The 57,671-nt window shown below is 45.4% G+C and carries 58 protein-coding genes and 1 riboswitch; of the genes, 7 read left to right on the plus strand and 51 right to left on the minus strand.

Annotated elements, in window-relative coordinates; translation table 11 throughout:
- The 28 genes from QVP35_RS14180 to QVP35_RS14315 form a co-directional block, all read right to left on the minus strand.
- Positions 1–518, minus strand: a 518-nt coding sequence (locus QVP35_RS14180; RefSeq protein WP_288187946.1) for a Clp protease N-terminal domain-containing protein, incomplete at its 3' end; no start/stop codon positions are given.
- A 9-nt stretch (positions 519–527) separates the two neighbouring features.
- A complete protein-coding gene (locus QVP35_RS14185; RefSeq protein WP_009290300.1) occupies positions 528–905 on the minus strand; it encodes a GntR family transcriptional regulator in 378 nt (125 codons plus the stop codon).
- A 131-nt stretch (positions 906–1,036) separates the two neighbouring features.
- On the minus strand, positions 1,037–2,308 hold the full coding sequence (gene purD / locus QVP35_RS14190) for a phosphoribosylamine--glycine ligase (protein ID WP_022261293.1): 1,272 nt from the start codon (positions 2,306–2,308) through the stop codon (positions 1,037–1,039).
- 16 nt (positions 2,309–2,324) lie between these two features.
- Positions 2,325–2,951 carry a phosphoribosylglycinamide formyltransferase gene (gene purN / locus QVP35_RS14195; protein ID WP_009290297.1) on the minus strand — a complete coding sequence of 209 codons (627 nt, stop codon included), beginning with the start codon at positions 2,949–2,951 and terminating at the stop codon, positions 2,325–2,327.
- Entirely contained in the window at positions 2,945–3,970 is a 1,026-nt protein-coding gene (purM, locus tag QVP35_RS14200) for a phosphoribosylformylglycinamidine cyclo-ligase (RefSeq protein ID WP_009290296.1), read from the minus strand. Before purM ends, purN begins: the two co-directional genes overlap by 7 nt.
- A gap of 62 nt (positions 3,971–4,032) precedes the next feature.
- A complete protein-coding gene (locus QVP35_RS14205; protein ID WP_009290295.1) occupies positions 4,033–4,758 on the minus strand; it encodes an N-acetylmuramoyl-L-alanine amidase family protein in 726 nt (241 codons plus the stop codon).
- Positions 4,751–5,254 (minus strand): 5-(carboxyamino)imidazole ribonucleotide mutase, encoded by a 504-nt coding sequence (purE, locus tag QVP35_RS14210; protein ID WP_022261295.1) that lies wholly within the window; start codon positions 5,252–5,254, stop codon positions 4,751–4,753. The genes QVP35_RS14205 and purE overlap by 8 nt, the downstream gene beginning before the upstream one ends.
- A gap of 60 nt (positions 5,255–5,314) precedes the next feature.
- Positions 5,315–7,303 (minus strand): aminopeptidase, encoded by a 1,989-nt coding sequence (locus QVP35_RS14215; protein ID WP_039930541.1) that lies wholly within the window; start codon positions 7,301–7,303, stop codon positions 5,315–5,317.
- A gap of 16 nt (positions 7,304–7,319) precedes the next feature.
- Positions 7,320–7,910: an HD domain-containing protein gene (locus QVP35_RS14220; RefSeq protein ID WP_006568103.1), complete on the minus strand. Its 591-nt coding sequence runs from the start codon at positions 7,908–7,910 to the stop codon at positions 7,320–7,322.
- 9 nt (positions 7,911–7,919) lie between these two features.
- The gene (locus QVP35_RS14225; protein ID WP_006568104.1) at positions 7,920–8,249 is read right to left on the minus strand and encodes a hypothetical protein; all 330 of its coding nucleotides are present in this window, start codon (positions 8,247–8,249) and stop codon (positions 7,920–7,922) included.
- Between the two features lies 1 nt (position 8,250).
- Entirely contained in the window at positions 8,251–8,706 is a 456-nt protein-coding gene (locus tag QVP35_RS14230) for a VanZ family protein (protein WP_022261296.1), read from the minus strand.
- A 14-nt stretch (positions 8,707–8,720) separates the two neighbouring features.
- Complete coding sequence (pyrE, locus tag QVP35_RS14235; RefSeq protein ID WP_009290291.1) at positions 8,721–9,395, minus strand: orotate phosphoribosyltransferase; 675 nt, start codon at positions 9,393–9,395, stop codon at positions 8,721–8,723.
- The gene (locus QVP35_RS14240) at positions 9,382–9,819 is read right to left on the minus strand and encodes a CBS domain-containing protein (protein WP_009290290.1); all 438 of its coding nucleotides are present in this window, start codon (positions 9,817–9,819) and stop codon (positions 9,382–9,384) included. The genes pyrE and QVP35_RS14240 overlap by 14 nt, the downstream gene beginning before the upstream one ends.
- Positions 9,820–9,849: 30 nt before the next feature.
- Positions 9,850–10,752, minus strand: a complete 903-nt coding sequence (locus tag QVP35_RS14245) for a dihydroorotate dehydrogenase (protein ID WP_009290289.1) — start codon at positions 10,750–10,752, stop codon at positions 9,850–9,852.
- Entirely contained in the window at positions 10,752–11,519 is a 768-nt protein-coding gene (locus tag QVP35_RS14250; protein WP_009290288.1) for a dihydroorotate dehydrogenase electron transfer subunit, read from the minus strand. Before QVP35_RS14250 ends, QVP35_RS14245 begins: the two co-directional genes overlap by 1 nt.
- Positions 11,520–11,529: 10 nt before the next feature.
- Positions 11,530–12,453 (minus strand): orotidine-5'-phosphate decarboxylase, encoded by a 924-nt coding sequence (gene pyrF, locus QVP35_RS14255; RefSeq protein ID WP_022261297.1) that lies wholly within the window; start codon positions 12,451–12,453, stop codon positions 11,530–11,532.
- 271 nt (positions 12,454–12,724) lie between these two features.
- Positions 12,725–14,380, minus strand: coding sequence for a sensor histidine kinase (locus QVP35_RS14260; protein WP_022261298.1), 1,656 nt, complete (start codon positions 14,378–14,380; stop codon positions 12,725–12,727).
- Complete coding sequence (locus tag QVP35_RS14265; RefSeq protein WP_006568085.1) at positions 14,377–15,054, minus strand: winged helix-turn-helix domain-containing protein; 678 nt, start codon at positions 15,052–15,054, stop codon at positions 14,377–14,379. The genes QVP35_RS14260 and QVP35_RS14265 overlap by 4 nt, the downstream gene beginning before the upstream one ends.
- Positions 15,051–15,704, minus strand: coding sequence for a phosphate signaling complex protein PhoU (phoU, locus tag QVP35_RS14270; protein ID WP_006568084.1), 654 nt, complete (start codon positions 15,702–15,704; stop codon positions 15,051–15,053). Before phoU ends, QVP35_RS14265 begins: the two co-directional genes overlap by 4 nt.
- Position 15,705: 1 nt before the next feature.
- Positions 15,706–16,458, minus strand: a complete 753-nt coding sequence (gene pstB, locus QVP35_RS14275; protein ID WP_006568083.1) for a phosphate ABC transporter ATP-binding protein PstB — start codon at positions 16,456–16,458, stop codon at positions 15,706–15,708.
- A gap of 3 nt (positions 16,459–16,461) precedes the next feature.
- Positions 16,462–17,361, minus strand: coding sequence for a phosphate ABC transporter permease PstA (gene pstA, locus QVP35_RS14280; RefSeq protein WP_009290285.1), 900 nt, complete (start codon positions 17,359–17,361; stop codon positions 16,462–16,464).
- The gene (gene pstC / locus QVP35_RS14285; RefSeq protein ID WP_009290284.1) at positions 17,361–18,212 is read right to left on the minus strand and encodes a phosphate ABC transporter permease subunit PstC; all 852 of its coding nucleotides are present in this window, start codon (positions 18,210–18,212) and stop codon (positions 17,361–17,363) included. Before pstC ends, pstA begins: the two co-directional genes overlap by 1 nt.
- A 40-nt stretch (positions 18,213–18,252) precedes the next feature.
- Positions 18,253–19,143: a substrate-binding domain-containing protein gene (locus QVP35_RS14290; protein ID WP_009290283.1), complete on the minus strand. Its 891-nt coding sequence runs from the start codon at positions 19,141–19,143 to the stop codon at positions 18,253–18,255.
- 191 nt (positions 19,144–19,334) lie between these two features.
- Positions 19,335–20,498 (minus strand): hypothetical protein, encoded by a 1,164-nt coding sequence (locus QVP35_RS14295; RefSeq protein ID WP_009290282.1) that lies wholly within the window; start codon positions 20,496–20,498, stop codon positions 19,335–19,337.
- A gap of 120 nt (positions 20,499–20,618) precedes the next feature.
- A complete protein-coding gene (locus tag QVP35_RS14300) occupies positions 20,619–21,887 on the minus strand; it encodes a dihydroorotase (RefSeq protein WP_009290281.1) in 1,269 nt (422 codons plus the stop codon).
- A gap of 142 nt (positions 21,888–22,029) precedes the next feature.
- Positions 22,030–22,473 (minus strand): hypothetical protein, encoded by a 444-nt coding sequence (locus QVP35_RS14305; protein WP_006568076.1) that lies wholly within the window; start codon positions 22,471–22,473, stop codon positions 22,030–22,032.
- Positions 22,474–22,634: 161 nt separating this feature from the next.
- The gene (locus QVP35_RS14310) at positions 22,635–24,083 is read right to left on the minus strand and encodes a sigma-54 interaction domain-containing protein (protein ID WP_009290280.1); all 1,449 of its coding nucleotides are present in this window, start codon (positions 24,081–24,083) and stop codon (positions 22,635–22,637) included.
- 116 nt (positions 24,084–24,199) lie between these two features.
- Complete coding sequence (locus tag QVP35_RS14315) at positions 24,200–24,499, minus strand: NifU family protein (protein WP_009290279.1); 300 nt, start codon at positions 24,497–24,499, stop codon at positions 24,200–24,202.
- A gap of 304 nt (positions 24,500–24,803) precedes the next feature.
- On the opposite strand from QVP35_RS14315, the gene QVP35_RS14320 reads away from it, so the two are divergent.
- A complete protein-coding gene (locus QVP35_RS14320) occupies positions 24,804–26,258 on the plus strand; it encodes a 4-hydroxyphenylacetate 3-hydroxylase family protein (protein ID WP_009290278.1) in 1,455 nt (484 codons plus the stop codon).
- 121 nt (positions 26,259–26,379) lie between these two features.
- Here QVP35_RS14320 and QVP35_RS14325 read toward each other — a convergent pair whose 3' ends face one another.
- Positions 26,380–26,700: a TIGR04076 family protein gene (locus QVP35_RS14325; protein WP_009290277.1), complete on the minus strand. Its 321-nt coding sequence runs from the start codon at positions 26,698–26,700 to the stop codon at positions 26,380–26,382.
- Between the two features lie 99 nt (positions 26,701–26,799).
- On the opposite strand from QVP35_RS14325, the gene QVP35_RS14330 reads away from it, so the two are divergent.
- Together QVP35_RS14330 and QVP35_RS14335 are read left to right on the plus strand one after the other, a co-directional pair.
- The gene (locus tag QVP35_RS14330) at positions 26,800–27,471 is read left to right on the plus strand and encodes a Crp/Fnr family transcriptional regulator (protein ID WP_006568071.1); all 672 of its coding nucleotides are present in this window, start codon (positions 26,800–26,802) and stop codon (positions 27,469–27,471) included.
- Between the two features lie 270 nt (positions 27,472–27,741).
- Complete coding sequence (locus tag QVP35_RS14335; RefSeq protein WP_306799450.1) at positions 27,742–28,062, plus strand: hypothetical protein; 321 nt, start codon at positions 27,742–27,744, stop codon at positions 28,060–28,062.
- A gap of 93 nt (positions 28,063–28,155) precedes the next feature.
- On the opposite strand, the gene QVP35_RS14340 is transcribed toward QVP35_RS14335, so the two are convergent.
- The 5 genes from QVP35_RS14340 to QVP35_RS14360 all read right to left on the minus strand — a co-directional run bounded on the left by QVP35_RS14340 (position 28,156) and on the right by QVP35_RS14360 (position 35,208).
- Positions 28,156–29,547 carry a glycine--tRNA ligase gene (locus QVP35_RS14340; RefSeq protein WP_009290274.1) on the minus strand — a complete coding sequence of 464 codons (1,392 nt, stop codon included), beginning with the start codon at positions 29,545–29,547 and terminating at the stop codon, positions 28,156–28,158.
- A gap of 90 nt (positions 29,548–29,637) precedes the next feature.
- Positions 29,638–30,378, minus strand: coding sequence for a DNA repair protein RecO (gene recO / locus QVP35_RS14345; RefSeq protein WP_009290273.1), 741 nt, complete (start codon positions 30,376–30,378; stop codon positions 29,638–29,640).
- 3 nt (positions 30,379–30,381) lie between these two features.
- Positions 30,382–31,287, minus strand: a complete 906-nt coding sequence (gene era, locus QVP35_RS14350) for a GTPase Era (RefSeq protein ID WP_009290272.1) — start codon at positions 31,285–31,287, stop codon at positions 30,382–30,384.
- Positions 31,288–31,298: 11 nt separating this feature from the next.
- The gene (locus QVP35_RS14355) at positions 31,299–34,199 is read right to left on the minus strand and encodes an insulinase family protein (protein WP_009290271.1); all 2,901 of its coding nucleotides are present in this window, start codon (positions 34,197–34,199) and stop codon (positions 31,299–31,301) included.
- Positions 34,200–34,278: 79 nt separating this feature from the next.
- On the minus strand, positions 34,279–35,208 hold the full coding sequence (locus QVP35_RS14360) for a DMT family transporter (RefSeq protein WP_022261302.1): 930 nt from the start codon (positions 35,206–35,208) through the stop codon (positions 34,279–34,281).
- Between the two features lie 168 nt (positions 35,209–35,376).
- Here QVP35_RS14360 and QVP35_RS14365 point away from each other — a divergent pair, with 168 nt between their 5' ends.
- From QVP35_RS14365 to QVP35_RS14375, 3 genes are all read left to right on the plus strand, one after another.
- The gene (locus QVP35_RS14365) at positions 35,377–36,849 is read left to right on the plus strand and encodes a putative DNA modification/repair radical SAM protein (RefSeq protein ID WP_009290269.1); all 1,473 of its coding nucleotides are present in this window, start codon (positions 35,377–35,379) and stop codon (positions 36,847–36,849) included.
- A 63-nt stretch (positions 36,850–36,912) separates the two neighbouring features.
- A complete protein-coding gene (locus QVP35_RS14370; RefSeq protein ID WP_022261303.1) occupies positions 36,913–37,662 on the plus strand; it encodes a TIGR03915 family putative DNA repair protein in 750 nt (249 codons plus the stop codon).
- 70 nt (positions 37,663–37,732) lie between these two features.
- The gene (locus tag QVP35_RS14375; protein WP_006568061.1) at positions 37,733–38,464 is read left to right on the plus strand and encodes a MerR family transcriptional regulator; all 732 of its coding nucleotides are present in this window, start codon (positions 37,733–37,735) and stop codon (positions 38,462–38,464) included.
- Between the two features lie 46 nt (positions 38,465–38,510).
- Here QVP35_RS14375 and QVP35_RS14380 read toward each other — a convergent pair whose 3' ends face one another.
- The 4 genes from QVP35_RS14380 to QVP35_RS14395 all read right to left on the minus strand — a co-directional run bounded on the left by QVP35_RS14380 (position 38,511) and on the right by QVP35_RS14395 (position 42,485).
- On the minus strand, positions 38,511–39,689 hold the full coding sequence (locus tag QVP35_RS14380) for a phosphoribosylaminoimidazolecarboxamide formyltransferase (protein ID WP_009290267.1): 1,179 nt from the start codon (positions 39,687–39,689) through the stop codon (positions 38,511–38,513).
- Between the two features lie 9 nt (positions 39,690–39,698).
- Positions 39,699–40,412 (minus strand): IMP cyclohydrolase, encoded by a 714-nt coding sequence (locus tag QVP35_RS14385; RefSeq protein ID WP_009290266.1) that lies wholly within the window; start codon positions 40,410–40,412, stop codon positions 39,699–39,701.
- A gap of 114 nt (positions 40,413–40,526) precedes the next feature.
- A riboswitch (ZMP/ZTP riboswitch) is annotated at positions 40,527–40,606 on the minus strand.
- A gap of 58 nt (positions 40,607–40,664) precedes the next feature.
- Positions 40,665–41,024 (minus strand): methylglyoxal synthase, encoded by a 360-nt coding sequence (gene mgsA / locus QVP35_RS14390; protein WP_006568058.1) that lies wholly within the window; start codon positions 41,022–41,024, stop codon positions 40,665–40,667.
- Between the two features lie 81 nt (positions 41,025–41,105).
- The gene (locus tag QVP35_RS14395; protein ID WP_009290265.1) at positions 41,106–42,485 is read right to left on the minus strand and encodes a GH25 family lysozyme; all 1,380 of its coding nucleotides are present in this window, start codon (positions 42,483–42,485) and stop codon (positions 41,106–41,108) included.
- Positions 42,486–42,661: 176 nt separating this feature from the next.
- On the opposite strand from QVP35_RS14395, the gene QVP35_RS14400 reads away from it, so the two are divergent.
- Positions 42,662–43,051 carry a type II secretion system protein gene (locus tag QVP35_RS14400; protein ID WP_083809551.1) on the plus strand — a complete coding sequence of 130 codons (390 nt, stop codon included), beginning with the start codon at positions 42,662–42,664 and terminating at the stop codon, positions 43,049–43,051.
- 74 nt (positions 43,052–43,125) lie between these two features.
- On the opposite strand, the gene QVP35_RS14405 is transcribed toward QVP35_RS14400, so the two are convergent.
- From QVP35_RS14405 to mraZ, 13 genes are all read right to left on the minus strand, one after another.
- On the minus strand, positions 43,126–44,544 hold the full coding sequence (locus tag QVP35_RS14405) for a GH25 family lysozyme (protein WP_009290263.1): 1,419 nt from the start codon (positions 44,542–44,544) through the stop codon (positions 43,126–43,128).
- 230 nt (positions 44,545–44,774) lie between these two features.
- The gene (gene sigE / locus QVP35_RS14410) at positions 44,775–45,506 is read right to left on the minus strand and encodes an RNA polymerase sporulation sigma factor SigE (RefSeq protein WP_006565514.1); all 732 of its coding nucleotides are present in this window, start codon (positions 45,504–45,506) and stop codon (positions 44,775–44,777) included.
- Positions 45,507–45,510: 4 nt separating this feature from the next.
- Positions 45,511–46,290 (minus strand): sigma-E processing peptidase SpoIIGA, encoded by a 780-nt coding sequence (locus QVP35_RS14415; RefSeq protein ID WP_225103781.1) that lies wholly within the window; start codon positions 46,288–46,290, stop codon positions 45,511–45,513.
- Between the two features lie 139 nt (positions 46,291–46,429).
- Positions 46,430–47,581: a cell division protein FtsZ gene (gene ftsZ, locus QVP35_RS14420; RefSeq protein ID WP_009290260.1), complete on the minus strand. Its 1,152-nt coding sequence runs from the start codon at positions 47,579–47,581 to the stop codon at positions 46,430–46,432.
- 103 nt (positions 47,582–47,684) lie between these two features.
- Entirely contained in the window at positions 47,685–48,452 is a 768-nt protein-coding gene (locus tag QVP35_RS14425; RefSeq protein ID WP_022261305.1) for a cell division protein FtsQ/DivIB, read from the minus strand.
- Between the two features lie 11 nt (positions 48,453–48,463).
- A complete protein-coding gene (locus QVP35_RS14430; RefSeq protein ID WP_009290258.1) occupies positions 48,464–49,582 on the minus strand; it encodes an FtsW/RodA/SpoVE family cell cycle protein in 1,119 nt (372 codons plus the stop codon).
- A 3-nt stretch (positions 49,583–49,585) separates the two neighbouring features.
- Entirely contained in the window at positions 49,586–50,950 is a 1,365-nt protein-coding gene (gene murD, locus QVP35_RS14435; RefSeq protein WP_009290257.1) for a UDP-N-acetylmuramoyl-L-alanine--D-glutamate ligase, read from the minus strand.
- A 14-nt stretch (positions 50,951–50,964) separates the two neighbouring features.
- Entirely contained in the window at positions 50,965–51,933 is a 969-nt protein-coding gene (gene mraY / locus QVP35_RS14440) for a phospho-N-acetylmuramoyl-pentapeptide-transferase (protein WP_006565520.1), read from the minus strand.
- A 41-nt stretch (positions 51,934–51,974) separates the two neighbouring features.
- A complete protein-coding gene (locus QVP35_RS14445) occupies positions 51,975–53,687 on the minus strand; it encodes a peptidoglycan D,D-transpeptidase FtsI family protein (protein WP_390610113.1) in 1,713 nt (570 codons plus the stop codon).
- Between the two features lie 87 nt (positions 53,688–53,774).
- Positions 53,775–55,589, minus strand: a complete 1,815-nt coding sequence (locus tag QVP35_RS14450) for a peptidoglycan D,D-transpeptidase FtsI family protein (RefSeq protein WP_009290255.1) — start codon at positions 55,587–55,589, stop codon at positions 53,775–53,777.
- A 12-nt stretch (positions 55,590–55,601) separates the two neighbouring features.
- The gene (locus QVP35_RS14455; protein WP_022261306.1) at positions 55,602–56,102 is read right to left on the minus strand and encodes a hypothetical protein; all 501 of its coding nucleotides are present in this window, start codon (positions 56,100–56,102) and stop codon (positions 55,602–55,604) included.
- Positions 56,103–56,121: 19 nt separating this feature from the next.
- Positions 56,122–57,057, minus strand: a complete 936-nt coding sequence (gene rsmH / locus QVP35_RS14460) for a 16S rRNA (cytosine(1402)-N(4))-methyltransferase RsmH (RefSeq protein ID WP_022261307.1) — start codon at positions 57,055–57,057, stop codon at positions 56,122–56,124.
- A 16-nt stretch (positions 57,058–57,073) separates the two neighbouring features.
- The gene (mraZ, locus tag QVP35_RS14465; RefSeq protein ID WP_006565525.1) at positions 57,074–57,505 is read right to left on the minus strand and encodes a division/cell wall cluster transcriptional repressor MraZ; all 432 of its coding nucleotides are present in this window, start codon (positions 57,503–57,505) and stop codon (positions 57,074–57,076) included.
- Between the last annotated feature and the right edge of the window lie 166 nt (positions 57,506–57,671).

A 57,671-nucleotide genomic window follows, 5' to 3' on the forward strand; every position in this document is an offset into this window, starting at 1 on the left:
TCCAAAATATTTTCTCCGGCTCCGTCTTCCGTGAAATAATCATCCGGTGAACTGTTAGAAAATTCGTTCTTGGCAGATTTATAATCGATTCCCATTGTCACCAATGTATCAATGAATATGGCATCCACCGGAATCTTTTGCTGTGCCAGCAGCTGAACCGCTTCATTTTCGCCGTCCTTCAAAACCGCCAGCAGAACATGCTCTGTGCCGAGCACATCACTTCCGTACTTAACTGCCATCTGGGCGGCAAGGCTTAAAATCTCCTCTGTCCTGGGAGTAAAGGTTTTTACCTTTGTACGCCTCTTTTTTTCTGCAGTACGCGCCTTGAAAGCTTCTGAAAAAATCTCCTCAGACACCCCGTGCATCTTCAGTATCTCACAGGCCAGAGACCCCTTCATTTTAAGCAGTCCAAGCAAAAGAGACAAAGTTTCTATATGTTCTGCTCCAAGCCTCGCGGATATCTTTCCCGCCTCCTCCAATGCATGGCTTAAATATCTGGTAAGTGGTAATTTTCTCATTCTGTCCTCCTAATTTCTGTCAAGCTGTCCATATACGTGGCCGATCAGCTGATATAATTCTTCTCTCGTCACACCCTTGCAGATGGCCTGCGCCACCAAAATCTGAAGGCTCTCTTCCAATTCCTCCAGCTGCTTTGCCTTTTCATTGGCATCCACGCTTACGACTGCGCCTTTCCTCCGGTCCAGCTTCAAATAGCCTTCTTCTCTTAATATAGCATATGCTTTATTTACCGTATGCATGTTTACTCCTAAGATTTGTGCCAGCTGGCGCACCGACGGCAGGGACTCGCCATCCTGGATGTCGGAACACGCAATACCAACGATGATCTGGTTTCTCAGTTGAATATAAATGGCCTGATCGCTGTTAAAATCTACTTCAAGCAGCATATTCATCACTTCCTTCTTTCATATTTTTTGTTATACTTAGACTATAATAAATAGCACGGAATGTCAATGTAAAAAAATAGAGAAGCAGGGCAGAGAATTTCTTCTCCATCCTGCTTCCCGAATACAAGTTTTTACGCCTCGTCGATAGCTTTTCCTATGTCATTTCTTTTATATTTGTTTGCAAAATCGATCCATTCTGTGGCCTCGTATGCATTTTTACGGGCAGCTTTCAGGTCACCGCCCTTTGCCACGACGCCGAGTACCCGTCCGCCGTTGGTCACGATCTTGTCTCCGTCAAACTTTGTCCCCGCATGGAACACATAGTAGTCATCCTGGTCTTTAAACTTATCGAGTCCCTTGATCTCAAAACCCTTCTCATACTTTTCCGGATATCCGTCAGATGCGAGCACCACACAGACTGCCGCATTTTCCTCAAATTCCAGAGTAACATCGGAAAGTTTCCCGTCAATACAGGCTTCCATCACTTCGATCATATCATTTTTCATCCGGGGCAGGACTACCTGCGCCTCCGGATCTCCGAATCTGGCGTTATATTCCAGTACCTTCGGTCCGTCTTCTGTAAGCATCAGCCCTGTGAACAAAATGCCTGTGAACGGACGCCCTTCGGAAGCCATGGCATCCATCGTCGGCTGGTATACATATTTTTCACAGAATTCTTCCACTTCTTTCGTGTAGAATGGACTCGGAGAAAAGGTTCCCATACCTCCAGTGTTGAGTCCTTTGTCTCCGTCTTTGGCACGCTTGTGATCCTGTGCGGAAGTCATGCACCGGATGGTCTTTCCGTCGCAGAAAGCCAATACAGAAACTTCTCTGCCGGTCATAAACTCTTCGATAACGATCTCATTGCCGGCATCCCCAAACTGTTTGTCCAGCATTAAAGTCTTAACGCCCGCCTTTGCTTCCTCCAGAGTCTCACAGATCAAAACTCCCTTGCCCAGTGCCAGTCCGTCAGCCTTGAGTACGATCGGCATCTTAACGTTCTCGAGGTAAGCGAGTGCCTGCTCTGGATCGGTGAAATTCTCATAGGATGCTGTTGGAATATTGTATTTTTTCATCAGATCTTTGGAAAACGCCTTGGAACCCTCGATGATCGCCGCATTTTTGCGGGGACCGAACACTCTGAGTCCTTCGGCTTCAAAAGCGTCTACGACACCTCCAACAAGCGGATCATCCATTCCGATGATCGTCAGACCGATTTGTTTTTCCTTTGCGAACGCCACCAGTTTGTCAAACTCCATGGCTTTGATGTCCACGCACTCTGCAAACTCCGCAATACCCGCGTTCCCAGGGGCACAGTAAATTTTGTCTGCTTTCGGGCTCTTTGCCGCTGCCCAGGCAATGGCATGTTCTCGTCCTCCGCTGCCAACAATCAGTATATCCATCCTTTTATCCTTTCTTTTATTTCTTAATCTTTACATGTCCTTCTGAAACTGAAACTCTTCCCTCTGCGATCAGATTGATCACCTCAGGAAGGATCACCCACTCCGCCTGTTCCATGATCCGTCTCTGCAGAACTTCCGGTGTGTCATCGTCTCTTACCTCTACAGCCTTCTGCATAATGATCGGACCCGTATCCGTACCTTCATCTACAAAATGAACGGTGGCGCCTGAAATTTTGACACCTCTCTGAAGCGCCTGTTCATGGACTTTCAGTCCATAGCACCCTTTCCCGCAGAAAGACGGAATCAGAGACGGATGAATGTTGATGATCCTGTTTTCAAACTCACGGATGATTTTATCAGGTATTACTACGAGACATCCGGCCAGCACTACAAGATCAATCTCTCTGCCAGCCAGCTCCTGATAAAGTGCTTCGTTAAACAAATCTCTGTTCTCAAAATCTTTCGGTGACAGTCCCACTGCCTGGATTCCATGCTTCCTGGCACGCTCCAATGCATAGGCCTTTTTATTATTGCTGATCACCACGTCGATCCGGGCATTGGAAATCCGTCCTTCCTCAATGGCGTCAATTACAGCCTGCAGGTTGGTTCCGCCTCCAGACACTAATACTGCGACTCTTAACATACCGTCACACCTTTTTCACCGGCTTTGATCTCACCTACTACAAATGCCGTTTCCCCGGCACGTTCCAGGGCTTCCAGCGTATCGTTGACGCTCTTTTCGTCCACGGCCACCATCATGCCGATTCCCATGTTGTATGTATTATACATCATCTTTTCGTCAATATCCCCGGTTTCTGCAAGCAGCTTAAAGATCGCAGGCACTTCATATGCGTCCTTGTGGACCACCGCATGGGCCCCGTCCGGAAGCATTCTTGGAATGTTCTCATAAAAACCGCCTCCGGTAATGTGGCTGCAGCCTTTGATTTCCACACCCGCTTCTTTGATCGCCTTCAGTGCTTTGACATAGATCTTCGTAGGTGCCAGGAGCGCTTCCCCGAGAGTTGTTCCTAATTCTTCATGGTAAGTCTCCAGTGATTCTTTTGACATATCGAACACTTTGCGCACCAGAGAATACCCGTTGCTGTGGATTCCTGAGGATGCGATGCCGATCAGCACGTCTCCCTCTTTGATCTCTTTTCCGGTAATCAGGTCCTTCTCGTCTACGATTCCCACGGCAAAACCAGCCAGATCATATTCGTCTTCCGGATAAAATCCCGGCATCTCGGCAGTCTCCCCGCCGATCAGTGCCGCATCAGACTGTCTGCAGCCCTCTGCCACCCCGCTTACGATGGTAGCGATCTTCTCAGGAAAATTTTTTCCGCATGCGATATAATCAAGAAAGTATAATGGCTCCCCGCCTGCACACGCGATATCATTGACGCACATCGCCACACAGTCAATCCCGATCGTATCATGCTTATCCATAAGGAAAGCAAGCTTTAACTTTGTTCCAACCCCGTCGGTGCCGGATACAAGAGTTGGATTTTCCATGTCCTTAAACTTCTTTAATGAAAAAGCCCCGGAAAATCCTCCGATGTTTGTCAAAACTTCCTCTCTCATTGTGGCCTGTACGTGCTTTTTCATGAGTTCTACGGACTGGTAACCTGCTTCGATATCCACTCCTGCCTTTTTGTAATCCATTTTTATCCTCCTAAAAAGTATATCTTTTTAAACTCAGACCCGATCCCCGGGACAGGTCCTGTCTATTTTCCAAAATAACTGTCAACGCCGTCTGCAATTCCTTTCGCCATCTTTTTCTGAAAAGAACTCTTCTGCATCTTTTTGTCTTCTTTTTTATTCGTCATAAATCCCATTTCGATTAGTGTCACCGGGACTTTGCTCCAGTTAGTGCCCGTCAGATCATTCCGCCCTGAAAGTCCCCGGTTTCTGATCCCGGTAGCTTTGCAGTATTTTTTCAGCACATCCCCGGACAGCTTCCTGCTGCGTTTGCTCAGCTTTTTTACATAGGGATTGTTCTTGGTCGGGTATAATGCTGAGGCACCGCGTACTCTTTTTCCCGACGCATCTGCATGAAGACGGATACAGATATCGGCGCCGCTTTTATTCACCAGCAGCGCTCTTTTCTTATTGCTGATGTTGACGTTCTGCTTTCTTCTTACCATGTAGACTTTATAGCCCCTTTTTTTAAGCTCCTGCTCGAGTCTCTTGGCCACACTGAGGGTCAGCTTTGATTCCGGTACTTTCGTCGCTGCTCCCTGTGTACCTGATGCCGCTTTTGCTTTCTTCCTCCGGGAACCCAGTCCGATTGGCTCTTTCCTGGTGTCACCCTTTTTCTGATGTCCGGCATCGATCGCCACCGTGATCTGGCGTGTCCCCGCCAGAGTATCCCGATTTTGTAATGCAGTCCCTGCAAGTCCGGCACAAACAGCCGTACATAAAAGTACGGCTGCAAGTCTTTTCTTATTCATAGTTCTTATAGCCAACCTGGTCAAGCTTATCGGCCTTCTTTACTACAGATTCTTTCATTGTTGTCCTGTAATCTTTCAGTTTCTGAAGAAGACCGGCATCAGACGAAGCCAAAATCTGTGCTGCAAGGATTCCTGCATTCTGCCCTCCGTTGATAGCAACGGATGCAACCGGAACTCCGGACGGCATCTGAACAATGGAGTAAAGAGAATCCACTCCCCCAAGATCGGAAGTTTTCATCGGAATTCCGATGACCGGCATCGGGAACAGTGCTGCACACATTCCCGGAAGATGTGCTGCTTTCCCTGCACCTGCGATGATAACCTTGACTCCGCGCTCCTCGGCTCCTTTTGCCCACTCAAAGAAAATATCCGGTTCTCTGTGAGCAGAAATAATGGTCATCTCAAAGTCAATCCCCATCTCCTCTAAAAAATCTGCCGCCTTGCTCATCACAGGCATATCGGAATCGCTCCCCATAACAATCGCTACTTTTGCCATAATTCTGTCTCCTTTGTCATAATTCGATTTGTTTTCTTTTATTCTACCCACTGTATCCGGTTACGTCAATGGTTCGTTCAGGATTTCTGTGCCCGGGAGGACAAATTTTCCTTCCTTTATCAAAGCCGTTTTCCTGCCGCCGAGGCCGATCACGCAGATGGAATCCAGCTCCTCATAAGGAATGGTGATATCCGTATGACAGTTAAAATATTCTCCTTTTTCTGAAAAACAGTTGCTCTTTGCCACAATCTCTTTTCCGTCAGGATTGTGAAGCTCGGTTGCTTCGCTGTGGCTGTAACAGGTGTCTCCCACTGCAAAATGAGGTCCCATTTTTTCGACGATCAGGATTGGAAGCTGATATAAAATCCCAAACTTCTGTGCCATGGCATAGGCCGTAGTATTGGTTCCGACAGCAAACTCTCCCATGGGAAGAGTCTCCCTGTTATAGAGAAGGTTCTGCTTTATATATGCCTTATTATCTTCTTCCGAATCGAAATTCCGGCAGGAATACTCTGTAATCATACCGTCTTTGAAAACCAGTCTCAGATCGATAAACTTCAGATCTCTTAAATAGACCTCACTCACATGAAGCACTCCGCTGGTTCCGTTTAATTTCGGTGAAGTAAACACCTCACCAACCGGAATGTTTACATCTGCCAGACAATTTTCAAAGTTAGTCTCCTTCTCAGGATCTTCCAGCTCGTGCATGGCCACATAGAGGTCTGTTTCGTTCTCTCCCGCTCCCTTTATATGGACTTCCACACCCTGGTCCAGGGCATCGATCAGATGCTGCTGGATTTTCTTATATTTTTCTTTGTCCAGCGTATTGACCTTAGCCACCTCCTCGAAGATTGCTTCGAAGTTTTCCCCTATTTCCGGGATCGGATATGCGATGATCGTAAAACTCCGCTCCTCCGGTTTCATATACTCGTTGGCAATCCTGCCGGACTCATTCTGGTACTCCACAGAAAGCTTTTGCTGCTTCTCGGAAAGACGCAGAGCAGTCTCTTTATTCTCCGGCGTAAACGGCAGTTCCCCGAACGTCTCCATGCATGCAGGTCCTGCAAATGCTGCAGCCTCCTCCTTCAATTTTTCATAGGCATTCCGATAGCTTTCCAGCTTGTGGCTCATAAACGCTTTGTTAAAAAACAGCGCTTGGTCAAATCTGTGGTCATACTCAAACTGAGGGTTTGGACTTGTGGAAATGTACCCGACTTTTGACATCCCTCTTGTAATCACACCCGTAGTGCCCCGGTACAGAATCGGAGTCAGCCCGATCTCTTGAAACTGCAGTGCAGCCTCCCTGATGATTGGTTCGAACCCGAGATGATACCGGATATTTACGGTTGTTTTTTTTGACATATCAATGTTGTTGATAATAAAGCCATCGTGATATCCGTCCACAAAAGTTTTGGCAATCTCTTTCATCCGTTCCTTAGGAAGACTGTTTAAAAAAGAAAGCATCTTTGTCTCATTTTCTGAGACATACTCACCATACAGATATAGAACATCCGTATTGTCCAGATCCTCCTTCATCACAATATCTGATGCAGAAGACACACACGGATCCAGCTGCTCCCTGACACGGTTATAGCAGAGTTCCTGGCTGTAATCTCTCATATGGTCAAAGATGACCTGTTTTGCCGTCTTTCTCTGTACATCCCCTTCCAGAAACAGCTGATAGATTTCTAAAAACAGTTCATTCATAATTGTCAGCTCAAACAGCTGTCCTTCCACCGCATAAACAAAGCAGCCCTGGATTTCTGCATACAAAAAGCACAAAATATCCCCGAACTCTTCCCCAAAAACATTCCGGGCGTAGTCCGGATTTCCATAGCATACATCATACTCAGACGGCAGAATTTGCTCATACCACTCTTTGTTCCACTCTTTCAGCTGAAACAGCTGTTTGTCTTTTGTTCCATATACTTCGTCGGCAAATAAAAGCCTCTCCGCCATTTTTCTGAAATAATCCAAAAAAGGCTCTTTTACAGAGTCTTCCTGTAAAATAGCCTTGAGCCTTTCCTGGTTCAGAAAATGGCGTTCCATTAATAATTCATCCACGTTATAAGCTCCTTTTAATATTTCCGTTTTCTATATTTTTCTCAAAAACTTCCTGAATATACGCCCAGAGTACATCAGATCCCTGACTGGTATACTCATTTTTGCTCATAATCTGGTCAATGCAGACGTCATGTTCTCTCCAGGCCCTTCCCTCTGTGGCATCATTCAAAAGAACCGGCTGAATCCGGTCCAGTGTATTCGCAAACTTGGATTCCGGTGTTTTACGGTCCTCAAATTCCTGCCACAGTTGAAACAGCTCTTCTGCCTGATCTCCGGGAAGAATGTTGAAGATCCGTTCCGCCGCTTTCTGTTCTCTTGCCGCTTTCGTACCATTTCCGGCTTCGTCGTACAAATAAGTGTCTCCTGCATCGATTTCCACCAGATCATGGATCAGAACCATCTTGATCACCTGAAGGACATCCACCGGTTCCTTTGCATATTCAGATAGAAAAACAGCCATCAGTGCCAGATGCCATGAATGCTCCGCATCATTTTCTTTTCTTTCCCCATTTGTCAGATTCGTCTGACGAATAATGTCTTTGAGCTTATCCACCTCTATGATAAACTCCATCTGTTTCTTAAGTCGTTCCATAACTCCCTCCTAAATCAATCCGATCACAAACAAAGCAGCTGAAAACAAAAGCACCGCTCCGTTTGTAATACTTCCGACCACTTTCCAGACCCTGATGGATGCCGTATCATGATAGCTGCGCACTGCCAGCATCATTCCAAAGACAGAGATGCCAAACAGCACCCACGCAGCTGCGCCGAGCAGTATTCCCCCGTTTCCGGCCGCCTGAAAGGAAGCTCCGACTAAAATAAGATAGCCGAAAATTCCTATGGCTCCGAGAATACTGGAAACTGCTGACTCCCTGGATACAACGTGATCCGACGGACGATAGGCCTGACGTTTCTTTTTATTAACCCGCATATTATTTCCTCCGGTAAATCGTGACGGAAATTTTGTAGATGATATAACCGATCAGTCCGCCAATCGTGTTTAACAGTAAGTCGTCCACGTCAAAGACCCCAACCTTAAAAATATACTGGCAGCTTTCAATGATCAAACTGAATAAAAATGATCCGAGGACAACTTTTATCAGTCCCCGTTTTTTCTCTGTCATGACAGGCAGCAGAAATCCAAACGGACTGAATGCAAAAACATTTCCGACCAAATTTGTTATAAATGCCTCCGGGGTAAGCAGGGATCGATACATCCAGAACCGTTTGATCTCTTTAAACAATTCCAGATTTACATGGGATGTATCATACCCAGTCTCTCTGCCGTAACGCTCACTGAACAGCACAAAATAAAACATCACAATGAGATACAAATAAAATAAAATCCGGCAGCCAAACCTGGCTGCCCTTTTCTTTTTTCTTGTCACAAATAAACCCTTCTTTATTGAACGCCATACTTCTCATAGTATGCGTCAATAGCTGCCTTTAATGTATCGTCGATAATAACTTTTCCATTATAAGGTTTATTATACAAGTGTTCCACCACTTCCTGCATCGTTACGATGGCCGTAGTTTCCAGCCCGTAATTTTCACGGATCTCTTCCAGGGCGCTCTTTGTTCCCTGTCCCCGTTCCATCCGGTCCACAGAAACCACGAGCCCCAATACATCCACATCACCCTGGGCTTTCACGATCGGAAGTGTTTCCTGGATGGAGGTTCCGGCTGTGGTCACGTCTTCAATGATCACGACCTTATCTCCGTCTTCGATCGGACTTCCAAGCAGGATTCCTGTGTCCCCGTGATCTTTTACTTCCTTGCGGTTTGCACAGTATTTGATATCCTTCCCATAGGTTTCAGAGATTGCAATGGCGGCGGCTACACTCAGCGGGATTCCCTTGTATGCGGGTCCGAACAAGACATCAAAGTCAAATCCGAATTTCGCCTCAATGGCCTTTGCATAATAAGTTCCAAGCTTCTTTAACTGGGCACCGGTCCGATAAAATCCCGTATTTACAAAGAACGGCGTGTTTCTTCCGCTTTTGGTCACAAAATCTCCGAATTTCAAAACGTTGCAGTCGATCATAAATTCAATAAACTCTTTTTTATACTGTTCCATCATGTTCCTCCTTATGTTCAGCCTTCTGATATTCTCTGTAATAAAACCCGATCACATCTTTTCTTGTGACGATCCCAATAAACCTCTGTTCATCGTCGATGACCGGAACAAAATTCTGGTCTTTGATCACATCCACCAGGTCATCCATATCTGTATTGATTGTCACGGGCCTGTTGTCCCTTCTGCGCTTCATATCTTTTAAAAAGATCAGTTCTGCCTTCTCAAGGTCAAATCCGGCATCATCCGTCATTGCCCATAGAAGGTCCCCCTCCGTCACGGTTCCCACATACTTTCCGTCGCCGGTCAATATAGGAACTGCCGAGTATCCATGGTATTTCATTTTCTCCAGCGCCTGTCTCAAAGTATAATCTTCCGGCAGATATGACACATCTTCCTTCGGCGTCAAGAAAAATAATATATTCATGCTGACCTCACTTCCGTCATCTTTTGCAGTTTACTTTACACATCCGATCAATTCCCGGATATCTTCTATGTTATGGCGTTCCATGTAAGACTTTATCCCCTCGATCACTTTGACAGTCGCGCACGGATCCGTAAAATTCGCTGTTCCTACAGCTACCGCAGCGGCTCCGGCCATGATAAACTCCAGGGCATCCTCTGCAGTAAGGATTCCTCCCATTCCGATCACCGGAATCTTCACCGTACTGCACACCTCATATACCATTCGCACTGCCACCGGCTTGATGGCCGGCCCTGAGAGTCCCCCTGTTTTATTTGCCAGAAGAAAATCCCTCTTCTCAATATCAATTTTCATTCCGGTCAGAGTATTAATCAGAGACAGCGCATCACTTCCCGCAGCCTCTGCGGCCTTTGCCATTTCTTTAATATCTGTCACATTGGGACTCAGTTTCATGATAATCGGCTGCTTTGCCTTTGCCTTTACTGCTTTTGTAATCTCGTACAATGCTTTTGGATCCTGACCGAAAGCAATGCCTCCCTCTTTCACATTCGGGCAGGAAACATTGATCTCCAGAAGATCTGCGGGCTGGTCAGACAGCCGTTCCACTACCTCAAGATAATCCTCGGTAGTTTTTCCGCAGACATTGACGATCACAGTGGCTCCTGCCTCCTTTAAAAACGGCAGATCTCTCTTAATCATCACGTCAACACCCGGATTCTGAAGTCCTACCGCATTGAGCATACCTCCGTAGGTCTCAGCAACTCTCGGCGTCGGATTGCCCGGCCAGGGCACATTGGCAACACCTTTTGTCGTCACCGCTCCAAGGCTGGACAGATCGACAAATTCACTGTATTCCTTCCCGGAACCGAAAGTCCCGGAGCCTGTGGTCACCGGATTCTTTAAAGAAACTCCTGCGATCTCTACTCCCAAATTCATCAGAGTTCTACCTCCTTTGCGTCAAATACAGGCCCATCCTTGCAGACCCGCTTATTATGGACATGGGTATGCCCATCCACTTCTTTTGATTTGCAGACACACGCAAGACACGCACCGATGCCGCATGCCATTCGCTCTTCCAGAGAAATCTGGGCTTCCAGCCCCATTTCCGCCGCATAAGCTTTGACACCTTTTAACATAGGTGTCGGTCCGCAGGCATAAATGACAGCACCCTGTACCGCCTGTTCTCTGACGGCATCAATCACATTTCCTTTTGTCCCCAAAGAACCGTCTTCTGTTGAGACATAGACATCGCCGTATGGCTCAAATTCTTCCTTTAAAAAAGTATCCTGATCCCGATAGCCGAGCACGATGCTTTTCTCACAGCCCAGCTGTTTTGCAAGTTCCAGCATCGGAGGAATCCCAATGCCTCCGCCGATCAAGATCGCTTTTTCTTTTTTCATTGTAAATCCATTGCCCAGGGGACCCAGCACGTTTATCCGGGTTCCTGCTTCATAGGTACTTAAAAGTTCCGTTCCCCTGCCCGCAATCCGGTATACAAGCCTGATTGTGCCCTGTTCTCTTTCAATACCACAGATACTGACCGGTCTCGGCAAAAGTTTGCTTCCGTCGTTGACGTAGACAGATACGAACTGACCCGGCACAGCCTCCCTGGCCATATCTCCAACATTCAGCGTCATGTCAAAAATATCTGCGGAAAGCTTCTTCTGGCTGAGGATTTCAGCCTTTATGTTCTGTTTTCCCATATACTTCTCCTTATTTTACAAATGCTTTTTTCAAATCTTCTTTCATATCCAGCACCGCCTGTCTGGATGCATCTGCATAATTCTCAGCCCCAAAGCTGCTGTACTGTTCCTGTTTGTACGCACAGATGATGCCTCTGGAAGAATTGATGATGGCTCCCAGCCCGTCCTCATTAAAGAACGGTTTTAAGTCCTCTGCTTTCCCTCCCTGCGCACCGTATCCCGGAACCAGAATGTAGTTTTTCGGCATGATTTTTCTTAAGACTTCTCCCATTTTCGGATAAGTTGCCCCTACGACGGCTCCGATATAGCTGTAATTGTCTCCCATATGGCTTTCGCCCCACACAGCCACTTTCTCTGCCACCAGTTCGTATAACGGTTTTCCATCTACAAGCTGATCCTGAAATTCTCCGCTGGAAGGATTGGACGTCTTGACCAGAATAAACAGACCCTTCTTCTCCTCTTTGCATACATCAATAAAAGGCAGAATACCGTCACTGCCAAGGTATGGATTTACCGTCAGAAAATCCTCATCGAATCCGCGGTATTTTTTGCTGCCCACCTGTACTGCTCCGGCATGTCCCACCGCATAGGCCGCTGATGTGGAGCCAATATCGCCCCTCTTAATATCGCCGATCACCACAAGTCCCTTTTCCTTTGCATATTCACAGGTTCTATGAAAAGCAATGAGGCCCTCCACCCCGAACTGCTCGTACATAGCAATCTGAGGCTTTACCGCCGGAATCAGGTCGTATGTAGTGTCAATAATTCCTTTATTATACTGCCAGACTGCTTCCCCGGCACCCTTCAAAGTTTCACCGAATTCGTCAAATGCTTTCTTCTTTATCTGGTCAGGCACATAATCAAGCATCGGGTCCAGTCCCACCACGATCGGTGCATCCAGCTGTTTTATTTTTTTTACTAATTCATTGATCATGTCAATTCTCCTTTATATTAATGAAAATGGACGAGATGGACATAGTTTCTTCTGGAAAAAGCCGACGAATAAAGAAATTTTACTTTGAATAGTCCATTTTATTCGAAGAATACCTTTCCAGCAGACATTATGTCCATTTTCTACATGATTGGAGTGAGGCATTCTAAGAGCCGAACGGAAATCATGTGGAAAATGTCATACTTAACTGAAATCATAACATAAAAAGAAGGAGAAAAAAAGAGACGATCCAAAAAGGACCGCCTCTTTTAGGCTAAAAAATAACTGCAATTTTTGTTCCCCTGCCTACTTCACTTTCCACTTCGATCTTTGCGCCGTGGTATTTTGCTCCGTGTTTTACGATAGAAAGTCCAAGTCCCGTTCCTTCCCTCTCGCTGGAGTGGCTTTTATCTCCCCGGTAAAAACGTTCAAAAATACGGTCCGCATCTTCCGGCGGAATGCCGATACCGTCATCTTCTACAATCACGGCAGCCCGCCCTTCCATGACAGCGGCGGTTACAAACACATGACCTCCCCTGTCATTGTACTTAACTGCATTTTCCATGAGATTATACAGCATTTCGTATAAGATCTGGCGTACCCCTGAGACTTTACACGGTGAGCCGAGAACCTGAGTGTCAATTCCTTCCTCTGCCGCTTTCATAGAAAGAGAGTTTTTGATCTCCAAAGCCAGCTGATACAGATCAACCTCTTCTTTTTCCTGTATAATCTGATTTTCATCCAGTCTGGACAGTTTGATGATACCCTCTATCATGGAAATGAGCCTTCTGGCCTCTGTGTAAATCTTTTCCGAGAACCGGCCTACATCCTCCTGCTTTACGAGTCCGTCTTTCATAAGCTCCGCATATCCCGAAATCGTCGTCAGCGGAGTCTTCAGCTCATGAGATACATTGGCAGAAAATTCTTTTCTCAGTTCTTCTCTTTCTTCTTTTTCTGTCACATCAATCATCATCAGCACCGCTCCTTTCACTGCGCCTGATACCGTCACCGGATTGGCCATCAGCAGGTACTTGCGCTCGCGAAATTCCATCACTTCCTCAAAAGCCTCACCATTCAAAGCTGCCTCCACCGCCCTGCGGAATTCATGGCTGCGGTTAATGGACAATACATTCTGGTTGCTGCACTGATCTTCCCTGATGTCAAGAATCCGAAGAGCACTCGTATTGTAAGAAAGCACCACAGATTTATCATTGAGGATCAGAAAGCCTTCGCTCATATTTTCTGTAATCGTCGTAAACTCGATCTGCTTTTCCTTGATCTCTCTGATCTTTTCTTTGATCGCTTCATTCTGCCGGTGAATCCTCACCAGCAGAGGTGACAGCTCGTCATAGGTATTTTCATCTTCCGGATGCTCCAGGTTGATCCGGTTGATCGGCTCAATAATCCTTCCGGTGAGGAGTCTTGAAAGGGCCAGCGCCAAAACAAAAACCACTGCCATCATTAAAATCAGAACAGGCAGTACGCCCTCCACCTGATTAAAAATAGTCTGAGTCTCCCGGCTGAGCCGTAAGACACTGCCGTCCGAAAGCTTTACAGCATAGTAATACGTTTGTTTTTTGAGGGTCTTAGAAATCCTTGTACTCTCGCCGGCCCCATTTTTTTCCGCTTCTTTGAACTCTTTTCTATTTCTGTGATTGCTCATGGACTTTTCTTTTCCCGTACTGTCATACAGGACTTTCCCGTCCGCAGCGATCAGCGTGATCCTGCTGATCGTGATATCTTTGTATGCATCCAGACTCTGGTTCTCATGCTGGTTCAGGGACTCCGCCATATATCCGGCCTCGTTCTGAATTCCCTCTTTTACCTGGGACATATATCTTCCGTAAGCGACCACAGATAAAAATACCGTAGTGCACACCACCGTGATCAGGGCAATGTAGCTCATATTCAGAAATATCTTACGCTTCATTCATTTCCTCCAATGCGGTAACCGATCCCTCTCACAGTTTCGATCATAGATCCGCATTCTCCAAGCTTCTGGCGCAGGGTACGGATATGGACATCCACCGTCCGGGTCTCGCCGTCAAAATCATAACCCCAAATATTTGTGAGAAGCTGGTCTCTGGTGAGCACATTGCCTTTGCTCTCCATCAGCATACAGAGCAGGCGGAACTCTTTGTAGGTCAGCTCCACCTTTTCACCGTCTGCCAGCACCTTATGCTTTCCCACATGGATATAGAGATTTCCTGCCGAAAGTTCTTCCGTCGGCTCCTCTTTTTTTACCCGCCTTAAAACCGCTTTGATCCGGGATACCAGTTCCATCATGCCGAAAGGTTTTGTAATATAATCGTCCGCTCCGCTGTCTAAGCCCAGCACCTTGTCATACTCGGCGCCCTTCGCCGTCATCATGATCACCGGGATATGCTTTGTCTCAGGATTGCTCCTGATCTTCCTTAAAATACTAATGCCGTCTTCCCCAGGAAGCATAATGTCCAGAAGCACCAGTTCAGGAATCTTTCCAGCCGAAAGATCTTTAAAAAAGCTGATGCCGCTTTCATATCCCCCCGCATCAAATCCTGTACTCTGAAGAGTATAAATGACAAGTTCCCGTATGTTCGCATCGTCCTCGACAATATAAATCACAAACTTCCTCCTTTATATTCCCCGGTCATAGAGAATTCTACCCATTCGGCGATATTGCTGGCGTGATCGCCGATCCGCTCAAAATACTTGGCAATCATGACAATCGCTACACAGGCCTCTCCTTTTTCCGGGTCCTCATGAATCAAAGAGATCACTTCTTTTTTCACCTTTGAGAACAGAGCGTCCACCTCGTCGTCTGCTTTGATCACCTCATTGGCCGCATCCAGATCTTTTTTTACAAAAGAATCCACAGCTTTTGTGACCATGGCGAGCGTTCTTGCAGCCATCATCAGAACATGGGTGTGATGATTCATCACAGTCACCACATCACTCTTTTTTACAATGCCCGCGATATCCACAGCCTGATCCCCGATCCGTTCCATATCAGAAACCATTTTAAGCGCTGCTGAAATCACCCTCAAATCCCCGGCCACCGGCTGCTGCTGGAGCAGAAGCTTCATACATCGTCTCTCTATGTCCCGCTCTTTCTGATTGATCTCTTCTTCCAGATCATTGATCCTTGAAATCATCTCTTTGCTCTTTGTATCTACCAATTTCCCTGCCAGATGAATCATATCCTCACAGAGGGCACCCATCTCGATCATTTCAATATTCAGCTGTTCAAGCTGTCTGTCAAACCGATTTCTCATATCAACCAAACCTTCCTGTAATATAGTCTTCTGTTCTTTGATCTTTCGGCATGGAAAACAGTTGATCGGACTTTCCATACTCTACGACTTCCCCTAAGAGGAAAAATGCGGTCTTATCGGAAATACGGACGGCCTGCTGCATATTATGGGTTACCATAATGATAGTATACTTGGATTTCAGTTCTGCCGCAAGGTCCTCGATCTTTGAGGTGGAAATCGGGTCCAGGGCAGACGTCGGCTCATCCATCAGGAGCACCTCCGGCTCCACTGCCAGAGCCCTGGCGATACAGAGTCTCTGCTGCTGGCCTCCCGAAAGGCCCATGGCACTTTTTTTCAGTCGGTCCTTCAGTTCATCCCAGATTGCCGCGTTTCTCAGAGATTTCTCCACGATCTCATCCAGCTGCGCTTTGTTCCTGACTCCATGTGTCCTCGGTCCGTAGGCTACATTGTCATAGACACTCATAGGAAACGGATTCGGTTTCTGAAATACCATACCCACCCGTTTCCTGAGCAGATTAATGTCCATATCTCCGTAAATATCTTCTCCGTCCAGAGTGACTTTTCCCGTAATCTTACATCCTTCCACCAAATCATTCATACGGTTTAATGACTTTAAAAGTGTAGATTTTCCACAGCCGGACGGACCGATAAATGCCGTGATCTCATTCGGGGAAATATCAAGATTGATCGCTTTGAGCGCTTTAAAATCCCCGTAATATAAATCCAGATTCTGTACTTTGATTTTAGATTCCATGTTCTATCCTTTCGTTATCCGCTTGGCAATAAATGTCGACACCGCGTTAATGACGATCACTACGATCAGCAGAACCACCGCTGTGGCGTAAGACTGATTGACGTGCAAACCCTCGCTGGAGAGTGCATACATATGGACTGATAATGTTCTCCCGGAACCCATCACATTGGATGGTATCTCTGCCACTGTTCCGGCTGTATACATCAGCGCCGCCGTCTCTCCTACGATTCTTCCCACTGCCAATATGACTCCGGACAAAATGCCGGGCACCGCAGACGGAAGCACGATCTGAAAGACCGTCCTAAGTTTTCCCGCTCCAAGCCCGAAGCTTCCTTCCCTGAAAGAATCCGGGACAGATTTTAATGCCTCCTCGCTGGTTCTCATCACAGCCGGCAGAATCATAATCGCCAGTGTTGCGGCTCCCGATAAAATGGACAGTCCCCATTTTAATGTGGTCACAAAGAACAGCATACCAAACAGTCCATATACAATCGACGGAATTCCTGAAAGAGTTTCGGCAGTAATCCTGACGATCCCCACAAGCCGGTTTCCCTTCTTGGCATATTCCACAAGATAAATCGCAGAAAAGATTCCCAGCGGCACTGCAAATAAGAGCGCCAGTGCTGTCATGCTGACCGTGTTGACCATGGCCGGAAAAAGTGATACATTCGTCGATGTGTATTTTAAAGAAAACAGATCTTTTGTAAGATACGGAACCCCATGCACCAAAATATATCCGATCAGATAGATCAAAATTCCCGCCGTAAAGACCGTGGATATCAGCACCAGCAGATACAGAAGCAGAGAGAGCGGAGTTCTTTTGTAAGAAGAAAATCTCTGTTTCCTTGTGACCTTATTCACCTGTTTTATACCGTTTAATGGCTTTGCTGTCATCGCCTCCATCAGAATTCCTCCTTATGTTTTAATGCAGAAAAAGAAAGGTTAATCAGCAGGATAAAGACAAACAGCACCACAGCCGTGGCGATCAGCGCTTCTCTGTGCAGATCCGTGGCATATCCCATTTCCAATACGATATTCGCCGTCAGTGTCCTGACTCCCTTAGCAAGTTCCATCGGCATCCTGGCCTGGTTTCCCGCAACCATGACAACCGCCATAGTCTCTCCTATGGCTCTTCCAATCCCTAACACCACACCTGCCAAAATACCGGATTTCGCCGCAGGCAGTACTGTAAAAAACACACTTCTCTCGTGGCTCGCCCCCAGGGCCAGTGAACCTTCGTAATAGCTGTCCGGCACTGCACGGATGGCACTCTCAGAAACACCGATAATCGTCGGCAGAATCATGATCCCTAAAAGCAGTGACGCCGTAAGAATACTGTTTCCGTTGCCGCCAAAAATATTTCTGACCATCGGCACCAAAACGACCATGCCGAAGAAGCCATAAACCACAGATGGAATTCCTGCCAAAAGATCCACTGCCGGCTTCAGTATTTTATAAAGCTTCCCGCTGCAGAACTTTGCCATGAAGACCGCCGTAAAGATTCCGACAGGGACACCCACGATGATGGCTCCCGCTGTGATATAAAGGCTTCCCATGATCATTGGGAAGATGCCAAAGAATCCATTCTTTGGCATCCATCGCTCTCCGACCAGAAATTTTACCGGTCCGATCTCCCCAATAGCGGGTAAGCCGTTCATGAACAGGAATGCACATATCAGTATGACTGCCAGTATGGAAGTACAGGCTGCGGTCAGGAATACGCCTTTCATGATCTTTTCTTTGTACTGTTTCATCTTTATTTCCCCACTATCTCTCTATTTGCACTATATAGCTTTATTTCACGTCGCCCCAGGAAATCACTTCACCTGTAAAAATACCTTTTATCTGGTCACTTTTAAGTTCAGATACCTCGTTTTTCTTGTTTACGATCACTGCGATTCCATCCTGTGCGATGACTGTAGGCTTCACGCCTTTTTTCACCTCGCTGTCTGCAAGTTCTCTGGATGCCATCCCGATGTCGCAGACTCCGTCCACTGTGGAAGTCACTCCTGTTGTAGAATCACTCTGCTGAACTTCGATCTTTACATCTTTGTTCAGTGCCGTATAGGCCTCTTTTAACTTTTCCATGACAGGGGTAACAGATGATGATCCTGCCACAACAATCTTGCCTTTTGCCCCGGCTGCTTTGTATGCGGAAGCCTTGTCATCGACCGTAATATATCCATTGTCTGCGACCACTTCCTGGCCTTCTTTGCTCATTATGAATTTCATAAAATCTTTAGCCTGGTTACTCAGCTTCTTCTCATTTGTCACAATGTTGAACGGACGCACGATCTTATAAGTCTTGTTTTTTACATTTTCGGTACTCGGCTCTGCTCCGTCAATCTTCAGGGCTTTTACTGTATCATTTAAGGACCCTAAAGATATGTATCCGATTGCTGCCTCATTCTCGGCGATTGTCGTCATCATAACGGAAGTAGAGTTGGTGATCATTGCCTCCGTTGTCGTGTTATCTATCTTATTTCCGTCACTGTCTTTTTCTTCGATCCCAAATAACTCAATAAACGCTCCTCTTGTGCCGGATCCGTCTTCTCTGGATACAACGGTGATATCTTCACCTGCTGCTTTTTTACCTTCGTCTTTGCCTCCGCAGCCTGCCAGTAAAGTTGTCGCTGCCACTGCTGTCAGAAGAACACTTAAAATTCTTTTCCTCATCTTTCTCATAATAATCTCCTTTTGGCTTTTCATCGCTACAAGTCATATCTTACTTGTCCAATGTAAAATTCAAAAGACAGGTTATGTTAAATCTGAGTAAAACTTCACAGAAAACATATCGGTATTTTACTTTTATGAAAAAAACAAAAAAGAACCTATGGATCAGCTCATAGATTCTTTTTTTCCTTCTTATTCTCAGATCAATACTGATACAGCCAATAAGACCCATTTGTCTGTCTTCCTGATTTTGCGACCTTTATATAATAAGTGCCTTTGCTGCCCTTAAAACTGAACCGTTTGATTTTTTCTCCTGACAAAGTCAGAGATTTTACAGGCTTTTTTCTGCCCTTTTTATAGACAGTAAACCTGATCTTTCCGGAGTTCATATAAGTTTCTGCTTCCATTGATATCTTTTTCCGTTTCTTCGGAACTGAAATTCGGTACCATCTGGACGCTCTTTCTGTTACTGTATACAAATCATACTGTTCCCGAAATCTTTTTAACGTCTTTGCTTTTGTTTTCTTCGTCTTATACTTTGCCGGGATAAATGTCTTGATCACACAGAGTGAATATCCCTGTTTTATGTCTGCCTTTGCTGCAATCCGGTAGGTTCCCCTCTTCAGTCCATAGACAACCGTTCCTGTATCACTGGTAAAATAAGACTTCTGCTGCCGTCCTATATTCTTCCAGCGTCCGTCTTCTCTTCTCTGGACGTAAAATACAACCGGAGTTTTCTGTTTCACGATCGGAGATGCTGTGATATCCGCTGTCCCCCGTTTTGCCATGGTAAAGGAGTGATACGTGTATTTTCCCTGTCCGCTCTGAATGTAGGAAACCTCATTGGATAGCTTACGCGGGTTATCTTTGATGACAAACGGTGCGATAAAAACCGTGGTAAAGTCTTTCGGCAGCCTCACATAATAGGTTCCCGGTTCTGCTTTAAGTTTCACGGCCCCATCCGGTATCCGCTGTCCCACAGGCTGCTTCTGACCATCCAGGAGAGACGGCATCTGTGCGTTGTCTTCTTCCTGAAAAGATACAAGGATCAAACTTCCCGCTTCCTTCACCCTGAGTTCGACCAGTCTGTCACTGTGATCTCTCAGATAGGACTGGGTAAAAGTATACATGCCGTCTCCGTACATCATATACATGGAAGCCTCATCCATACTGCTGAACCGGCTCGCTTCCATATTTTCTTCATTCATTCCGGACGCTTTAGCACTTCTTTTTATTTTTACGTCCGCTGAGATATTTCCCGCACTCTCAGGCTCATTGGCAGAAACAGATACCGGAAATCCGATGAGTTCTGCACACAGAACAACAGCTACAATGATACTTGTAAAACAGATACCGTATCTTTTCATAAGACACCCCTCCTTCGTATCTGCCCTGTCAAAGCGGCTTTATATGATCAGTCAGAAATTTGTTTATAGTATCATTATATCATGCAGATATCTCAGAACTATGACATTAACATGAAGTTTTTAATCTTGTGACAGATCGTAAACATTCCCTTTACAGATTGTGTAATAAATCTTGCCGAAAAGTTTCCAGCCTTTGAACGGTGAGTTTGAGGCCTTGGAATAAAACTTCTCTACAATATACTCCTCGTCCTCTTTAAACAGAACCAAATCTGCCGGTTTTCCCTCCTGTATTCTTCCCTGTTCCAGGTGATAAAGTTTTGCGGGATTGACCGTCATTTTTTCCAGGAGTTCCATCAAAGTTAAATGTCCTTCCCTTACCAGTTTTGTAATACCAAGTCCCAGAGAAGTTTCCAGTCCGGTAATACCGCTCGGTGCCTTTTCAAGGCCTGTTGCCTTTTCTTCCACAGAGTGAGGCGCATGGTCTGTGGCGATAATCTCTATGGTGCCTTCCTTCAGTCCCTCGATAATCCTCTCTCTGTCTTTTTTTGTCCTGAGCGGCGGATTCATCTTGGCCAGGGAGCCGTAAGTGAGAACATCCTCTTCTGTCAGCGTAAAATGATGGGGTGCAGCTTCCGCTGTCACATGAGCACCTTTCGCTTTGGCATCCTTTACAAGATCAACGGCTTTGGCAGAACTGATATGCTGGATATCCACAGATGCCCCGGTTTCCAGCGCCAGCCGGCAGTCTCTCTCTACCATCACCGCCTCCGCTTCGTCAGAAGCCCCGCCGTACTCAAGCTGTTCGGCAACCTTTCCGGCATTGACTCCCGGGCGCTTAATATATTTCGGATCTTCCTCGTGAAGACTGACCGGAACATCAAGTTTTGCCGCAGTCTCCATAGCCCTACGGACGATCTCTTCGTCCATGAGCGGAAGACCGTCATCTGTAAATCCCAATGCCCCATGGGCTTTCAGCACCTCCATGTTAACGAGTTCTTTCCCTTTAAATCCTTTGGATACCGCCGCAGTCTGGACAAGCCGGACCGGCAGTTTCTGTGCCCGTTTCAGAATATCATCCAGAATCTCCGTGCTGTCCACCACAGGCTTTGTATTTGCCATACAAACCACCGTGGTGACACCTCCGTGAAGGGCCGCCCGGCTCCCGGTCTGCATATCTTCTTTGTGTGTAAATCCAGGGTCTCTGAAATGCACATGGACATCGATCAGACCAGGAGCCACAACCATACCTTCTGCATCTATGATCTGCTCAAAATCTGCTGTTTCTGTATTTCCTATACTTTTAATCTTTCCACCAGAAAGAACAAGATCAGTCACTTTATCAAATCCGGTTTCCGGGTCCATGACTCTTCCGTTTTTAATTAAAATCATATAAATCTCCTCCTGCTGATTTTATTTTATCATAACATATGAGCCTGAATACGGGCAATAAAACAAAGCACAGAGAAAAACTTCCTGCCGCCCGGCTAAAAAGGAATTCCTCTGTGCTTCGTATAAATCTTTGATGTTGTATTTAGTTTAACTGGTCCTTTACCGCCTCCAGTGCGTTCTCCACATCTTCCTCAGTAATCTTCTGAGCCGATTTGACCTTTACGACATAGTTCTTATTTTTCACTGTGATTCCGCCGATGGCCTCATATGCAGTCTCATCGTTGATCTGCTTGATCACCGGGATAAACTCACTGTCTTTGGCGGACAAGGCCTCGCCGATCTCGTAGGTATGTCCCTTTTCCTCCAGCGCCATAATCTCCTCTGAGATATGTTCGTCGATATCTTCTTCCAGAATTTCTTTGGAAGTTCCCTCGCACTGTTTGTACTGAACGCTCATATTCTGAACAAAAATGCTGTCATCCGCAGCTTTTGTATTCATCCTTCCCTTTACAAAAAAGCATCCGCCCACTGCCAGAACAATCCCCACTGCGGCCAAAAACTTTTTATTGAATACCAATTTTCTCATAGTTTCTCCCTTCCTGTTGCCTGATATGATTTAGTATACCAGAAAAGTATGATAAAACTATGCAGAAAATATTACAAATTTCTTAGGATAATAAAAAGATCTTCCCCCAGCGGACAACCGACCGTTGATTCTCTTCTACCCGTATATCGATTAGACCCCATTCAATCAGCTTTTCCATTGGGAACCTGGTATTTGTTTTCTTCGGCATATTGTTTCCGTTTCCTCACAAAGGTCGGCGCTGTCATCCCCAGGCTTAATGCTGCATCCCTCACATTTCCAAATGTTTTATAAGCCTGTTCCATATACTGAAGTTCAATTCTGTGAAGTTCAGATTTCAGGTCGATGGATGTACTCTTTTCTTTTTTCCGTTTTTTTGCTTTAAGTGTTCTTTCCCCTGTCTCTACAGGGATACTCTCCGGTCCGATCAGGTCCTCATTGCTGATGATCACAGCCCTCTCAACCAGATTTTTCAATTCCCTGATATTCCCCGGCCATCGGTATTCCTTCAGCAGTTCCAAAGCCTCAAACGTAAACTCCTTCCGAAATCCGTATTTCTTATTGAGCTGTCCCAAAAAGAGCCTGGCAAGCGGCTCTATGTCTTTTCTTCTCTCTCTCAAAGGCGGGATGTGGATCGGAAATACCATCAGACGGTAAAACAGGTCTTCCCTGAATGCTTTTTGTTTCACCATTTCTTCCAGATTCCGGTTTGTGGCCGCAACAATTCTCACATCGATCTTTACCGGCCTGCTCCCTCCGATGCGTTCCACCTCCTGCTCCTGCAGAACCCGCAGGAACTTGACCTGCATATCAAACGGCAGTTCCCCGATCTCATCGAGAAAAATGGTTCCTTTATCTGCCAGTTCAAACAGACCGAGCTTTCCGTTTTTACTGGCGCCCGTGAATGCTCCCTTTTCATATCCGAACAATTCACTTTCCAACAGATTGGGAGGAATTGCACCGCAGTTAACTTTGATAAAACTTCCGTCTTTCCGCCTGCTGTTCTGATAAATATATCTCGCGAACTCTTCCTTTCCGACTCCGGTCTCCCCAAGCAGCATGACCGTTGCATCCAGCCCGGATACTTTGTCTGCCCAGAACAAGGCATCCAGGGTATTTTTATCCTGGGCCACCATACAGCTGCCGAAAAATTCCCCCTGGACGTGCCGGAGCTTCTGCCGGAGTTTTTCTTCCTCCTGTTTTTTCCTTCCCATTTCTTCTCTCAGATGATAAATCTCAGTCAGGTCCCTTACATTTGTGACGACCATGATGATCTGCCCTTCCTTGTCGCAGATCGGGCTGCTTGTTATGACCGCCTTTTTTCCTGTCTTAAACTCCTGCTCCAGGGTCACCACTCTTTTTTCCCTGATAGCCATAAGAGAACCGGACACGGAAATTACATTCCCGCGCTCCAGTTCCTCCATGTTTTTCCCGAGCATATCTGCTCTGTCAAGTCCGGTGATCGTCTCATATGCCCGATTGACTTTGATTGTGTTTGCCCTGCCGTCCGTGATATAAATGCCATCGAAGGAATTCTCAATGATAGCATCCAGCCGCTCACTGGCTTCCTGTATATTTGAAAAAATCTGAGGTTTTTCCTGCTTCCCGTCCATTCTCTCTCCTTCTCTCAAAAGAATCATTCGTTGGTTTTATTTTAACACACCGGGCAGTTTCGTCCAAGTTTACGCGGCTCATTTGTTTCATATATGGAACAGACAGTGTTTTATCCCTATCTCCATGACACCCCCTGCTTTCCCGAATGGCTCATCAGTTTTTTTGCCATTTCGATAAGGTCATCACTTACCTCATTCACCAGCACTACATCCTTTACCTCAGGTATTTTCTTTTTCACCGCTTCTGCAATCAATTCTTCGGTTGTCAGGGCTGCGGATGGACATCCGGAGCACTGTCCTGTCAGGCGGACTTTCAAAATACCTTCTTTATATTCTGATATCCGGACATTTCCTTCATGTTCGAGCAAATATGGACGCACATCTTCTTCCAGCACCTTCTCTATTTCCCTTAACATCACAATCACCTCCTGATATTTATATATAGCAAATACCATGCCAACCGGCATCTCCTGCTTTTATGCACAATCTCCCATCTATTGTTCCAAAAATAAAATAATCACTGTTTTTTGTTCCATTTCTTGAACACAAAAGATATTTTATCTTGCTGAAAAAACAGACATAATCTCTGTCAGGTATGTCTCCAACGATTGCTTTTCAGTTTCCCAAAAACTTGGCACATTTTTTGCTATATACTCTGATGTCAAACTTATTTTCGGGAGCAGAAAGCTTCCGCCGTTTATGAAAGGAAGGTAAGATCATATGGCTTTAATGACAGGAAACGAATATGTGGAGAGCATGAGAAAACTGAATCTTCAGGTTTATATGTTTGGGGAAAAAATTGAACATCCGGTGGATGATCCTATTTTAAGACCGTCCCTGAATTCTGTAAAAGCGACTTATGACCTGGCACAGATGCCGGAATATGAGGATCTGATGACTGCAGTTTCTTCTGAAACAGGAGAAAAGATCAACCGCTTTACCCATATCCATCAAAGCGCCGGGGATTTGATTAAAAAAGTGAAAATGCAGAGACTGTGCGGCCAAAAAACCGCTGCCTGTTTCCAGCGCTGTGTAGGTATGGATGCGTTTAATGCAGTTTACAGTACTACATATGAGGTGGATGAAAAATACGGCACCAGCTACCACGAAAACTTTAAAAACTTCTTAAAATATGCACAGAAAAAGGATCTGACCACAGACGGCGCAATGACAGATCCAAAAGGAGACCGCTCCCTTGCTCCTCATGCTCAGGCCGATCCTGACCTTTTTCTGCATGTCGTGGAACGCCGGCCTGACGGGATCGTCGTCCGTGGAGCCAAAGCCCATCAAACCGGAATTATCAACTCACATGAAGTGCTGGTCATGCCTACCATAGCCATGGGCGAAGATGACAAAGACTATGCAGTTTCTTTTACAGTGCCGACAGACTCTGATGGCATTTTTATGATTGTCGGACGACAGTCCTGTGATACAAGAAAATTAGAAGGCTCTCAAATGGATGTAGGAAATTCCGAATACGGAGGAATGGAAGCTCTGGTTGTGTTTGATAATGTCTTTGTGCCAAACGACCGTATTTTCTTAAATGGGGAATATGATTTTGCCGGGGTTCTGGTGGAGCGTTTTGCCGGATACCACAGACAGTCCTACGGCGGATGTAAAGTTGGTGTTGGCGATGTCCTGATCGGTGCGTCTGCAGCTGCAGCAGAATACAATGGAGCGGGACGTGCCTCCCATGTAAAAGACAAGCTGATCGAAATGACCCATTTAAACGAAACCCTGTACTGCTGCGGCATCGCATGTTCTGCCGAAGGTGCAGCCACCAGGTCCGGAAACTATCTGATCGATCTGCTTCTGGCCAATGTATGTAAACAGAATGTTACCCGCTTTCCATATGAAATCGCACGTCTTGCAGAAGATATCGCAGGAGGTCTGATGGTTACCGCTCCTTCCGAAAAAGATCTGAAAGATCCGAAGCTGGGCGCTTATGTTGAAAAGTATCTCCGCGGAGTGTCAGGCGTCTCCACAGAAAACAGACTTCGCATCATGAGGCTGATTGAAAATCTGACTCTTGGAAGCGCAGCCGTCGGATACCGTACAGAATCCATGCACGGTGCGGGGTCACCGCAGGCACAGCGGATCATGATCGCACGCCAGAGTAATCTCACTTTGAAGAAAAAAATGGCTAAAGAGATCGCCAAAATAAAAGAAGAATAGAAAACAATCGTTGGATAGCCCCCTTTGTTCGATGGATGCTTCTCCTATAAAATTTATGTTCATTTTCCACATGATTAGAGTGAGGCATTCTAAGAGCCGAACGGAAATCATGTGGAAAATGTCACTCTTCCTCTTGTGTCGTCTCCAGCTTAAAGATTACCGGGCGCAGCCCGTCATTGCAGCTGCATATGGCAGTGCCCGGCTTTCTGATCCAGTCTCCGTAATAGAACACTTCATTTCCCGCTCCATGGGCCAGTGCAAATACATACTGGTAAATAGCCTTCCACGCCTCATCGCAGAGTCCTTCCGGTTTTGCATAGTCGGCGTAAAACACTTGACCCTCCCTGTGAAAAGGACATGCTGCAAGCCCTTCTGCACCGTACTCGGCAGCCAGGTCCTCATTAAACATGGTTCTCAAGACTGTAATTTTTACTTTTTTCATTTTTTAATCTCCTTCCTTTTGACTCATCAATCATTTTTGATACATTAGCAAAAAAGTGTTAAAATAAAAAAACCACTTTGAGCAAAAGGAGGTCTTTGTATGCTTACCCCTCGGTACTTTTTTGCCAATGATTTCAAACAGTTTTACAGTTACTTTCTCACTCAGCCTCATAAAAAACGTTTCTTTCGAAAGGGTGAATTTCTGTGGGAGAGCGGCGAACCCTTCCAAAGAATTCATTACATAATCTCAGGCGCTGCCCAAAACTATATGGAACACGAAAACGGCCACAGGAAAATTATATCCTTCCACGGGGAGGGTACCGTGTTCCCTGGTTATCACCAGCATGACTATAAAATCGAACAATCTCTCATAACTACAGCAGTTTCGGATATGAACGTTCTGGAATTTACAAAAGAGCAATTCCGGCAGATGTTTGAGACAAATCCTCAGCTGAGCGCCAATATTGTAGATTGGTATTCCACGTATGTAAATCGTCTGCTCTATGAAACAGCACATCAGGAATACAACAGTTCCTTAACCCGTCTGTGCAATCTGCTTTACCTGCTCACAGGAAACGAGACGGATCATCCGGATCTGTACATCGACATGACGCAGGATGATCTTTCCGATCTTCTTGGAATCAGTCGTATCCATGTAACCCGCGGTCTTTCACAGCTCCGGGAGCAGGAAATTATTCTCACCCGCCGGAAACAGATAGAGATCAGGGATCTGCCTGCACTAACGGAATACTGTTCGCTGGAAACTCTTTGAACCGGCCGGACTGTATCTAGAATTATAAATTCATCCCCATGATTTGTCTGCATCAAAAGATACACAAAACCAAATTTATTACTTTTTAAAGGGAAAGGAATCTATGATGAAAATCCAGAAATCCAGAATCGAACAGCTGAATGAAATCATGGCTCTCTATTCTGGTGCCAGGCTATTTATGAAACAGCATGGAAACCCGGATCAATGGGGAGAACATTATCCGGAAGAGTCCATGATCCGCATGGATATAGAAGCTGGAAATAGTTATGTATGCATAGAAAACGAACAAATACAAGCTGTCTTTTTTATAAAATGGGGCAAGATTTTTCTTATAAAAAAATTTATGACGGTAAATGGAGAAATGAAAGCCCTTACGGTGTTGTACACAGACTTGCTTCCAAAACAACACAGAAAGGATGCGCTTCTTTTTGTCTTTCCTGGGCTCTGGAACAGTGCGGAAATTTAAAGATCGATACCCACCGTGACAACAAGGTCATGCAGAATCTGCTCAAAAAAAATGGTTTCTCATACTGTGGGATCATCTGTCTGAACGACTGCAGTGAACGTCTGGCGTATCAAAAATCCATGTAAGTTGATTCCTGCATGATCGTGCAGAACCCATATTGACAGAATAGAAAAACCGGCTGGATAACAAATCCCGCCGGTCCAATTATTTGATAGTTTTTAATAGTCAAACTTCTTCTCAAAGTATTCTTTCAGATCTTCGATCTTCACCCGTTCCTGTTCCATTGTATCACGGTCTCTGACGGTTACTGCTCCGTCTTCTTCGGAATCGAAATCGTATGTCACACAGAACGGTGTTCCGATCTCGTCCTGTCTTCTGTATCTCTTTCCGATATTTCCGCGCTCATCGTACTCACAGTTGTAGTATTTCGCAAGCGTCTCATAAACTTTCCCTGCCCCCTCAGCTAATTTCTTGGACAGAGGAAGCACCCCGATCTTCACCGGTGCGATAGCCGGGTGGAAACGAAGGACGGTACGTTTGTCTCCGCCTTCCAGTTCTTCTTCGTCATAAGCGGCGCATAAGAATGCAAGAGTCACACGGTCGGCTCCGAGAGACGGCTCGATTACATATGGAATGTAGCGCTCTTTTTTTTCATCGTCAAAGTAAGTCAGATCTTCCCCTGAAGTATTCTGGTGCTGTGTCAGGTCATAATCTGTACGGTCAGCGATACCCCACAGTTCTCCCCATCCGAATGGGAATAAAAATTCGATATCTGAAGTTGCCTTGGAGTAGAAAGACAGTTCTTCTTTTCCATGGTCACGGACTCTCATCTGGTCATCGGTGATGCCCAGTGTCTTTAACCAGTTGATACAGAATTCTTTCCAGTAGGCAAACCATTCAAGATCTGTATCCGGCTCGCAGAAAAATTCCAGTTCCATCTGCTCAAACTCTCTTGTACGGAACGTAAAGTTTCCAGGAGTGATCTCGTTTCTGAAAGATTTTCCGACCTGTCCGATACCGAACGGGATCTTCTTTCTGGATGTCCTCTGCACGTTTTTAAAGTTTACGAAAATACCCTGAGCTGTTTCCGGGCGCAGGTAAACTGTATTTTTCGCATCCTCGGTGACACCCTGGAACGTCTTGAACATCAGGTTGAACTCACGGATATCCGTAAAATTTTTCTTTCCGCAGGACGGGCATACGATGTCATGATCATTGATAAAATCCACCATCTCTTCTTTGGTCCATCCGTCCACAGAGCCGCCCTCAATCTCCATGCCGTGTTCATCCATATAATCTTCGATGATCTTATCTGCGCGGAAACGTTCGTGGCACTCTTTACAGTCCATCAAAGGGTCGGAAAACCCGCCCAGATGTCCGGAAGCAACCCAGGTCTGCGGATTCATAAGTATCGCACAGTCCACACCTACATTATACGGGCTTTCCTGAATAAATTTCTTCCACCATGCTTTTTTTACATTGTTTTTAAGCTCCACGCCAAGATTTCCATAATCCCATGTATTTGCCAATCCGCCGTAAATCTCAGATCCGCTGTACACAAAACCTCTGGCCTTTGCTAAATTTACGATTTTCTCCATTGTTAATTCCATATTGTTTCTACCTCACCGTTTCTTCATTTCCTATAATCTGTTCTATTGTAGCGTGTAACCCCTCTTTTTTCAAGAGATAAGCTAAAAAAGTCAAAGCAGTTCCAAAAAATCCAGAGACTTGAAATGATGGCTGACATACTGTTTTAAAAATGACTCGCTGACAGAATCAAGTTCCTTCAAAACTTCCTTAGAGACCCTGAACGTATACAGCTTCTCCGGGGGGCTGCTTATAATAAACTGAAGCGTATATACCGCAGATCCGGATATATGTACTGTACGTCCCCCGGATTTTGTGCAGTTTGAGCAGAGAATCCCTCCCGAACCGCTGTCAAAGTAACTGAGGTCCTCTGTACTGCCGCACTGGGTGCAGCAAAATACTTCCATCCCCTGTCCGTAGAGAGCCATGAGTTTAATTTCATACACTCTGCGTATGAGCTTCGGATCTATGGTCTTTTTTTCAAGTGCTCTAAGACTCAGGTAAAGAAGCTTCAGAATCTCTTTTTCATCATTGTTTTCTCTTGTAAGATAAGATGCAAATTCACAAAAATAACTGCCATAGGAAACCAAAAGAAGATCTTCCTTGACGCCCTCAAAATAATGGCCTACATCTGCCCACATGAGATTAAAGGAGCTTCTTCCTTCATACAGTGAAAACTCTCCGAATGTCAGAGGCTGACAGGCCGCGGCATATGGACTGGTGGCTTTTTTCGCCCCTCTCGCAAACGCCGTGATCCTTCCCCGTTCCTTTGTGAGAAGCGTGACTCTCTTATCAAATTCTCCGATATTTCCGGCGTTCAGTACCAGACCGGTTACTTTGATCTCCTGACCCATTTTTTATACTTCTTTCTTGTTGTACCCGTAATTTTTGAGAAGCATGTCACTGTCACGCCAGTCCTTTTTCACTTTCACCCACAGCTGAAGATTCACTTTGATATCCAGAAGGTTTTCCATCTCCATCCGGGCCTGGCTTCCGATCTTCTTTAACATACTGCCCTGTTTTCCGATGATGATTCCTTTATGAGAGTCTCTCTCGCACACGATCGTCGCATCAATATCGATGATATGGCCGTGTCTTCTCTCTTTCATGGAGTCGATGACTACCGCAATCCCATGCGGAATTTCCTGATCCAGAAGACGCAGCGCCTTCTCTCTGATCAGCTCCGCGCAGATCTGCCGCTCCGGCTGGTCCGTGACTGTATCTTCATCAAAAAACATCGGCCCCTCCGGAAGGTATTTGAAAATGCTGTCTGTGACATCATCCGTGTTCTGTCCCTTCAGCGCGGAAACCGGTATGATCTCTGCAAATTCACATACATCTTTGTAGGTGGTGATCGCTTTTAAGATCTCTTCGTCCTTCACCGTGTCCGTCTTGTTGATCACCAGGATAACCGGGGTCTTCACCTTGCCCAGCTGTTCGATGATATAGCGCTCTCCGCCTCCGATAAAGGTAGTCGGCTCCACCAGCCATAAAATAAGATCCACCTCGTTAAGAGTCCTCTCGGCGACTTTCAGCATATAGTCGCCGAGCTTGTTCTTTGCCCTGTTGATCCCCGGAGTGTCCAAAAATACAATCTGTCCCCTCTCGTCGGTGAATACGGTCTGGATTCTGTTCCTGGTTGTCTGGGGTTTTTTCGAGGTGATCGCGATCTTTTGTCCGATCAGCTGGTTCATCAGCGTAGATTTCCCCACATTTGGCCTGCCGATCAATGTCACAAATCCCGATTTCATTCCTGTGTTCATAAAATTCCTTCCTAAAATACGTGTTTAATTTCTTTAAATTTATCCTCAGCTTCTCTCAGTTTATCTTCATTTCCGATAGTACAATTATTTCCCGCATCCACCACACAGCGCACATACGGTGCCAGCGAACGGATCGTCTCCTGACTGCAGGACAGCACCTGGTCTCTGTACTTCTGAAGTTCTTCTTCTGTCCTTCCAAGAAGATAAGCCTGGAAGCTTCTCTCTCCCAGATCATCCGGCTCCAGCGGGGTATCCATATTGCTGATCGTTCCGATGATATATTTTACCATGTCACGGTCATCGATATCGAAATGCTCCACAAAATCAGCCGCATTTTCGTAGACTTTGTAAGTCTCTAAGAGATTCGGGTCCCGATAGGATACAAACATACTGTCTCCCTGAGGCATAAAGCTGCACATGCATCCGTAGGCTCCGCCTTTTACACGGATATTAAGCCAGAGATACTCGTAAGAAAAGATTACCTGGAGAACATTTAAGGCTCCCGTATATTCATAACCCTGCTCAGCAAAATTTCCTGCACAGGCCACATACTGGACACCGCCCGCCGTAGCGAAGCCCTCCTCCTTTTTCTCCGGAAGAATTTTTGTCTCCTCTTTGGCTAATTCGCCGGTAAACATGCGTGCTGAGAACTTGTGCACCGCATCTTCCAAAAAGGACGGTTCTTTTTCTTTTCCTGTGTAACTCACCATCATATGTTCCTTCCGGAAAATATATCTGCACGCCTCTCTCATGCTGTCAATGATCTTTCCGCTCTCCTGCTCAAAGGATTCATACCAGTCCTTTACAAACTCAAACATGGAAACGCCCTGGATCTGTTCTTTATACCTTGCATAAGGAGAAAAATAGGACATGGCGCGGTTGGATGCCGTTTTGTGTCCGGCTTGTGTAAGATCTGTCTTCATATTAGTGTAAATCTGCCCGATGATCTCTTTCAAACGTTTCTTGTCCTCCAGTTTGCTCTCAAACAGGATCTCTTCCATGAGTTCAAATGCCTTTTTTGCATTTTCATAAAAACACTTTGTCCTGATGACAAAATAACTTTTTACACCTTCAGCACCGGCCGGCAGAACGTCCATCGTCGTCACCATGCCTCCGGTCTCAATACCGATTTCATTTCCAAGCTCAAAGTAGCTGTGCTTCTTAGTATCTACGCTTCGGAATACTTCTGACATGAGAGACACATAAGGCACGAGCCTTGCCGGAACCTCTGACATGTCGAATACGATCTTCAGATAGCAGATACCATTTGTAAAATATGGATGCCAGATCACCTTAACTCCGTCCACTGATACTTCTTCATTGCAAAGAGGCCGGATCTCCTTCTTGATATCCTTAATATCCAGAAGCGGGATCTTTTCAAGGTCCTCTTTCGGAGTTGCCGCCTCCTGATATTCTTTCAGCTCTTTTGTAGCCTGAACGAGCTGCCTGATCTCTTCTTCTGAAAGACTTTCTTTGAATTCCTTCAGCTTCTGCGCCGTCTTCTGGTCCTTCCGGCTCTGAAGGCCCCTCTCCGGCTTCAGCACCACAATGGATTTATGTGTATTGGACAGAAGATAAGTTTCAATCAAATCCGTAAAATAACTTCCGTCCAGCTGTTTTCTCAAAAACTCAAACACATCGTTGGTCTTGATATGCATAAACGGCTCATGATCGTCATAAAGCCAGCTGTCATACATCTGAAGTCCATACATCAGTCCCTTTGGAAATCTGCCGAAATTAGCCTCTTTATACTGGAACTCATAATAATTCAGCGCAGATTCCAGGCTTCGTCTCTGAATCCCCTCTTTAGAAATCTTACGCAGGGTGTCCTCGATGATGCGCACAAAGTCTGCCTCTTTTTCCTCATCTGCCTCTTGGGCCACCACGGAAAACACAGGCTGTTCGATCCCATTGTCATAGGAACTGCTGATGTCCTTGCCGATCCCGGCTTCCATCAGAGCCTTTTTCACCGGCGCGCCCTGCATAGAGAACAGTGCCCTGTCAAGAATCTGAAATGCGATATACAGTTCTTTATTAAGACTTGTCCCTATCACTGCATTATAGGAGAGAAACGTTTTGTTCTGTATCTCATCCTGCTCGCTGACCGGATATACTGCCTCCACTCTCTTTACTTCTTTAAAGGCTTCCTGGGGCTTCCAGGATGTGTCCACCTGCTTCTTTTCAAAATCAGACAGATAATGTTCGTCTATGAATGTCAGGTACTTTTCCGCATCCATATCCCCGTATAAATAAATATAGCTGTTGGACGGATGATAGTAAGTCCTGTGGAAATCCAAAAACTGCTCATAGCTGAGTTCCGGGATCGCTTCCGGGTCGCCTCCGGATTCAAATCCATACGGAGTGTCTGAGAGCAGGGACTTCTGGATCAGACGCGCCAGCTGCTGATCCGGAGATGAGAACACACCCTTCATTTCGTTGTAAACGACGCCGTTGTAGATTACGGGCGCATCTTCTGATTCAAGAGAGTGATGCCATCCCTCCTGTTTTAAGATTTCGGGTTTCGTATAGATATTCGGGTAAAATACCGCATCTAAATACACATGCATCAGATTAAAAAAGTCTTTGTCATTGCAGCTTGCCACCGGATATACCGTCTTATCCGGATAGGTCATTGCATTCAAAAATGTGTTCAGGGACCCTTTGACCAGTTCCACAAACGGGTCTTTTAATGGAAACTCTCTGGAGCCGCAGAGTACAGAGTGTTCCATGATATGAGGAACTCCGGTGTCATCCTTCGGCGGTGTCTTAAATCCAATCTGGAATACCTTGTTGTCATCTTCGTTGGATACTACCACAACCCTGGCCCCTGTCTTTTTGTGGCGGTACACATACCCGGTTCCATTCAGCTCTTTGATCTGTTCTTCTTTTACCAATTCATAATTCTTCATCATAGCCTCCGAAATTCGTTCTTTATTTTATGCTTGATCCGCCGTGCACACAGGCGGAAAATATTTCACTGTTCATGATAAATTATACCACATTTGCTGTTTTCTTATTAATGCGTTTTTTTTCATTATTTTCGGTGTGCCCGGACTTTCTGCCCAAATCCGTCTCCGAGATCAAAATCGCCGCCATCACCAGGGCAAAACCGATCAGGATCTTCACCGTCGCCTTCTCACCATAAAAAATCACGCTGAAAAGCACACCGAACACGGACTCCAGACTCAGGATCAGAGATGCGGAAGATGAACTCACCCGGCTCTGCCCTATACTCTGAAAGGTAACAGCCACAGCCGTACACATGATCACCAGATAGGCCAGGCTTCCTGCCTGTCCGACCGTCCAGTGGATAGCACTGATGTCTTCGGTAAATACAGAAATCCCTGCACCCCAGAGTCCAGCAAATAAAAATTGCACGATCGTCAGCAGCACCGGATCTTTCTGACCGCTTTTCATGCCAAGATAGGCAATATGAAGGGAAAATAAAAGGCCTCCCACCAGAGTCAATCCATCACCGATTCCTATACTAAGGTTCCCATCCAGTGAAATCAGTCCAATACCCGTAATGCAGATCAATGCGGCCAGGAAGTTTTGCTTTGTAGTCTTCTTCTTTTGCCATATCCATGTGACAAAAGGGACTGCCACACAGTAGATCGCCGTTAAAAATGCATTCTTTCCGGGCGTCGTGTGATACAGTCCTTCGGTCTGGAACCAGTAAGCCCAGAACCAAAATCCTCCCAGCACAAATCCTGTCTTAAAGTAACTTTTATCTATTTTCCCCAGTCTCTTATGAAAAAAGATACACAAGAGCAATGCCCCTGCTAAAAATCTTGTCCCAAGCAGAAAATTTTCCGGGACATTGGCAATGGTATTTTTCATAATAAAAAAGGAACTGCCCCATATCAGTGCAGAACCGAACAACGCTGCCTTGCCGAGCTTCGTTTTATTTTTTTGATTCATACAAACCCTCATCCTTCTGAATTGTTTTTCCGTTAAGTATAATAATACCATTTACCAATACATTGCCGCAACTTCTTTTCACCCGAACTTTTGTTCTTTTCCTCCTTGCTTTTTATATGGCACTATGCTAGAATAAGAGAACAAACATTCGATATTGTGAGGTGGATTATGGAAACTATCAGTCCTTCCCTGTCATTGCAGGAGAAGCTAACAATTCTAGCAGACGCAGCCAAGTACGACGTAGCCTGCACGTCCAGTGGAGCCGACCGCAGAGGTGAAAAGGGAAAACTGGGCAACGGAGTGGCTGCAGGCATCTGCCACAGCTTTGCATCCGACGGCCGCTGTGTCTCCCTTTTAAAGATACTTCAAAGTAATGAATGTATCTACGACTGCAGGTACTGCTTAAACCGCTCGTCCAATGACCGGGTGCGCACTACGTTCACCCCGGAAGAAGTCTGCCGCTTAGTCATCGAGTTCTACCGCCGAAACTATATCGAAGGGCTGTTTCTAAGTTCCGGTGTGGTAAAGAGTCCTTCCTATACGATGGAACTCATGTGTCGGACACTGTCTATGTTAAGAAATCAGTATCATTTCAACGGCTATATCCATGTGAAAGCCATTCCCGGAGCGCCGGAAGAACTTCTGGAATCCATCGGATATCTCGCGGACCGCGTCAGCATTAATCTGGAACTGCCCACACCGGAAGGACTGAAGGATCTGGCCCCTCACAAGACACAGAAAACGATCTTAAAACCCATGGAACAGATCCGTTCCGGCATCGCAGATCACCGGCTGTCCATCGGCAAGGACCCTATGATGGAACGCTTCGGCGGCAACCGCAGTCTAAAGCACACGATCTTCGATGATGTCCGATCCGGCCGCATCGAGGAGCACAGACAGCTGGCATCAAACTCTTTCCTCCCGCCCGCTAAGGACAAGAATGCACCCTTTGTCCCCGCCGGGCAGAGCACTCAGATGATCGTTGGAGCTACCGCAGAGAATGATCTTCAGCTTCTTTCTGTCACTCAGCAGCTGTACCAGAAGTTTGATCTGAAACGTGTCTTCTTCTCAGCCTATGTCCCGCTCAATGAAGATTCCCGCCTTCCCTCCCTGGATACCGCCCCTCCTCTGTTAAGGGAACATCGTCTCTATCAGGCCGACTGGCTGCTGAGGTTTTACGGCTTTCATGCAGAGGAACTGCTGAGTACTGACAGGCCCAACTTCAATATCATGCTGGACCCCAAGTGCGACTGGGCACTGCGGCACCTGGAGCTTTTCCCTGTGGAGATCAACCGCGCCAGCTACGCAGATCTTCTGAGAGTTCCCGGCATCGGCACCAAATCCGCCTACCGTATTGTCAAGAGCCGCCGACAGCGCTCCCTGACATTTGAAAACCTGAAAAAGATGGGGATCGTCCTGAAACGGGCCAAGTATTTTATAACCTGTAACGGAAAGATGATGTTTCATATCCCGATCGAGGAGAACTTCATCACCCGTCAGCTGATCGGAGAGGATTACAAAAAGTCCTGGGAGATTGATCATCCCCAGACCTATGAACAGCTGTCCCTGTTTGACGATAAGAATTTTGCATCGGCCCCCTCAGCCGAAGATACCTGCAAGTCTCTGAGCGGACAAATATAAAAACCAGTAACAGTTTTAATATTTGCCTGAAAAACGGCCGACTGAAAATAATGGAGAAAACGCATGACCATTTTCACCTGCAAAGATACGTTTGAGGATATGATGTCCTGTATATACACTGCCTGGGCATCCCGCTTAGGCCACAAAAACATCCGATTAAAAACTGAACCCATAGGGAATCTGGAACTGTTCTGTGATTACCGCCATGTAGATCACGATCCCGATCAGACCGCCAGTGTCATCCGTTCCATCCAAAAAAAGATCTCTTTTCGCGCCTACCAGATGGTATACCGCGCTGCCATGTCTTTTCAGGAAGAAAAGCTGGATATGATCTACCGGTTCCTGATCTATGGGTTTCACTATGGGCCTGCCGTTGTCAATATGCTGCAGGAGCCTGCTGTGATGAATTTGTTTGAACTGGACCGTAAAGTTATGAATGAAGCTCACTTATTCCGGGAGTTTCTGCGTTTTTCCGAAATAGATCATGTTCTTATCTCCCATATTGAACCCAAGTGTGATGTCCTGACCATCCTGGCTCCCCAGTTTACGGACCGCATGCCCTCCGAGAACTGGATGATCATCGACGATAACCGGAAAACTGCCGTCGTTCATCCCTGTGATCATGATTACTATATGACCACCCTCTCAGAGGATGAATTAAACCGTCTGAAGACCTCTGAGATTTCTGATCTTTACACAGATCTCTGGAAAGTATTTTTTGAGACGATCGGTGTAGAAGCCAGAAAAAATCCCCGCTGTCAGAAAACCATGATGCCGCTCTGGTACCGCAAACACATGACAGAATTCCTTTAATCTATTTTATCTCTTGACTCTCACGCAGCGTGATAGGCTATTCTGTACTTACCAGGAGGAGGAGACCAAGATGAAAACAGTAAGAGAAGTAAGCAGATTAACCGGTATCAGTGTGCGCACTCTCCACTATTATGACGAGATCGGACTTTTATGTCCCGACCGTGTCACGGAGGCTGGCTACCGGCTGTACGGCACCAAAGCTTTGGAACGCCTTCAACATATTTTACTGTTCCGGGAACTTGAATTCTCATTAAAGGACATCAGAGAGATCCTGGATCGTCCGGATTTTGACCGCCAAAAAGCATTAGATCAGCAGATACAGCTTTTGAGGCTTAAAAAGGACCGGCTGGAACATCTGATCGACTTCGCTCTTGGAATTCAAAAGTTAGGAGTGGAATCATTGAATTATCAGACATTGAACAAAGAAACGCTGGAAAGCTATAAATCCGAGGCCAGAAAAAGCTGGGGCGGTACCGATGCTTTCCGTGAATATGAGCAGAAAGCAAAAACTTATACAGAGGAGGACTGGAAGGTCATGAATACCAAGTTTATGGCAAACTTTGCGGAATTTGGCCGTCTCATAAACGAAGACCCGGCCTCCGAACCGGTGATGCACCAGGTTGAGCTCCTCAAACAGTCTATTACGGATCAATATTATACCTGTACAGACGATATTCTGGCCTCTCTGGGCGAAATGTACGTCTGTGATGACAGGATGAAAGAGTCTATAGACCGTGCCGGCGGAGAGGGAACCGCCCGTTTCGTCTCAAAGGCCATTCATATTTACTGCCAGACCCTATAATACAGAAGGAGAGAAACCAGCTTGATTTCTCTCCTTCTTATATCTTCTAATGATGGAATAAACGGATTCCCGTAAAACACATCACCATGTTATATTTATTGCATGTGGCAATGACATGGTCATCTCTGATGGAGCCTCCCGGCTCAGCCACATAAGAAACGCCGCTTTTGTGTGCCCTTTCGATATTATCGCCAAACGGGAAAAACGCATCTGATCCCAATGCCACACCCGTCATCTGATCCAGCCATTCACGCTTTTCTTCTCTCGTAAACACTTCCGGTTTTACTTTAAAGATATTTTCCCAAGCCCCGTCGGCTAAAACATCCATATAGTCGTCTCCGATATACAAGTCAATGGCATTGTCACGGTCCGCACGTCGGATACCGTCCACGAACTCAAGTCCCATGACTTTCGGAGCCTGGCGCAGATACCAGTTGTCCGCTTTCTGTCCTGCCAGACGGGTACAGTGGATTCTGGACTGCTGTCCCGCACCGATGCCGATGGCCTGTCCGCCCTTTGCGTAGCATACGGAATTAGACTGGGTATACTTTAATGTGATCATTGCAATCGCCAAGTCAATTTTAGCAAAGTCAGGCAGTTCTTTATTCTCTGTCACGATATCGTTAAAGAAATCCTTGTCAATGTTCAGTTCATTTCTGCCCTGCTCAAAAGTAACACCGAACACTTCCTTGCGCTCCACCGGAGCCGGCACATAATCCGGATCAATCTCGATCACGTTATAGTTTCCTTTTTTCTTTTCTTTTAAAATTTCAAGAGCGTCTGCGTCATATCCCGGTGCGATAACCCCGTCAGACACCTCTCTTTTTATAATTTTGGCTGTTGCCGCATCACACACATCGGAAAGTGAAATGAAATCTCCGAAGGAAGACATACGGTCAGCCCCCCTCGCCCTGGCATATGCATTGGCAAGAGGAGTAAATTCCATATCCATGTCATCTACCCAGTAAATCTTCTTTTCCACATCAGTCATCGGAAGCCCTACCGCAGCGCCTGCAGGAGAGACGTGCTTAAAGGAAGCTGCCGCCGGAAGCCCGGTCGCTTTTTTTAGTTCCTTCACCAGCTGCCATCCGTTTAATGCATCGAGAAAATTAATATATCCCGGTTTGCCGCTTAACACTTTGATCGGCAGTTCACCGTCTTCCATGTAAATTCTTGACGGCTTCTGATTCGGATTGCATCCGTATTTTAATTCTAATTCCTTCATGGTCTCCTCCTATCGATTCTTGTTCACGATCCTTGTTTCATATTCTCCTGTTTTGATATCAATGTAGCGCACAAACAGAGATACTTTGTTGTCTTCATTCAGGCTTTCCCACACACGGCTTGTAAACGCATTAATATCATCGTCTAAACCGATTAATTTAGGCTCTCCCTCAAAACTCGGAAGCGGATCTCCGTCCTGCATATAGGTATGAATGAAATGTCCCTCCCCGCTTACCGGATTCTCATAGGCAAATGTATACCGGTTACATGCATCCGGATTACCGTTATTGCTCTTTAAAATAGACATTGCATAGTTGTAGGTTCCGTTTTCCACATGCATAATGCCTGAAATACGCGGAGTATAATTCGGTGCATCCGGCTCAAACTCTCTCGTCCTCAATGCCTGTTCAAATGTCTGCTGTTTATCCATGAGCTCGTAGATCGTATCCGTCTGGTCTCCGTTGGTCACGATTGTTTTATTTCCTAATACCTTGACCGGAGCATAGATGATAAGGCTCGGATCACTCAGCTTTGACGGATCAAAAGCCTGTGTCCGGATACCTTTTCCGTCCTCAATAAACACACGGTTTCTGCTGTTTTCGCTTCTTCCCATGATAAAATATGCAGTCACTGCATAGGCCCCGTTTGGTGACTTCCCGATCACAATTCCTCTTCCAGGGTATGAATTCCCTTTTAACTCGTTTTCTAATGACAACATCTTCATTGTCCTGTATCCTCCTTTTGTATCTGTGTGCAGCTTCGCAGAGAGATTTTCATTCCATACGAAAGGTTCGCAGACCTTTTTTATGTAAAAATAAGCCGCCTGGGCACACTAAATAAAAGTTGCCCAGGCGGCCGGCATTTCTGCTGCCGTGCTCCCCGTGGTTTCTCCACTATCCGCCAGTCGCACAGCTTTCAAAATAAATATACACTATGATCTGTCATTTTTCAAGTCAAAATACTCAGTCCTGACAGTTTAAAACATTTGAATCATCAGTTCTGCCGCCGCAGTGTTGGTGACTGCCGGTACCTTGTGCACATCACAGACACGAAGCAGTGCAGACACGTCCGGCTCATGGGGCTGTGCAGTCAGTGGGTCCCGGAAAAAAACAACCAGTCCGATCTTTCCCTCTGCAATTCTGCCTCCCAGCTGCTGGTCTCCTCCATACGGTCCTGACAAATATTTCTTCACCGGAAGTCCTGTGGCTTCCTCTACCCGTTTTCCGGTTGTACCGGTTGCGACCAAGTCATATTTTGCTAATGTTTCTTTATGCTTCTTTGCAAATTCCACCATCTCGTCTTTTTTCTTGTCATGTGCGATCAATGCAATAATCATATCTTTATCCTCCTGATGTTTAATGACTGTAAGGCTAATCTACACTAAAGAAGCCACTTTTACAAGAGGAATATCTTTAGATCACCGCTTAAGAGATTTTACTTTAGAAAATTTACTGTAAATTTTCTTTTTCTTTACAGTCTGATACGATCTGACTTTAAAATAGTACCTTTTTTTCTTTTTTAACTTGCCTTTTGTGTAAGATGCTTTTTTTGCAGATACAGTTGCTATCCTTTTAAAACCGGAAGACTTTTTCCTGGACATGTAAATCTGATATTTAGACACGCCGGAAATTTTTGACCAGCTTATTTTAATCCCCTTTGATCCGCTCTTCTTCAGCTTCTTTATTTTATTCGTCTTTGGGATCACCGTAATTTTGCAGGAAGCCTTTTTTCCATTTCCTGTTCTTCCGGTGATAACCGCTGTCCCTACCTTTTTCGCCGTTACTTTGCCTGACGAACTGACCGATGCCACAGACGAACTGGAGCTGGACCACTTAACTGAAGGATAGGAGTTCTTAGGTTCTATGTAACTTTTCAGTGTATAGTAGGAACCTTTCTTCAGCGACAGGGACTTTTTATTCAGTTTGATATTTTTTGCAGGAATGCTGCTGATCAGGAAGTTTATATCCACATTTCCTCTGATGCCATTGACCGTTCCTTTGTTAGTACACTGCCACATAACATAGTTTCCGGAATAAGTACACAGATTGCTATATTGTGCAACCCATTTTGGATATTTTTGAAATGTCTTATTCGTCAGTTTCTTCTCAAACCAATTTTTATTTGCATATATTCCTACTTTGCTATAACCGTTTGCCTTTAATCTTCCGGCAAATGCCTCTGTAATCTGTGCCAATTTGGAATTTGAAAGCTTTAATAAAGAATCATCTTCCAAGTCGTAATAAACAGGATATGATAATTTTTTATCCTTAATCAGACGAATAACATGATCTGCCTCACTTTTCGCCTTCTCTACTGTGTCTGCATAGGAATAAAGGTAAACTCCATAGGGAATGCCCAGACGCTCACATTCTGATACATTCCGCAGCCATTGATCATCGTCTTGGTCTGTTTGATCCATTCCATACCCACACCGGATAACAGCAAAATCAATCCCTGATATTTTCACCATCTCCCAGTCAATCTTTCCCTGATGCTGACTGACATCTATCCCCTTTTTCACTGCTCCCGGAATCGGATTCCCCAGATCATTGACAAACATGCCGTTGACTTTATTCCAGGCATTTGAATATGGTTTTGAAGCTCTGCTGAAAGACTGTCCGGGATAGATCGGTGTACCGTTTTTGTAACGCCAGCTGTTCTCTGCTCCCTGTCCTTCCTTCTGTTTAGGTTCTGATTGGTTACCGTTTACGAGTACCGGCAGTGCAGCCGACATCAAACTGACAGTCAAAAGTACCGCGAAAACTTTCTTTGCCGCTCTTAAAAAACTTTTCTTCATCCCTGTCCCCTTTCGATAATCCTACATTTGTAGGACTATTATATCACAAGTTGTCCGCCTGTGGGTATAAATTTTCATTCTCCTGTGATATAATTAAAAAAAACAAACGACAAAGGATGGGGTTTATATGAATCGTTTAAGAGGGAACAAAAAAAGGATTTACTTTAGTTGAATTAATCGTCGTGCTGGTTATTCTGGCGATCCTGATCGCTTTGCTGGTGCCGACTCTGACCGGGTACATAGACAGAGCCAACAAACGCTCGGCCCATGCGGATTTAAAGCTGATCGCAAACGCTGCTACTTCTGCCTATGCGGAGGTTTATGCTGACAACAACAGTAAAAATGGTGAAGTAATCTATTCTTCGGGAGCCGACTGGAGCCATGAGCAGGGTACCACCATAGATACCGATTTTAAGGATTCCTTCATGCATTATTTGGGAAGTGACATTGACTTTAGTAAAGTCCAGTATTTATACATCAGCCCGGACCGCCTGACGATTATCTACAAATATAAATCTAAAAACTATACTTATCAGAGATACGATAACACCGTCACCATTAAATAAATCATTCTTTAGTTTCGATATTCAAAAGCAATAAAAAAGATCCTTTTCAGGATCTTTTTTATTGCTTTTTATTCCTATCTTTTTATTGATTTGATTGGACTGTAGCTGCTGTAATACTTGGTTTTTCCAACTGTTTTATAAGAACGTATTTTAAAATAGTAACGTTTGCCTCTCTTCAGTCCTTTTTTGGTAAAACTGAATGTTTTAGCTGATGCAGTTTTTACCCTTTTATATCCGGAAGATTTCTTTTTTGACATATAAATCTGATATTTTGTAGTACCGCTAACTTTTGACCAGGTAACCTTAATGCTTTTCCTTCCCGATTTTTTAAGCTTTTTAATTTTGTTCGTCCTGGGCCGTACCGTAACCTTGCAGACTGCCTTTTTCCCGTTGGATGTCTTCGCTGTGATCGTTGCTTTCCCCACGCCCTTTGCAGTGATCTTTCCCCCGGAAGAAACAGCTGCCACTTTTTTATTGGAACTGGTCCATGTCACCGTTTTGTTGGAAGCATTGGATGGCGCGATTGATTTTTTCAATGTATAGGAAGAACCGTTCTTAAGCTTCAGGCTTGTCTTATTCCGCTTCATTGACGAAACAGCTGTCGTCTGCAGTGCATTGACGTTCCATGAGCCTATTTTAAAATTCAGATCTACATTTGTACCGATTCCACTGACCTTTCCTGAATCTGTACTCTGCCACATATGATAAGTTCCGTCATAATCACAGCGGTAATTATACTGTGCAACCCATCTTGGATATTTATCAAATACACTGCTTGTCAGCCGTGAAGTAAACCAGTATTTATTTGCATAAACACCGACATTCTTATAACCTGCGCTGTCCAGTGTCTTTATAAAAGTATCGGCAATTTCTCCTAGTTTCTTATTTGACAATCCTCCCTGAAATTTCTCATCTTCCATATCATAATAAATCGGATAGGAAAGCTTCTTACCCTTGACCAGGCGTATCACGTGTTCTGCTTCGCTTTTTGCTTTCGTCGTATTAGTTGCATACGAATATATGTATACGCCATAAGGCATCCCGATTCTCTCACATTCGGATGAATTGTATGCCCATGTTGGATCATCCTGGCTTTTAAGATTTTCTCCGTATCCCACCCTTAGAATGGCATAATCAACTCCGTCTGCTTTGACTTTATTCCAGTCAATTTTACCGTCCCATTTGCTCACATCGATTCCCTTTGCAGTGGCATTTGGAATTGGATTCCCCAGGGAATTCAAAAATACACCGTTTACATTTTTCCAAGCATTTGAAACTGCCCTGCCTCCTCTGGCTGATATGGATGGACCTATCGGCTCCTGCTGTTTTACCGGTTTTCCATCTTTAAACCGCCAACTGTTGGCCGGATCATGTTCTTCCGCACTTTTTTCTTCCGCAAAAACAGAAGCATGGCTGACGTAAGAAATTCCAGCCGCCAATACGATTGCTGAAACAAATACTGCAAGTTTATTCTTTACCCCTTTTACTCTCACTTGTCTCCTCCTTTTTCTATGTCAGTAGTATAACATCTTTCCGCTCATTTTCAAAACCCAATCACACAGAAAATTTTTCCATGAGTCTTCATGTAAAACAAAGTTTTCCTTACGCATCTGTGGACAGCCCTCGGAGATTTTGTATTTCATAGAGAAGGTCGTAGAACTTTTCTATGAAATGAAAAAGCCGCATCAGGACTTCTCCCATGCGGCATTCTCTTTTTCACTGATCAGACACACCCCATCCGGGACATCTCTCTCTTTAATCTTTTAATAATCTTCTTTTCCAATCTGGATATGTACGACTGGGAGATTCCCATTAAATCGGCAACCTCTTTCTGTGTTTTCTCCTCCCCATCCTTCTGGTTGATGCCGAATCTCAGCTCAATGATCTTTCTCTCCCGGTCAGAGAGGATCTTCATGGCATTCAGCAAAAGCTTCCTGTCCACCTCATGCTCCAGGTCCCTGTAAATAATGTCTTCGTCTGTTCCGAGTATATCCGAGAGCAGAAGTTCATTTCCGTCCCAATCCACATTCAGCGGTTCATCGATGGACACTTCCATCTTCGTCTTGTTATTTCTTCTCAAATACATCAGAATTTCATTCTCAATGCATCTGGAAGCGTAGGTAGCAAGTTTGATCTTTTTGGCCGGATTAAATGTATTGATGGCTTTGATCAGTCCGATCGTCCCAATGGATATTAAATCTTCAACACCGATCCCTGTATTGTCAAATTTCTTTGCTATGTAGACTACAAGCCGCAGATTCCGCTCAATTAATTTTGCCCTGGCTTCCGGCTCCTCCGCTGTCCCGAGCTTATGTATCATCTTCTCCTCTTCCTTTGCTTCCAGAGGAGCCGGCAGAATTTCTGCACCCCCTATGTAGTGGATTTCTTTTCCTTTCGCTAAAAAAGTCCTCTTTTGGCATGTCACATTAAGTTTCAGCACTGTACAACCTCCCATTACTTTATCTGACCAGATCCGGATGGAGCAGTAACTGATAGTGGCCGTCCCGGGAAAGCGGGTGCTCTGACAGTCCTATCAATCCTCTTTCTGCCATCCATGTCTGGCTGCTATTCTTGATTCTGATATTAGCTACAAGAATCCCCATCATCAGGCCGTTTTCCCTGCCAACCGTCCTGTATGGAATCATTCTTATATCTTTTAGCTTATGTTTTTCTATTAAAATGGTTAATGATTCATCTAAATATGGATTCAGTGCCTGTTCCTCCATGACGGAAACCGGGATCTTTTCTATAGGTTCGTATAAAAAATTCCCCGTATCCAAATAGGCAGTGACTCTGACCGTCCTGCCAAGGAGTTCAAATGATACCTGGTATAAGGAATCTTTCTGGCTCCTGATATTTTCCCAGACTGCACAATACAAAAAAGCCAAGAGGAGAAACGCCGCAAAACAGCCGAAAATCCAGATATGGATAGATAAACGGTATTTCACGAAGCTCCACAGTCCGCCCAGCAAGGCTGAGAGTGCAAATAAATATCCGGAACATATCAGACTTTTTCTCAGAGAGAGCGGAAATGCAAGCCAGGAGGTCGCTCCGATGCTTGCCGCGAGAAATCCAAGCTGGACTGCCTGATTTCCTTCCGCCGCCCATGCCGTCAGACACCCGAGTCCGCTTCCGGCCGCTGATGCCAGCAGGATACGCCAGACAGAACTCTGTGATTTCAGCGAACTTCTTAAAATAAGCAGCAGCCCCAGGAGGACCAGCCACTGTTCCAAAAACATCATCAAAAAAAACATAAGCTTATTATAAAAAAAGAGGTGCACGTACTTTGTCAAAAAAGAGAAGTGGCAGATACGTTAATTCTACAAAAAAACCCGTATCCTGCCTTACGGCAAGATACGGGCTTGTCCCACGTTTATTTTATTTTCTTCTGCTCTTTAATAAAAACTCCGGAATCACGATCTTTGAATCATGATCCTCTACACTGGCAGTCTCCTGTTCTTTGCTCCCATATGTAGATTCTGCTGTTTCAGCAGGCTCACTTTTCGGCTGACTGCTGTAGATAGGCTGTCCGGAAAAAACGGGAGGAGGAGTAATGCTTTTCTTCTTAAATCCTGCTCCTCTGGCTCCTGCCTCAGACTGGATCCCCGTGGCAACGATAGTTGCGCTGATCTGGTCACCCATATCAGAGTTGACAGTGCCGAAGATAACGTTGACTTCTTGTCCAGCCGTATCCTTCAAGTACTCTACTGCCTGCTGTGCCTCCAGCATACCCACATCACCTGAGAAATTGACGATGATATCGGTCGCTCCGGAAACTGTAGTTTCCAGAAGCGGGCTTTCCATGGCTGCCTTGATTGCTTCCAATTCCTCATCCGCAACACCCATACCGATGTGTGCAATACCCTTATCGCGCATAACCGTCTGGATGTCTGCAAAGTCAACATTGATAAGACCAGGATTGTAGATCATATCGGTAATTCCCTGAACACCCTGCTGAAGCACTTCATCAGCTTTTTTGAGTGCGTCCGGAATGGTTGTTTTCTTCTCGCAGATCTGAAGCAGCTTGTCATTCGGAATCACGATCATCGTGTCCACCTGATCCTGAAGACGCGCCACTCCCGCGACAGCATTATTCATTCTTGGCTTTCCTTCAAAAGTAAAAGGCTTTGTGACAACACCGACGGTCAAAATACCAAGAGACTTTGAAATCTCGGCAATCACCGGTGCTGCTCCGGTACCTGTTCCGCCTCCCATACCGCAGGTGACAAAGACCATATCGGCACCCTGTACCAGCTGTGTGATCTCATCCCGGTTTTCTTCCACCGCTGCCTCTCCGATCTCAGGTTTCGCACCGGCACCGAGACCTTTGGTCAGCTTTTCTCCTATCTGGATCTTCGTAGAGCACTTGCATAAAGACAGGGCCTGCCTGTCCGTGTTAATTCCTACAAGTTCCACTCCCTGTATATTTTCGTCAACCATGCGGTTCACTGCATTGTTGCCGGCTCCCCCGACTCCAATGACTAAAATTCTGGCTTGTGTGCTTTCTACATTCGGCATAATCTCGACCACGATGCTCCTCCTTCAATCTCTATCTCAAATTTTCTTATACTCATCCACATTATCATTTCATGTTATCTTCTTACATGATACAGTTTTTCAGTTAAACTTTCAACTACTTTTTCTTCTTGAAAATCGCTACCGGATTGTCCTTTGTAAAATATTTCATCGAGATGGTACCCTTCTTGCCTTTCATCTTAGGAAGGATACCTGTAAGCTCTGTAAGCTTCAAGTCCAGCTCCCGGCTGTTCCACAGATTAATCGTTAAATCTCCGCTGATCAGAAGGGCTTTCCCTTCTGCATTAAAATGGATCTGGCTTACCGGAAGATCATACTTGTCGATGGCCATGGTAATTTTTAGTATCTGCTCAAATACGGCAGTCTTCTTCTCCGGTATTTTTTCACCGAGAGCAATTTTTTTATAATTCAGCCCTGTGACCAGCGGCACATCATCATAGTGTTTCTCATAAATTTCCAGCGCATAGCCTTCCTTATCGAAATAAACATATTTCCCGTTATAATTCAGACACCCTGCCCGTTTTTTCTCATTGACCTGCACCGTCACCTGATTCGTCCCCTTAAGAGTTATCGTTACAGAATCTACGAACGGAAGCGTCTTTACAGGCGCAATCTTATTTCTCAGAAACAGGATCAGCCCGTTGCCCGTGTATGTATTGTCCTTCAGTGCGGCCGCTATCTCACCCTCTGTGTAATGGCTGTTCCCTTTTATGACAATCTTTTTCGTCTGGAATACTGCAAATAAAATAATACAGAGAAGAAACAGCAGGCCGGCAATGCAGCCGATAATTTTTTTCTTATTCCCAAGGCCCTTCTGCTGTTTTTTTGCCTGACTGATTGTAATTATTTTTTCATTTTTATCCATAATCAGTTCCTCTACATACGTATCTTCCTGGATACCGATAAAACCAGCCCCATCTCCGCCATAACGACCAGGATTGAAGTTCCGCCGTAACTTATAAACGGCAGAGGGATACCGGTCGGAGGGATCGTATTTGTTACAACCGCTATGTTAATAAATACCTGCACTCCGATATGAATCATAAATCCGATCACGATCAGGGACCCGAACAGATCATCCGAATTCATAGCGATCAAAAGCATTCTCCATATTAAAAGCATAAACAGAAGGATCAGACAGACAGCGCCGAATAAGCCCAGCTCCTCACAAATGATCGAGAAGATCATATCATTGTGGGATTCCGGTATGAACCCCATCTTCTGCATGCTCTGGCCAAGGCCCTTCCCAAACAGGCCTCCGGAACCGATAGCATACAGTGCCTGCATCGTCTGAAGTCCTTTCGGGTGAGTCTCCGGATTTTTCCATATCGCCACACGTTCGTTCCGGTAACTGTTGGAAAACGTCAGATAAAGCACTAATCCTGCGACACCTGAAAGGGCAATTCCCAGAAGCTCTTTGGTTTTCGGACTTACCACAAAAATCATGACCCCGACCATTGCTGTCAAAACGATCGCCGTACTTAAGTTCTGATAGGCAACCAGTCCGATGATCGGCAGACATCGGATGATAACTTTTACAGCAGCAGCCATCGTACGCATCCGATGGGCATTCTGTGATAATATGTATGCCAGATAGATCACAAGGAAAATTTTTGCGACTTCGGAAGGCTGGAACTGGAATCCTCCGATAGAGATCCAGCGCACAGCTCCTTTTTTAGCGGCACCGATAAATAATACGATGATCAGCAGTGCTACACTGAGTCCGTAGCAGCCATAGGCAATGATCTTTGCGTTGAGAATCCTGTAATCAAACCATGTGAGTGCTGCCATAAAGACCGCTCCCACTCCAACTGCAAAACACTGCCTGATGAGCCAGTGATACGGATTCCCAAAGTTCAGTGTACTCTTATATGAACTTGTACTAAAGATCATAACCAGGCCGAATCCCACGAGAAACATCACGATAAAAAGCATCGGATAATCGAGATAACGCCGCTTTGGCATGTATTTTTCACTGACTCTGCTTTTTTTCAAATCTTAGCGCTCCTTTAATTTGTTTACATACTCCTTGAAGCGGTCGCCCCGTACCTCATAGTTCGGGAACATCCCCCAGCTTGCGCAGGCCGGAGATAAAAGAACTGCATCGCCGGAAACTGCATGCTTTGATGCATACTCCACTGCTTCTTCCAGAGTATCTACATATACAATTCGGGAAAAACCATGGGCCTCGGCTGTTTTACCGATCTTCTCCGCCGTCGCGCCCAAAAGGATCAGTTCCTTCACTTTGCCGTCAAAGGCCTCGATCCAGTCATCATATTCTGCCTTCTTATCGTACCCTCCCCCGATCAGGAACGTGGGACGGTTCATGGCCTTGATCCCTTTGATGGCTGCATCGGTGTTGGTTCCCTTAGAATCATTGTAGTATGCAACATCTTTAATGGTATCTACATATTCTATGCGGTGTTCCACTCCTTTAAAACCAGAAACTCCCTTTCTGATCTGCTCTGCCGGAACCCCCATATAGTGGGATACCGCGATCGCCGCCAAAATATTTTCATAATTATGCCCGCCCAGAAGGTTGATATCGGCTTCTGTACATATGGTCTGTACTGTTTTGTTTTCTGCAAGCATGAAAGATCCGTCTTTAAAATAGACTCCTTCTTCCAGTTCATGATCCAGGCTGAAAAATACGACCCTGGCGTTTGCCCTCTCAGCCATATTTCTGGTCACTGGGTCTTCATAGTTCAGAACCATAACCTGATCTCCGGTCTGGTTCTTTCCGATGGATTCCTTTGTCTTTGCATAGACTTCCACTGTCCCATGCCGGTCCAGATGGTCCGGTGTAATGTTTAAAACGGCTGAAACCTTAGGGCAGAAGTCCTGTATCGTTTCCAGCTGAAAACTGCTGATCTCGGCCACAATAATGCTCTCGTCTTTTGTATCCAAAGCAACGCTCGTATACGGCGTTCCGATATTTCCAACCACATACACGTCACTGTAAAAACACTTCATGATCTCTCCCACCAGCGCTGTGGTCGTTGTCTTTCCATTCGTGCCTGTGATAGCCGCAATCTGTCCCCTGGAAACCTGATATGCGAGTTCAATCTCACTCCAGACAGGCCTGCCGGAATCCATAAACTGCTTTGATACCGGAGCATTGACAGAAATTCCTGGGCTAAGTACTAAGAGATCAAACTCCTCCTCTGCTCCCGGTGTGAGTTCTCCAAGAATCAGCGGAATCTCTTTTTTTCCCTCCAGTTTGTCATAAATATCCCGTGCCTTCAAGTGTTCATTTCCGTCATACAGACTGACAGATGCCCCGGAACGGATCAGGAGACTGGCAGATCCTATTCCGCTCTTCCCCGCTCCCGCAACTAAAACCTTCTTATCTTTTAATGTCATTTCCTGCTCCTTATCTAAATGGCGATCAGGCCGATCAGGCATAAGATTGCTGTGACGATGGCAAATATGGCAACAACTTTTGTCTCCGGCCAGCCGGACAGCTCAAAATGATGATGGATCGGCGCCATCTTAAAAACTCTTTTCCCTGTTTTCTTAAAATAAACGACCTGTATCATAACCGACAATACCTCGATCATGTAGATAAAAGCCACAAGCGGTACGAACAGAGGGAGCCTCAGCATAACCGCTGTGGCAGCCACGAACCCGCCCAGTGCAAGGGACCCTGTGTCTCCCATGAATACTCTCGCAGGGTAAACATTAAACACGAGAAATCCGAGCAAAGCCCCCACCGTGGCACAAGTGATGGGCCATAATCCCGGATCATTTCCGGAGATACCCGCTCCGATGGCTACAACCGTAAAAAAGGTAGCGATCAAAACAGTGACACTGGATGCAAGACCGTCGAGTCCGTCCGTAAAGTTGGCCCCATTGACAGTTCCCAGCAGGATAATAAAGATAGCGGGAACAAACAGTGCTCCCAGCTCCAGATATTTTCCGTGTGAAAAAGGGATCAGCATGGAGGTTCCAATATCCGTATGATTGATCAGATAGTATGCAAACACTCCGGTCACAATGATCTGTCCAAGCATCTTCTGCCAGGCCCTGAGTCCAAGATTTCTCTTCATCACGACTTTGATATAATCATCGATAAAACCGATGAAGCCGAATCCGAGGGTAACAAAGAGAACCGGTATAATGTTCGGATAATCTTTCACATAAAACAGAGAAGCCACAATGATGCCAAGCAGGATGATCAGTCCTCCCATCGTCGGGGTCCCTGACTTCTTCAGGTGGGACTCGGGTCCCTCGCCCCGGATGAACTGGCCGAATTTCAGCTTCTGTAAATATTTAATCATCATCGGGCTCAGCACCACGCTGACGAAAAATGCAATTAAAATAGGTTTTACGATACTATAATTCATGTTTTCACCTCATTTGTTTTTCTTATCTTTCCAGTATATCTTTATTTCTTTGTTTTATCAACCGTATAATCCTTGGAAATTCCAAGATAAGGAAGTGCAACTTTAAATACCTCCCGTACCACCGGCGCTGCGATGGTTCCTCCATAATAAGTGCCCTTCGGCTCGTCGATCATGACCAAAGCCATCACGGTTGGATGTTCTGCCTTTGAAAAACCTAAAAATGAGGAAATATATTTCCCTGTTCCGCGGGGCAGTTTTTCACTGGTCGCAGTCTTCCCTCCAATGGAATATCCTTCAATCTTACAGTTCCTTCCGGAACCTTCTGACACCACTGCCTCCAAAAGCTCCCTCATTGTCTCAGATGTTTCTTTTTTAATCACGTTTTTCTTTTTCGCAAATTCAAAAGTCTTCACTGTCTTTCCCGATGAATCCACTGCCTTCATGCCAAAATGAGGTGTCACCAGAGTTCCTCCGTTAACTGCGGCACTGGCAGCTCTCATCAGCTGCAGAGGAGTAATCTGGAAGGACTGCCCGAAAGACATCGTGGCAAGCTCCACCGCTCCCACATTCTTTTTGTTATGCATAATGGAATTTGCCTCACCCGGAATATCGATGCCGGTCTTTTCAAACAGGCCCATCTGGCGGAATATCGTATACATCCCGTCTACTCCTACCCTGGCTCCAACTTCCATAAAAACCGGGTTGCACGAATTCATAACACCCTCCTTAAAGGTCTCGGCGCCGTGCCCCGTGGTTTTATGGCAGCGGATCTTCCGGTCTTCCACGATCCGGAATCCCGGACAGCTGAAGTGATCCGTCACTTTCACTTTGCCAAGTTCCAGACCGGCGGTTGCAGTCACAATCTTAAAGACAGATCCCGGCTCATATGTATCATTGATACATGTGTTTCTCCACATTTGGTTCAGCAGTTCCTGTCTTTTCTTTCCTGTGGTGTTCTCTTTTTTCCCTTTCAGTTTAAACGGTTCATTTAAATTGTATTCAGGAGTGTTGACCATGGCATAAATCTCTCCGTTTTGAGGATTCATGATAATCATGGAAACCCGTTTTGCTCCCTTTTCTTTTCTTACCTTTTCACATGCCTGCCACACATAGTTCTGCAGGTTCACATCCAGTGTAGTATACAGGTCATTGCCGGCTACCGGTTCATCTCTCTCCTCGTAGGCACCGTCAATTTCTCTTCCGCCGCCGTCCGTCAGTGTCAGGATTCTTCCGGGTTTGCCCTGCAGATAAGAGTCATATGTCACCTCAAGCCCAACGATCCCCTGATTGTCTCCTCCTGTAAATCCCAGGACTTTTGAAGCCAGATCATTATAAGGATAAGTCCGTTTATAATCCTCATCCACTTTAACGCCGGCAAGTTCATATTTTCTGATACGGTCTGCTGCGTCTTTATCTACATTACTCTTAATCTTTTCCCTAACTGAATTTTTATAAACCTTTTTTTTGATTTCTGACTCATCTATCTGAAGTTCCTTTGAAAGGACCGATACGACTTTCTCTTTCTGCTTTGTCTGGGAATGAATCACAGAGATAGAGTAAACCGCTTTGTTGGATGCGATCTTCACCCCGTTTCTGTCATAAATATTTCCCCTGGGAGCCTTGATTTCCCGCTCTCTCTGGTGCAGGTCTTTGGCCAGCGCCAGATACTTATCTGCCTGCCCGATCATCAGATAGCCAAGCCTTCCCGCCATAAAGATCAGACAGAATGCAAAGATGCCGCCCATGAGAAGCATCCTTCGTTTATAACTTGTTTTCATAAAAAACTCCGGAATCCATACTGATAAAAATATATGAATCCAAGGAAACAAGTATGACATGTTTTACTTTTTCGTTTTCTGCACATTCATGTCCTTCAGTGATTCTTTTAATACATCTCTCGCCATTTCAACAGCCAGTCCGGTGTTGAGCTGTGAGTCTTTCTGGATTTCATCTATGACCACATATACAACAACTTTAGGATTTTCTACGGGAGCAAATCCGCAGAAGGAGACGATGTAAGTCCCTGCACTTCTCGGAATTTTCTGTGCGGTCCCTGTCTTTCCTCCGACGCTGTAGCCTTTGATCTGTGCTTTTTTCCCGGTTCCTTTTTCGACTGTCTCTTCCATATAAGTGCGCAGCTTCTTGGATGTATCAGCCGAGATCGTCTGTTTGACCAGTTCGGATTCCTTGTTGCTCACTACATTTCCTTTGTCATCCCTGGTCTGCTTCACCACATGAGGCTTATAGTAGCTGCCTCCGTTGACCAATGAACTGAAAGAAGATGCCATTTGTATCATAGAACAGTTAAAGGACTGTCCGAAGGAACTGGTAGCCAGATCAACATTCGTCATCTGGTCTGCGCCGTGCAGAAGGCCTGCGGTTTCCGCTTCGCCCGGAAGATCGATCCCCGTCTTTACTCCAAAGTTAAAATCTTTTTGATATTTTGCAAATACATCCTTACCTTCTTTAAAGGCAATATCCATCAGCGCCACATTGCATGAATATGCGATGCTGTCAGACAGACTCAGATTTCCATGTCCTTCTCTGTGAGAACAGTGAATCTTGTATTTCCCCACCTGTTTGTAACCGCTGCAGTAATAATGTTCATTTCCCTTGAGAATCCCGTCCTCCAGTCCTCCTGCCACCGTAAACGGTTTATAGGTAGATCCCGGCTCGAAACTGTTTGATACGATCGGATTCTTCCACAGTTCATTAAAGGCTTTTACCTTCTGTTTTTCTGACATGGAATTAATCTGGCTCTGAGAATATTTCGAGAGCAGACCTTTTTCATCTCTGGGGTGTTCCAGGTCATATTTGTTGGAGTTGGCCATTCCCAGGACTTCCCCATTGTTCGGGTCCATGACCAGAATAGAGCTTCCCTTACTGCCGTATTTTTTTTCAAACTTTTCCAGGCGGTCTTCGGCTATTTTCTGGATATTGATGTCGATCGTAGACACAAGTGTTTTGCCGTTTTCCGGATCTACTATAGAGTCATCCTGTTCCAGTTCCTCATTCAGATACGTGTATTTTCTTCCGTCCACACCGGACAGTGTACTGTTATAATACTGCTCTATCCCCGTTGTTCCAATGCTTCCGTCAGATACGAACCCGAGAAGGTGGCTTGCCAGACTCTTATTGGGATATCTTCTCACATACTTTTCAGAAAAAGTAATCCCCACAACCTTTTTTCCGTTTTTCGATTTCAGAAAATCTTTCAGATCTGCCACTTCACTGTACTTCATGTCTTTGTTGTACACTGAGTAATAAGAGTCTTTGTTGTCTTTTATATAGGACAGCAGATCATCCCGGTCAAGGTCCATATATTTGGTCAGTGCATTCAAAGCATTTTTCTGAGTCTGCTCTGTACGCAGGATATTTTTCGGTTCCAGGACCAGACTGTATAACTTCTGGCTGGTAGCCAGCGTGTTTCCGTTTCTGTCGAGGATATCTCCCCTTTTGTACGGAAGGGTCTGGCTCTGATAATTCTGCTGGGCCAGAACTTTTTTTTCATATGTCTTATTTTTTGCCACACTGAAATAAACCAGCCGGCCCATAAGGCAAATAAAAAGAATTGCTATGAGAGCCGATACAGACAGAGTCCTGACTCTCATAGCATTGTTTATTCTTTTGATCTTCTTATATTTCTTTTTTTTCAATAAAACCGCTCCTTACTTTGAATCGGGTATTTTATTGTACTGTCTCACATAGTCAACATTCTTACTGTCATATGCAATTACCTTACTCTGCGCAGGTTTCTTCATTCCGTATTTCTTCATGGCCGTTTCCTGGATCGCAGGAAGATTAATGCTCTGTTCGATCTCCAGATTCAGATCCTCATTTTCGACCAGCAGTGTGCTGAGCTCCGATTTCTTGGCAGAGACTGCGGACCGCTGCTGCTCCAGTTTTGACTGCTCCGACAAATAGAAGAAGCTTACCAGTGCGATCACAGCCATACCTGCTGCCAGCGCTTTGATAAACGCAAAATCAAATTCCAGAGCTTTTGTTTGGTTTGCTTTTGTCTGAGGTGTTGTCTTTCTTTTGGTGCGTACTGCCGGTTTCCTTTTCGGCTGCCTGGATGGTTCATACTCGGGTTTTGCCGGTGCCGCTTCCATTTTCCGCGCAGTATTTCCGTAAATAAATTCATATCGCTCTTGTCTCGTCTTATTCACTTCGCTGTTCTCCCCCTCACTATTTTCTCTCAAACACTCTTAATTTTGAACTTTTTGCTCTTTTGTTCCTCATAAGTTCTTCTTCGGTCGGTATAATCGGCTTTCTTGTGATAACCTTACCCTTCGATTCATTTCCGCAGGTACAGATCGGGAAATTCGGCGGACAGGTACACGGATTTTCATTTTTTCTGAACGCCCGTTTCACAATTCTGTCTTCCAGAGAATGAAAGGTAATGATGCACAGTCTTCCTTCGGGGTTTAACAGCTCGATCATCTGGTCAAGACTTGTCTTTAACACTTCCAGCTCCCGGTTGCATTCAATCCGGATGGCCTGAAATGTCCTTTTTGCAGGATGTCCTCCCACAGCCCTCACCTTCATCGGTATTGCATGTTTGATCACCTCAATAAGCTGTCCTGTTGTCTCAATCGGTACTTTCTCTCTCTCTGCTGCAATATGTTTGGCAATATTTTTAGCAAACTTGTCCTCTCCATAATCGCGGATAATATGAAACAACTCCTGTTCACTGTATCCATTGACTATGTCTCTTGCAGAAAAAGTCTGCCTTTGATCCATCCTCATATCCAGCGGTACGTCTTCGCGGTATGTGAATCCCCTGTCCTTCTCATCCAGCTGAAAAGAGGAAACGCCAAGATCCAGAAGAATTCCGTCCACACGGGATATCCCCAGATCCTTCAGCACTTTCGGCATATTCACATAGTTATCTCTTACAATCGTAACTTTATCCTGAAACGGAGCAAGCCGTTTTGTGCTTGCCCTGATCGCATCCTCGTCCTGGTCAATGCCAATATATCGTCCCTTTTCAGAGAGTCTGTTCAGGACATGAAAGGCATGTCCGCCTCCTCCAAGAGTCCCATCCACGTAGATACCGTCCGGTTTTATCTTTAGTTCCCTTATTGTTTCATCCAACAACACAGATGCATGTTCAAAATCCATTTGTCTTTCCTTCCATTCAGATATTCAAACCTAGTTCCTGCATACTCTGGGCAATATCGTCCATATCGTCATAAGCATTATTTTCAAGCCATTGTTCTTTGCTCCATACCTCAATACGGTCCAGCATGCCCGTAAGAACTACTTCTTTATCCATCTGTGCAAATTCACGCAGTGTGCCCGGCACCAGGATTCTGCCCTGCTTGTCCAATTCACAAGTGGATGCTCCGGCCAAAAAGAATCTGGAAAACTTCCGTGCATTCTTATCGATCAGCGGCAGGCTTCTTAATTTTTCTTCAAAAGCCTCCCATTCTTTCATAGGAAACACGAATAGGCATCCATCCAATCCCTTTGTAAGAACGAACTCACTGCCCAGTGCTTCTCTGAACTTTGAGGGGATTATCAGTCTGCCTTTCGCATCGATTGTGTGATTGTATTCGCCCATGAACATGGTAATCACCTGCCGTTTCCCAAATCGGGTGCGCTCCACCTGATGATCAGTTGTGACACTTTGTGGTCTTTTTTACCCACTATCCACCACTTCTCACCACTACTGTCTCCATTCTAATGGATTGTCCACAAAAAATCAAGAAATAAAAAAACTGTCCACAGAATTT

The organism is Anaerostipes sp. CAG:276 (assembly GCF_000432215.1).
In the GTDB taxonomy this organism is placed as follows: Bacteria; Bacillota; Clostridia; order Lachnospirales; family Lachnospiraceae; genus Anaerostipes; species Anaerostipes caccae.

What these genes read in the sequence shown, in the direction of transcription:
- QVP35_RS14185 (WP_009290300.1), bottom strand. Translation starts at nt 905, where the DNA reads ATGCTGCTTGAAGTAGATTTTAACAGCGATCAGGCCATTTATATTCAA.
- purD (WP_022261293.1), bottom strand. Translation starts at nt 2,308, where the DNA reads ATGGATATACTGATTGTTGGCAGCGGAGGACGAGAACATGCCATTGCC.
- purN (WP_009290297.1), bottom strand. Translation starts at nt 2,951, where the DNA reads ATGTTAAGAGTCGCAGTATTAGTGTCTGGAGGCGGAACCAACCTGCAG.
- purM (WP_009290296.1), bottom strand. Translation starts at nt 3,970, where the DNA reads ATGGATTACAAAAAGGCAGGAGTGGATATCGAAGCAGGTTACCAGTCC.
- QVP35_RS14205 (WP_009290295.1), bottom strand. Translation starts at nt 4,758, where the DNA reads ATGAATAAGAAAAGACTTGCAGCCGTACTTTTATGTACGGCTGTTTGT.
- purE (WP_022261295.1), bottom strand. Translation starts at nt 5,254, where the DNA reads ATGGCAAAAGTAGCGATTGTTATGGGGAGCGATTCCGATATGCCTGTG.
- QVP35_RS14215 (WP_039930541.1), bottom strand. Translation starts at nt 7,303, where the DNA reads ATGGAACGCCATTTTCTGAACCAGGAAAGGCTCAAGGCTATTTTACAG.
- QVP35_RS14220 (WP_006568103.1), bottom strand. Translation starts at nt 7,910, where the DNA reads ATGGAACGACTTAAGAAACAGATGGAGTTTATCATAGAGGTGGATAAG.
- QVP35_RS14225 (WP_006568104.1), bottom strand. Translation starts at nt 8,249, where the DNA reads ATGCGGGTTAATAAAAAGAAACGTCAGGCCTATCGTCCGTCGGATCAC.
- pyrE (WP_009290291.1), bottom strand. Translation starts at nt 9,395, where the DNA reads ATGGAACAGTATAAAAAAGAGTTTATTGAATTTATGATCGACTGCAAC.
- QVP35_RS14240 (WP_009290290.1), bottom strand. Translation starts at nt 9,819, where the DNA reads ATGAATATATTATTTTTCTTGACGCCGAAGGAAGATGTGTCATATCTG.
- QVP35_RS14245 (WP_009290289.1), bottom strand. Translation starts at nt 10,752, where the DNA reads ATGAATTTGGGAGTAGAGATCGCAGGAGTTTCTTTAAAGAATCCGGTG.
- QVP35_RS14250 (WP_009290288.1), bottom strand. Translation starts at nt 11,519, where the DNA reads ATGGGAAAACAGAACATAAAGGCTGAAATCCTCAGCCAGAAGAAGCTT.
- pyrF (WP_022261297.1), bottom strand. Translation starts at nt 12,453, where the DNA reads ATGATCAATGAATTAGTAAAAAAAATAAAACAGCTGGATGCACCGATC.
- QVP35_RS14260 (WP_022261298.1), bottom strand. Translation starts at nt 14,380, where the DNA reads ATGAAGCGTAAGATATTTCTGAATATGAGCTACATTGCCCTGATCACG.
- phoU (WP_006568084.1), bottom strand. Translation starts at nt 15,704, where the DNA reads ATGAGAAATCGGTTTGACAGACAGCTTGAACAGCTGAATATTGAAATG.
- pstB (WP_006568083.1), bottom strand. Translation starts at nt 16,458, where the DNA reads ATGGAATCTAAAATCAAAGTACAGAATCTGGATTTATATTACGGGGAT.
- pstA (WP_009290285.1), bottom strand. Translation starts at nt 17,361, where the DNA reads ATGGAGGCGATGACAGCAAAGCCATTAAACGGTATAAAACAGGTGAAT.
- pstC (WP_009290284.1), bottom strand. Translation starts at nt 18,212, where the DNA reads ATGAAACAGTACAAAGAAAAGATCATGAAAGGCGTATTCCTGACCGCA.
- QVP35_RS14290 (WP_009290283.1), bottom strand. Translation starts at nt 19,143, where the DNA reads ATGAGAAAGATGAGGAAAAGAATTTTAAGTGTTCTTCTGACAGCAGTG.
- QVP35_RS14295 (WP_009290282.1), bottom strand. Translation starts at nt 20,498, where the DNA reads ATGAAAAGATACGGTATCTGTTTTACAAGTATCATTGTAGCTGTTGTT.
- QVP35_RS14300 (WP_009290281.1), bottom strand. Translation starts at nt 21,887, where the DNA reads ATGATTTTAATTAAAAACGGAAGAGTCATGGACCCGGAAACCGGATTT.
- QVP35_RS14305 (WP_006568076.1), bottom strand. Translation starts at nt 22,473, where the DNA reads ATGAGAAAATTGGTATTCAATAAAAAGTTTTTGGCCGCAGTGGGGATT.
- QVP35_RS14310 (WP_009290280.1), bottom strand. Translation starts at nt 24,083, where the DNA reads ATGGACGGGAAGCAGGAAAAACCTCAGATTTTTTCAAATATACAGGAA.
- QVP35_RS14315 (WP_009290279.1), bottom strand. Translation starts at nt 24,499, where the DNA reads ATGTTAAGGGAAATAGAGAAGGTGCTGGAAGAAGATGTGCGTCCATAT.
- QVP35_RS14320 (WP_009290278.1), top strand. Translation starts at nt 24,804, where the DNA reads ATGGCTTTAATGACAGGAAACGAATATGTGGAGAGCATGAGAAAACTG.
- QVP35_RS14325 (WP_009290277.1), bottom strand. Translation starts at nt 26,700, where the DNA reads ATGAAAAAAGTAAAAATTACAGTCTTGAGAACCATGTTTAATGAGGAC.
- QVP35_RS14330 (WP_006568071.1), top strand. Translation starts at nt 26,800, where the DNA reads ATGCTTACCCCTCGGTACTTTTTTGCCAATGATTTCAAACAGTTTTAC.
- QVP35_RS14335 (WP_306799450.1), top strand. Translation starts at nt 27,742, where the DNA reads ATGCATAGAAAACGAACAAATACAAGCTGTCTTTTTTATAAAATGGGG.
- QVP35_RS14340 (WP_009290274.1), bottom strand. Translation starts at nt 29,547, where the DNA reads ATGGAATTAACAATGGAGAAAATCGTAAATTTAGCAAAGGCCAGAGGT.
- recO (WP_009290273.1), bottom strand. Translation starts at nt 30,378, where the DNA reads ATGGGTCAGGAGATCAAAGTAACCGGTCTGGTACTGAACGCCGGAAAT.
- era (WP_009290272.1), bottom strand. Translation starts at nt 31,287, where the DNA reads ATGAACACAGGAATGAAATCGGGATTTGTGACATTGATCGGCAGGCCA.
- QVP35_RS14355 (WP_009290271.1), bottom strand. Translation starts at nt 34,199, where the DNA reads ATGATGAAGAATTATGAATTGGTAAAAGAAGAACAGATCAAAGAGCTG.
- QVP35_RS14360 (WP_022261302.1), bottom strand. Translation starts at nt 35,208, where the DNA reads ATGAATCAAAAAAATAAAACGAAGCTCGGCAAGGCAGCGTTGTTCGGT.
- QVP35_RS14365 (WP_009290269.1), top strand. Translation starts at nt 35,377, where the DNA reads ATGGAAACTATCAGTCCTTCCCTGTCATTGCAGGAGAAGCTAACAATT.
- QVP35_RS14370 (WP_022261303.1), top strand. Translation starts at nt 36,913, where the DNA reads ATGACCATTTTCACCTGCAAAGATACGTTTGAGGATATGATGTCCTGT.
- QVP35_RS14375 (WP_006568061.1), top strand. Translation starts at nt 37,733, where the DNA reads ATGAAAACAGTAAGAGAAGTAAGCAGATTAACCGGTATCAGTGTGCGC.
- QVP35_RS14380 (WP_009290267.1), bottom strand. Translation starts at nt 39,689, where the DNA reads ATGAAGGAATTAGAATTAAAATACGGATGCAATCCGAATCAGAAGCCG.
- QVP35_RS14385 (WP_009290266.1), bottom strand. Translation starts at nt 40,412, where the DNA reads ATGAAGATGTTGTCATTAGAAAACGAGTTAAAAGGGAATTCATACCCT.
- mgsA (WP_006568058.1), bottom strand. Translation starts at nt 41,024, where the DNA reads ATGATTATTGCATTGATCGCACATGACAAGAAAAAAGACGAGATGGTG.
- QVP35_RS14395 (WP_009290265.1), bottom strand. Translation starts at nt 42,485, where the DNA reads ATGAAGAAAAGTTTTTTAAGAGCGGCAAAGAAAGTTTTCGCGGTACTT.
- sigE (WP_006565514.1), bottom strand. Translation starts at nt 45,506, where the DNA reads ATGGGAGGTTGTACAGTGCTGAAACTTAATGTGACATGCCAAAAGAGG.
- QVP35_RS14415 (WP_225103781.1), bottom strand. Translation starts at nt 46,290, where the DNA reads ATGTTTTTGGAACAGTGGCTGGTCCTCCTGGGGCTGCTGCTTATTTTA.
- QVP35_RS14425 (WP_022261305.1), bottom strand. Translation starts at nt 48,452, where the DNA reads ATGGATAAAAATGAAAAAATAATTACAATCAGTCAGGCAAAAAAACAG.
- murD (WP_009290257.1), bottom strand. Translation starts at nt 50,950, where the DNA reads ATGACATTAAAAGATAAGAAGGTTTTAGTTGCGGGAGCGGGGAAGAGC.
- mraY (WP_006565520.1), bottom strand. Translation starts at nt 51,933, where the DNA reads ATGAATTATAGTATCGTAAAACCTATTTTAATTGCATTTTTCGTCAGC.
- QVP35_RS14445 (WP_390610113.1), bottom strand. Translation starts at nt 53,687, where the DNA reads ATGCTTCTCATGGGCGGCATCTTTGCATTCTGTCTGATCTTTATGGCG.
- rsmH (WP_022261307.1), bottom strand. Translation starts at nt 57,057, where the DNA reads ATGGATTTTGAACATGCATCTGTGTTGTTGGATGAAACAATAAGGGAA.
- mraZ (WP_006565525.1), bottom strand. Translation starts at nt 57,505, where the DNA reads ATGTTCATGGGCGAATACAATCACACAATCGATGCGAAAGGCAGACTG.